Source organism: Paenibacillus tyrphae, from assembly GCF_024158745.1.
In the GTDB taxonomy this organism is placed as follows: domain Bacteria; phylum Bacillota; class Bacilli; order Paenibacillales; family NBRC-103111; genus Paenibacillus_G; species Paenibacillus_G tyrfis_A.
Genome location: NZ_JAMZAW010000008.1, coordinates 229779 through 287449, shown reverse-complemented (window position 1 = coordinate 287449; position 57671 = coordinate 229779). Strand labels below are relative to the sequence as shown.

The 57671-nt window shown below is 54.6% G+C and carries 56 protein-coding genes (2 of these 56 cut by a window edge); 47 read left to right on the top strand and 9 right to left on the bottom strand.

The genetic code is table 11. The annotated features are described in order from the left end of the window. From NI000_RS14430 to NI000_RS14415, 4 genes are all read left to right on the top strand, one after another. Positions 1-578: the 3' portion of a Tm-1-like ATP-binding domain-containing protein gene (locus NI000_RS14430; RefSeq protein WP_253411609.1), read on the top strand. 757 nt of this gene lie to the left of the window's left edge; 578 of the gene's 1335 nt are visible here — the last part of the coding sequence; the start codon falls outside the window, past its left edge; the stop codon is at positions 576-578. Positions 579-756: 178 nt separating this feature from the next. Beyond that, positions 757-1800: a FecCD family ABC transporter permease gene (locus NI000_RS14425; protein WP_253411607.1), complete on the top strand. Its 1044-nt coding sequence runs from the start codon at positions 757-759 to the stop codon at positions 1798-1800. Next, complete coding sequence (locus NI000_RS14420; RefSeq protein WP_253411605.1) at positions 1801-2832, top strand: FecCD family ABC transporter permease; 1032 nt, start codon at positions 1801-1803, stop codon at positions 2830-2832. A gap of 45 nt (positions 2833-2877) precedes the next feature. Continuing rightward, a complete protein-coding gene (locus NI000_RS14415; protein WP_253411603.1) occupies positions 2878-3840 on the top strand; it encodes an ABC transporter substrate-binding protein in 963 nt (320 codons plus the stop codon). 303 nt (positions 3841-4143) lie between these two features. Here the strand turns inward: NI000_RS14415 and NI000_RS14410 are convergent, their stop codons facing one another. From NI000_RS14410 to NI000_RS14400, 3 genes are all read right to left on the bottom strand, one after another. Continuing rightward, the gene (locus tag NI000_RS14410) at positions 4144-6078 is read right to left on the bottom strand and encodes a glycosyl hydrolase family 18 protein (RefSeq protein WP_253411601.1); all 1935 of its coding nucleotides are present in this window, start codon (positions 6076-6078) and stop codon (positions 4144-4146) included. A gap of 147 nt (positions 6079-6225) precedes the next feature. Continuing rightward, positions 6226-6501, bottom strand: coding sequence for a YxcD family protein (locus NI000_RS14405; protein ID WP_036685355.1), 276 nt, complete (start codon positions 6499-6501; stop codon positions 6226-6228). Positions 6502-6528: 27 nt separating this feature from the next. Next, a complete protein-coding gene (locus NI000_RS14400) occupies positions 6529-6963 on the bottom strand; it encodes a hypothetical protein (protein WP_253411599.1) in 435 nt (144 codons plus the stop codon). A gap of 140 nt (positions 6964-7103) precedes the next feature. On the opposite strand from NI000_RS14400, the gene NI000_RS14395 reads away from it, so the two are divergent. From NI000_RS14395 to NI000_RS14380, 4 genes are all read left to right on the top strand, one after another. Further along, the gene (locus NI000_RS14395) at positions 7104-7646 is read left to right on the top strand and encodes a DUF309 domain-containing protein (protein WP_253411597.1); all 543 of its coding nucleotides are present in this window, start codon (positions 7104-7106) and stop codon (positions 7644-7646) included. After that, positions 7643-8386, top strand: a complete 744-nt coding sequence (locus NI000_RS14390) for a response regulator transcription factor (RefSeq protein ID WP_375540973.1) — start codon at positions 7643-7645, stop codon at positions 8384-8386. The genes NI000_RS14395 and NI000_RS14390 overlap by 4 nt, the downstream gene beginning before the upstream one ends. Continuing rightward, the gene (locus NI000_RS14385) at positions 8383-9834 is read left to right on the top strand and encodes a sensor histidine kinase (RefSeq protein WP_253411595.1); all 1452 of its coding nucleotides are present in this window, start codon (positions 8383-8385) and stop codon (positions 9832-9834) included. Before NI000_RS14390 ends, NI000_RS14385 begins: the two co-directional genes overlap by 4 nt. 132 nt (positions 9835-9966) lie before the next feature. Beyond that, positions 9967-10524: a beta-class carbonic anhydrase gene (locus NI000_RS14380; protein ID WP_010499331.1), complete on the top strand. Its 558-nt coding sequence runs from the start codon at positions 9967-9969 to the stop codon at positions 10522-10524. A gap of 42 nt (positions 10525-10566) precedes the next feature. Here NI000_RS14380 and NI000_RS14375 read toward each other — a convergent pair whose 3' ends face one another. Continuing rightward, positions 10567-10911 (bottom strand): iron-sulfur cluster biosynthesis family protein, encoded by a 345-nt coding sequence (locus NI000_RS14375; RefSeq protein WP_253411650.1) that lies wholly within the window; start codon positions 10909-10911, stop codon positions 10567-10569. Positions 10912-11020: 109 nt separating this feature from the next. On the opposite strand from NI000_RS14375, the gene NI000_RS14370 reads away from it, so the two are divergent. The 5 genes from NI000_RS14370 to NI000_RS14350 all read left to right on the top strand — a co-directional run bounded on the left by NI000_RS14370 (position 11021) and on the right by NI000_RS14350 (position 17334). Beyond that, on the top strand, positions 11021-12541 hold the full coding sequence (locus NI000_RS14370; RefSeq protein ID WP_301292490.1) for a carboxypeptidase M32: 1521 nt from the start codon (positions 11021-11023) through the stop codon (positions 12539-12541). Between the two features lie 134 nt (positions 12542-12675). Next, on the top strand, positions 12676-14247 hold the full coding sequence (locus NI000_RS14365) for an FAD-dependent oxidoreductase (protein ID WP_253411594.1): 1572 nt from the start codon (positions 12676-12678) through the stop codon (positions 14245-14247). 173 nt (positions 14248-14420) lie between these two features. Continuing rightward, positions 14421-15446, top strand: coding sequence for an ABC transporter substrate-binding protein (locus NI000_RS14360; RefSeq protein WP_253411592.1), 1026 nt, complete (start codon positions 14421-14423; stop codon positions 15444-15446). Between the two features lie 153 nt (positions 15447-15599). Further along, complete coding sequence (locus tag NI000_RS14355; RefSeq protein WP_253411590.1) at positions 15600-16400, top strand: ABC transporter ATP-binding protein; 801 nt, start codon at positions 15600-15602, stop codon at positions 16398-16400. Then, positions 16381-17334, top strand: a complete 954-nt coding sequence (locus NI000_RS14350; RefSeq protein WP_253411589.1) for an ABC transporter permease — start codon at positions 16381-16383, stop codon at positions 17332-17334. Before NI000_RS14355 ends, NI000_RS14350 begins: the two co-directional genes overlap by 20 nt. 59 nt (positions 17335-17393) lie before the next feature. On the opposite strand, the gene NI000_RS14345 is transcribed toward NI000_RS14350, so the two are convergent. After that, positions 17394-18737 (bottom strand): DUF4179 domain-containing protein, encoded by a 1344-nt coding sequence (locus tag NI000_RS14345; RefSeq protein ID WP_253411587.1) that lies wholly within the window; start codon positions 18735-18737, stop codon positions 17394-17396. Positions 18738-19010: 273 nt separating this feature from the next. Here NI000_RS14345 and NI000_RS14340 point away from each other — a divergent pair, with 273 nt between their 5' ends. The 15 genes from NI000_RS14340 (at position 19011) to tatA (ending at position 36834) form a co-directional block, all read left to right on the top strand. Next, on the top strand, positions 19011-19976 hold the full coding sequence (locus NI000_RS14340; protein ID WP_253411585.1) for an aromatic acid exporter family protein: 966 nt from the start codon (positions 19011-19013) through the stop codon (positions 19974-19976). A gap of 107 nt (positions 19977-20083) precedes the next feature. Beyond that, entirely contained in the window at positions 20084-20650 is a 567-nt protein-coding gene (locus NI000_RS14335; RefSeq protein WP_253411583.1) for an outer spore coat protein CotE, read from the top strand. Positions 20651-20794: 144 nt separating this feature from the next. After that, positions 20795-22270 carry a putative amidoligase domain-containing protein gene (locus NI000_RS14330; protein WP_253411581.1) on the top strand — a complete coding sequence of 492 codons (1476 nt, stop codon included), beginning with the start codon at positions 20795-20797 and terminating at the stop codon, positions 22268-22270. A 145-nt stretch (positions 22271-22415) separates the two neighbouring features. After that, positions 22416-25208, top strand: a complete 2793-nt coding sequence (mutS, locus tag NI000_RS14325) for a DNA mismatch repair protein MutS (protein ID WP_253411579.1) — start codon at positions 22416-22418, stop codon at positions 25206-25208. A 33-nt stretch (positions 25209-25241) separates the two neighbouring features. Next, on the top strand, positions 25242-26690 hold the full coding sequence (locus NI000_RS14320) for a S41 family peptidase (protein ID WP_253411577.1): 1449 nt from the start codon (positions 25242-25244) through the stop codon (positions 26688-26690). Positions 26691-26756: 66 nt separating this feature from the next. Next, complete coding sequence (mutL, locus tag NI000_RS14315; protein WP_253411575.1) at positions 26757-28742, top strand: DNA mismatch repair endonuclease MutL; 1986 nt, start codon at positions 26757-26759, stop codon at positions 28740-28742. Next, positions 28743-29516: a class I SAM-dependent methyltransferase gene (locus NI000_RS14310; RefSeq protein WP_253411573.1), complete on the top strand. Its 774-nt coding sequence runs from the start codon at positions 28743-28745 to the stop codon at positions 29514-29516. After that, on the top strand, positions 29510-30484 hold the full coding sequence (gene miaA, locus NI000_RS14305) for a tRNA (adenosine(37)-N6)-dimethylallyltransferase MiaA (RefSeq protein WP_253411571.1): 975 nt from the start codon (positions 29510-29512) through the stop codon (positions 30482-30484). Before NI000_RS14310 ends, miaA begins: the two co-directional genes overlap by 7 nt. 12 nt (positions 30485-30496) lie before the next feature. After that, positions 30497-30736 (top strand): RNA chaperone Hfq, encoded by a 240-nt coding sequence (hfq, locus tag NI000_RS14300; protein WP_253411569.1) that lies wholly within the window; start codon positions 30497-30499, stop codon positions 30734-30736. A 186-nt stretch (positions 30737-30922) separates the two neighbouring features. Continuing rightward, positions 30923-33790: a PBP1A family penicillin-binding protein gene (locus tag NI000_RS14295; RefSeq protein WP_253411567.1), complete on the top strand. Its 2868-nt coding sequence runs from the start codon at positions 30923-30925 to the stop codon at positions 33788-33790. Between the two features lie 125 nt (positions 33791-33915). Then, a complete protein-coding gene (locus tag NI000_RS14290) occupies positions 33916-34626 on the top strand; it encodes a peptidylprolyl isomerase (protein ID WP_375540972.1) in 711 nt (236 codons plus the stop codon). Positions 34627-34800: 174 nt separating this feature from the next. Continuing rightward, a complete protein-coding gene (locus NI000_RS14285; protein WP_253411563.1) occupies positions 34801-35481 on the top strand; it encodes an alpha/beta hydrolase in 681 nt (226 codons plus the stop codon). Between the two features lie 16 nt (positions 35482-35497). Then, positions 35498-35887, top strand: coding sequence for a Fos family putative thiol transferase (locus tag NI000_RS14280; RefSeq protein WP_253411561.1), 390 nt, complete (start codon positions 35498-35500; stop codon positions 35885-35887). After that, complete coding sequence (locus NI000_RS14275; protein WP_253411559.1) at positions 35887-36543, top strand: YdcF family protein; 657 nt, start codon at positions 35887-35889, stop codon at positions 36541-36543. Before NI000_RS14280 ends, NI000_RS14275 begins: the two co-directional genes overlap by 1 nt. Positions 36544-36639: 96 nt before the next feature. Beyond that, positions 36640-36834 (top strand): twin-arginine translocase TatA/TatE family subunit, encoded by a 195-nt coding sequence (tatA, locus tag NI000_RS14270; RefSeq protein WP_025844320.1) that lies wholly within the window; start codon positions 36640-36642, stop codon positions 36832-36834. 68 nt (positions 36835-36902) lie between these two features. Here tatA and NI000_RS14265 read toward each other — a convergent pair whose 3' ends face one another. After that, complete coding sequence (locus NI000_RS14265; RefSeq protein WP_253411557.1) at positions 36903-37697, bottom strand: GNAT family N-acetyltransferase; 795 nt, start codon at positions 37695-37697, stop codon at positions 36903-36905. Between the two features lie 51 nt (positions 37698-37748). Here NI000_RS14265 and NI000_RS14260 point away from each other — a divergent pair, with 51 nt between their 5' ends. The 9 genes from NI000_RS14260 to glnA all read left to right on the top strand — a co-directional run bounded on the left by NI000_RS14260 (position 37749) and on the right by glnA (position 46084). Then, positions 37749-38309, top strand: a complete 561-nt coding sequence (locus tag NI000_RS14260; protein ID WP_253411556.1) for an HAD-IA family hydrolase — start codon at positions 37749-37751, stop codon at positions 38307-38309. A 95-nt stretch (positions 38310-38404) separates the two neighbouring features. Then, positions 38405-39388: an AAA family ATPase gene (locus NI000_RS14255; protein WP_253411554.1), complete on the top strand. Its 984-nt coding sequence runs from the start codon at positions 38405-38407 to the stop codon at positions 39386-39388. A gap of 249 nt (positions 39389-39637) precedes the next feature. Further along, positions 39638-40222 carry a GNAT family N-acetyltransferase gene (locus tag NI000_RS14250; protein ID WP_253411552.1) on the top strand — a complete coding sequence of 195 codons (585 nt, stop codon included), beginning with the start codon at positions 39638-39640 and terminating at the stop codon, positions 40220-40222. Between the two features lie 27 nt (positions 40223-40249). Beyond that, a complete protein-coding gene (locus NI000_RS14245) occupies positions 40250-40411 on the top strand; it encodes a hypothetical protein (RefSeq protein ID WP_253411550.1) in 162 nt (53 codons plus the stop codon). Positions 40412-40425: 14 nt separating this feature from the next. Further along, positions 40426-41145, top strand: a complete 720-nt coding sequence (locus NI000_RS14240; RefSeq protein WP_253411548.1) for a hypothetical protein — start codon at positions 40426-40428, stop codon at positions 41143-41145. A gap of 348 nt (positions 41146-41493) precedes the next feature. After that, positions 41494-42819 (top strand): GTPase HflX, encoded by a 1326-nt coding sequence (gene hflX / locus NI000_RS14235; RefSeq protein WP_253411547.1) that lies wholly within the window; start codon positions 41494-41496, stop codon positions 42817-42819. A 1-nt stretch (position 42820) separates the two neighbouring features. Then, on the top strand, positions 42821-44071 hold the full coding sequence (locus NI000_RS14230; RefSeq protein ID WP_253411545.1) for a methionine gamma-lyase family protein: 1251 nt from the start codon (positions 42821-42823) through the stop codon (positions 44069-44071). Between the two features lie 169 nt (positions 44072-44240). Further along, entirely contained in the window at positions 44241-44654 is a 414-nt protein-coding gene (locus tag NI000_RS14225) for a MerR family transcriptional regulator (protein WP_010494149.1), read from the top strand. Positions 44655-44746: 92 nt separating this feature from the next. Continuing rightward, a complete protein-coding gene (gene glnA / locus NI000_RS14220) occupies positions 44747-46084 on the top strand; it encodes a type I glutamate--ammonia ligase (protein WP_253411543.1) in 1338 nt (445 codons plus the stop codon). Positions 46085-46383: 299 nt separating this feature from the next. Here glnA and lexA read toward each other — a convergent pair whose 3' ends face one another. Continuing rightward, complete coding sequence (gene lexA, locus NI000_RS14215; protein WP_253411541.1) at positions 46384-47004, bottom strand: transcriptional repressor LexA; 621 nt, start codon at positions 47002-47004, stop codon at positions 46384-46386. A gap of 252 nt (positions 47005-47256) precedes the next feature. Here lexA and NI000_RS14210 point away from each other — a divergent pair, with 252 nt between their 5' ends. From NI000_RS14210 to NI000_RS14195, 4 genes are all read left to right on the top strand, one after another. Further along, positions 47257-47520 (top strand): LysM peptidoglycan-binding domain-containing protein, encoded by a 264-nt coding sequence (locus NI000_RS14210; RefSeq protein WP_253411539.1) that lies wholly within the window; start codon positions 47257-47259, stop codon positions 47518-47520. A 156-nt stretch (positions 47521-47676) separates the two neighbouring features. Beyond that, entirely contained in the window at positions 47677-47871 is a 195-nt protein-coding gene (locus NI000_RS14205; RefSeq protein WP_025844334.1) for a DUF896 domain-containing protein, read from the top strand. A gap of 257 nt (positions 47872-48128) precedes the next feature. Then, entirely contained in the window at positions 48129-48644 is a 516-nt protein-coding gene (locus NI000_RS14200; RefSeq protein ID WP_253411538.1) for a hypothetical protein, read from the top strand. A gap of 41 nt (positions 48645-48685) precedes the next feature. Next, complete coding sequence (locus NI000_RS14195) at positions 48686-49483, top strand: HAD family hydrolase (protein WP_253411537.1); 798 nt, start codon at positions 48686-48688, stop codon at positions 49481-49483. Between the two features lie 134 nt (positions 49484-49617). On the opposite strand, the gene NI000_RS14190 is transcribed toward NI000_RS14195, so the two are convergent. Then, positions 49618-50160 (bottom strand): 1,2-dihydroxy-3-keto-5-methylthiopentene dioxygenase, encoded by a 543-nt coding sequence (locus tag NI000_RS14190; RefSeq protein WP_216795297.1) that lies wholly within the window; start codon positions 50158-50160, stop codon positions 49618-49620. A 282-nt stretch (positions 50161-50442) separates the two neighbouring features. Between NI000_RS14190 and metH the strand changes: the two genes are divergently transcribed. Beyond that, a complete protein-coding gene (gene metH / locus NI000_RS14185; RefSeq protein WP_253411535.1) occupies positions 50443-53877 on the top strand; it encodes a methionine synthase in 3435 nt (1144 codons plus the stop codon). A gap of 144 nt (positions 53878-54021) precedes the next feature. After that, entirely contained in the window at positions 54022-54990 is a 969-nt protein-coding gene (gene rnz, locus NI000_RS14180; protein ID WP_253411533.1) for a ribonuclease Z, read from the top strand. A gap of 105 nt (positions 54991-55095) precedes the next feature. Here rnz and tlp read toward each other — a convergent pair whose 3' ends face one another. Further along, positions 55096-55317, bottom strand: coding sequence for a small acid-soluble spore protein Tlp (gene tlp, locus NI000_RS14175; protein WP_253411531.1), 222 nt, complete (start codon positions 55315-55317; stop codon positions 55096-55098). A gap of 158 nt (positions 55318-55475) precedes the next feature. Between tlp and NI000_RS14170 the strand changes: the two genes are divergently transcribed. The 4 genes from NI000_RS14170 to NI000_RS14155 all read left to right on the top strand — a co-directional run. Further along, positions 55476-55847 carry a CidA/LrgA family protein gene (locus NI000_RS14170; RefSeq protein ID WP_253411529.1) on the top strand — a complete coding sequence of 124 codons (372 nt, stop codon included), beginning with the start codon at positions 55476-55478 and terminating at the stop codon, positions 55845-55847. Continuing rightward, positions 55834-56526, top strand: a complete 693-nt coding sequence (locus NI000_RS14165; protein ID WP_253411527.1) for an LrgB family protein — start codon at positions 55834-55836, stop codon at positions 56524-56526. Before NI000_RS14170 ends, NI000_RS14165 begins: the two co-directional genes overlap by 14 nt. 202 nt (positions 56527-56728) lie before the next feature. Next, positions 56729-57502 (top strand): GNAT family N-acetyltransferase, encoded by a 774-nt coding sequence (locus NI000_RS14160; protein ID WP_253411525.1) that lies wholly within the window; start codon positions 56729-56731, stop codon positions 57500-57502. Between the two features lie 12 nt (positions 57503-57514). Next, positions 57515-57671, top strand: partial view of a lysophospholipid acyltransferase family protein gene (locus NI000_RS14155; RefSeq protein WP_253411523.1) — the beginning only. The gene runs 797 nt beyond the window's last position; only the first 157 of its 954 coding nucleotides appear in the window; it begins with the start codon at positions 57515-57517; its stop codon lies beyond the right edge, outside the window.

Below are 57671 nucleotides of genomic sequence, written 5' to 3'. Positions count from 1 at the left end.
GCGTGCTTTCGGCCGGACCGAGCCGTTTGGAGGCGGCAGCGAAGGCAGGCATTCCGCAGGTCGTATCGACCGGCGCCTTGGATATGGTGAATTTCGGAGCGATGGATACGGTTCCGGAGAAGTATGCAGGCCGAAATCTATACAAGCATAATGCGACCATTACGTTAATGAGAACAAATGTGGATGAAAACCGGCAATTGGGTCAAATCATCGCCTCTAAACTGAACCGTTCGACCGGTCCTTGCGCGTTATTCCTGCCTCTAAAAGGAGTTTCGCTGATCGATAACGAGGGTCAGCCCTTTTATGGACCGGAAGAGGACGCAGCACTGTTTGATGCCCTAAGAACGAATCTTGACCGGGAACGTGTCGAATTGGTTGAGCTGGAGCATAACGTCAATGACGAAGCCTTTGCTTTGGCTATGGCGAAGAAACTAATCGAATTGATGAAAAAAATAAATCAGATAAGCGAAAAAGATCAGAAGCGGCGTTTTCTAGAGGCTCCAGGCCCGGAAAGGCCGCTTTTTATATTGCGGTTAACCCCAGACGTTCGTGCGGATTGCATCACATTGTTCCTTTAAGACATGTGCAGGGGCATGGTACGACTTCTTACTTCGCTGGCATAGTTATCCAAAACTTGCTTGAAAGTATGGACGGAAATGGATAATGGATGTATAATCATTTACTGATAATGATTATCAGTATCATGGTGCACGAGGCAAAAACCTCTTCATTCCAGCAAAGATAAGGATGGTTCTCATGAGCGTACATACGGAGGCTGTGCCCCAATCCACATCGAAGCTGCGATCCCGGCCGGTAACGGCAACGATTGTTTTGTTTGCGGGACTTGCTGTTTTGTTAGTGGGGCTGGCCTTGTCGGTTTCCGTCGGTGCGGCGGATATTCAGCTTTCCACCGTATGGGAAGCCGTGTTTCGGTTTAATCCCGACATTACCCAGCATCAGATTATTCAGGAGCTGCGTCTTCCGCGGGCGCTTGCCGGGGCGCTGGTCGGCGCTTGCTTCGCCGTTGCCGGAGCGATTATGCAGGGGATGACCCGCAATCCGCTTGCCGATTCGGGGCTGCTCGGCCTGAATGCGGGGGCGGGGTTCGTGCTTGCTCTCTGCTTTGCCTTTTTTCCGGGGCTGCCGTTCATGCAGTTGATTCTGTACTCGTTCCTCGGCGCTGCGGTCGGGGCGTTTATGGTGTACGGGGTCGGTTCCATGTCCAAAAACGGCCTGACGCCGGTCCGGCTCGCTTTGGCTGGCGCTGCTGTCACTGCACTTCTTGTTGCGATCAGCGAGGGGATCGCGATTTACTTCAACATCGGACAAGATCTCGCTTTCTGGTATGCCGGCGGGGTAGCCGGGACGAAGTGGCTGCAGCTCAAAATCATGACTCCATGGGTCATTGCCGCCTTGATCGCCGCCTTGCTGCTTTCCAGGTCGATTACGCTGCTGAGTCTTGGCGACGAAGTGGCGACGGGTCTCGGCCAGCGTACGGGCTGGGTGAAGCTGGCTTGTGCCGTTGTCGTGCTGGTGCTTGCAGGCACGGCTGTCTCCGCGGTCGGTGCGATCGGCTTTGTCGGGCTCGTCATTCCGCATATTGCCCGGTCGCTGGTCGGCGTCGATTACCGCTGGATCATTCCTTGCTCCGCGGTGCTCGGCAGCTTGCTTATGGTCATTGCCGATATCGGGGCGAGAATGATCAATCCGCCGTATGAGACGCCGATCGGCACATTGATCGCCTTGATCGGGGTTCCATTCTTCCTTTACTTGGCGCGCAAGCAGAGGAGGGAACTGTAGATGGAAGCAGTGAAAATGGGAGCGACGGAACGCCGCAAAAAAATTCAGGCCGTCACGGTTTTATCCGTTCTGGGCGTGTTGATTGTGCTTGCTTTTCTCGTCAGCATGAACACCGGATACACCCGGCTGTCACCGCTCGATGTCATCCGAACGCTGTTCGGGGCAGGTACGGCGAAGCAGGAGCTCATTTTGTTCGATTTCCGGCTGCCCCGCATCGTTATTTCGGTGCTGATCGGGGCGGGATTGGCCGTTTCGGGGTGTATTTTGCAAGGGCTGTCCCGCAATGCGCTGGCCGATCCGGGCATTCTGGGGATCAATGCCGGCGCTGGTTTGATGGTCGTGCTCTTTATCTCGTTTTTCCCGTCGAAGACGGCAGCGCCCGTTTTATTTCTACCGATTCTCGCTTTCGTCGGGGCGGGCGTCACCGCGGCGATCATCTACGGTCTGGCATACAAGAAGCACGAAGGCTTGTCGCCGACAAGTCTGGTTCTTACCGGGATTGCCGTCGCAGCAGGCATCAGCGCCTTAATGGTGGTGCTGACGCTGCGGTTGAACCCGCAAAATTACCAGTTTGTCGCTGTCTGGCTGGCGGGAAGCATCTGGGGTTCGAACTGGAAGTTTGTCGTCGCTCTGCTGCCGTGGCTGATCGTGCTGTTGCCTTATGTGTTTTATAAAGCCAGAGTCCTTAATGTGATCAATCTCGGGGAACAGATGGCGACCGGCTTGGGCGCGCCCGTTGAGAAGGAACGGCTCGGTCTGCTTGCCGCTTCCGTCGGGATTGCCGGCGCTTGCGTCGCGGTAGGGGGAGGCATCGGCTTTGTCGGCTTAATTGGTCCGCATCTGGCCCGGCGCTTGATCGGACCGAAGCACGAAATCCTGCTTCCGGCCTCGGCCTTGGTCGGCGGCCTGCTGATGATCGTCGCCGATACGATTGCACGAGTCATTATCCAGCCTGCGGAGATTCCTACCGGAATTGTCGTTGCGATCATCGGCGCGCCGTACTTTCTTTACTTGCTTGCCAGAGCGAGATAAATCAAGAGTACTCGAGAGCAGTGGTTCAAGAGGGGAGTCCCTAAAATGAGAAAATTAAAGTTTTCCTACATCGCTGCGTTTTTACTGATCCTGGTAGTGATCGCAGGCTGCGGGGCCAATTCACCCGATTCCAAGCAGTCCGCTTCCGCCGATAGCTCCGGCGCGAAGCCGGCGTCGGAGCGCGTCTACAAGCACGCGATGGGGGAGGCGAAAATTCCCGTCAAGCCGGAAAAGGTCGTTACACTCCAATATGTCAGCCAGCTCCTGTCCATTGGCGTCAAGCCGCTCGGCGGCCCGTCCAATCTCCTTAAGGATCTCGGAGAGAAAGCGGATGGGATTGAAAATATCGGCGATATCGGAAAATACAATTTCGAAAAAATATTGGAGCTCCAGCCGGAGCTGATCATCGCCAGTGATGTCGACCAGGATACGTACGATAAATTGTCCAAAATCGCTCCGACGGTCGTCGTTCCGTGGGACGAATACGACGTGTTCGGTCATGTCAAGGTCATGGGCGACATCATGAACCGCCAAAGCGAAGCCGAAGCTTGGAGCACGGCGTTCCGGGCCAAATTCCAAGCGATACGGGAGCAGATTCAGAGCATCATCGAACCGGGAAAAACGGCGGCGATCTATAACATTCGCCCGAAGGAAATTTACGTGTACGGCGTACGGAATTTCGGCTTTACCATCTACAAAGCGCTGGAGCTGACGCCTCCGCCACTGGTGAAGAAAGAAATCGAGAAGGATCCGAACTTCTGGGCTGTTCCGGTGTCCTTGGAGCTGCTTCCGGAGTATGCCTCCGATTATTTGTTCGTGTCGGTATTTGGCGATGACGATTCCAAGAAGCGGCTGGATGAAATTTCGAAAACCGCGCTATGGGCGAACCTGCCTGCCGTCAAAAACAACCGGGTATACATGCTGAATCTCGATACATGGTTCGGCTACACGCCGCATGATATCGAGAAGCAGCTGCAAGAGATTGTGTCTATGCTTAAAAAGTCTTAAGTCTTATCACATAGGAAAGACCGCCGAACGATCAAGTCCGGCGGTCAGAGTGTTGAGAAAGTGGGCTTTTACGAAAATAGAGATGCAAACGGAGGTGGGGTATCCACTGGAGAAGCGATAGCGGCCGCCTTTGTCTTCGGGAAATGTCCGCTACTAAGCGGCTTCTAATCAAATTTCCCGAGGACAACAGCGGTCGGAAGTGGATACCCCACCCCCTCGTAACCTCTATTACCTCAATTGCCCACTTTCTCAACAAGCTCACCGCCGAACGATCAAGTCCGGCGGTCTTTTGCGTATTACCAATTATTTCTGCTGGATCATCATATTCCATAATTCCTTCGAATCGTAGCCGAGGCGCCAAGCGGCCACACCGGCCAATTCGTACTTTTTGGCGATATCGATCCGCGCTTTGACGGTCTCTTCGTTTTCCAGCCAGAAGACGTTTTTGAAGCCGTCCTGCTCGTACTCGACCTTGTATTGATTGAAGCGGCTGTCCCAGCTGAGCTTCGCTTGCTTGGAATCGATGAGGCCGGTCAAGTCCTTCATCAGCAGCGCGCGGTTGCTGTCCAGCTTGCCGGATTTGTCGACCTTCCACTCCCGGACATAGAACGGAATTCCCATGATCAGCTTGTCGCGCGGAATGCCGTAGGAGAGAAATTCCTGTACACCTTGTTCAACCCAAGGCAGACCGGCCACGGAACCCGGTTCGGTGCTGCCTTTCCAATAGTGGTCGTAGGTCATCGTGATGACGTAATCGACGATCTGGCCGAGCTTCTCGTGCTCGAACGCGGTTTTCGCATTCCATGCGGCGCTGCCTCTTGGCAGGTCGACCGAGATGACAAGTCTTTTTTGATGGGCCGCATCCGTGATTTCCTTCATGAACGTCGTGAAGGCAGAGCGATCCGTGCCTGCGACGCTCTCGAAGTCGATGTTTAGCCCGTCCGCCCCGATGGCGACGGCTTTATCGACCAGCGCGGAAATGAACTTGCTGCGGGCTTGCGCCGAGGCCAGAAATTGCGTCGTCATCGCCGTATCGAACTGGTTGTTGACAAGCGGATGGACGGAATACCCCTGCTTCTTCAGCCAAGCGACGGTTTCTTTGTTCGAGCTGTCGGTCAGATTGCCCGAGCCGTCGGCGAGTTGAAAGTAGGTGGGGGAGACGACATCCAGTCCCGAGGTGTTGTTTACCTGACTGCGGATCGTGGTGTCGCTGGAGCTTCCGTTCCAGCCCCAGAACTGCAGATCGCGAAGGTTGTTCCAGATGCTGGACCCGTCGCCGTACAGCCGAATCGAGGCGTTGGAATAGCCCATGGCGTAGGATAGCGCGCCGCCGATCGTAGAGAAGTCCGCAATCCATTTGTCTTTTTGAAACACTTGGTAATAAGGATAATTATTCCATATAACGCGTGCGGTGCCATCAAGTCCCGCCGCTTCGTCGTCGGTAATCCGGGTATGATCGAACTGCTTGGCGTACGCTACCGCCTCGTCGATGCTTAGGAACGAATTCAGAAGCGTGTCGAACTGGTACACTTTATACGGTTTGACGTTGGAGTATACGACCTTGCCTGTTTCGGTGTTCACAATCTTCGAATTGCCCCAATTGAGCGATTCGTTTACAGCATCTTCTAAGTAAGCAAACTTCCAATTCTCAGCGGAGTATGTATCTTGATAGATTTGATAAATTTTGCTGCCGCTGCGCAGCTCCGTCTTGCGGCTGGCCGGAATATTATCCCATACCCAGCGGTGTGTGCCGAGCTCGACAATATGGGCGTTGCCCCATTTTTTCGCTTCGGCGATCGCTTGGTTCAACGTTTCGAAGTTCCAGGAATCCATCGTAATGTCGTCGCCTTGGTAGACGCGGTACTTCGGGTAATTGCTCCATACCCAACCGCCGGATTGCAGGTCGCGTACGCTGGCATGTCCCCAATTGGACGCTTCGCGTATCGCCTGATCCAAGCTGGCATACTCCCATTTGGACGAGCTGTAGCCGTTCTGGAATACCTTGTAACGGGGGTAGTTATGCCATACCCATTTACGGGTGCCGATCTCTTCGACGTGGCTGTCCGCGAACTGCCTGGCATAATTTTCGGCGGACTTGTAATCGGAGGTTTCCAGCAGCATGGTGGTGTCCTGGTAGACGCGGAACTTGGATGTCTTGTCGGCTGCCATAACGGAGCCCGCGGAGGAGAGGAAGAGCGTCATAACGGACAACGTAAGCAGGGTGTTGCGCTTCAACATGCATCAGCCTCTTTCTGGTCAGTCTACTCTATTAAACGTTAGAAGAGGCCTCGAAGTTGCGAGGAAAATAATAGAATCGTGAATGAGGGTGCCATTGGAGACAAAAAATAACCCTCCAAGCCATCGCTTGAAGGGTCGTTCGGAAGGTCAACCGATATCGGCGACGATTTCGTCTTCCAGCACGAGCTGGATTTGATCCCGGAACACGCGGATATTTTGCTCCTTGAGCAGGTAACGCTCGATCGCTTCCAGCATGTTGGCGGCGATCAGGATCTGGCTGCGGCCTTCGGCGTGCACTTCGGCGGAGAAGCCATGGTCCTCATCCCACATGAGCTCCACTTCGACTTGCGTCGGATGAATCTGCTTTCGTTCGGCGATATTCAGGCATATCGCATTGATAATATCTTGCTCCGATAGTCGCATATCCTGGTAACCTCTTTTATCCTCAAATTAGAAACGCTTCGGTTCTTCCTTGAACTTCTTGCGGTCGCGGAAGTAGACGAAAATTTTGCGGATGACGACGAACAATACGACAAGCGCAAGCACGTTCACCATCAGGCCCAGCAAGTCGCCGAGGAAGCCCATGCCGCCGAACAGGCTTCCGAAGAGAAGACCCGCCAGACCGCCGATCATCAAGCCTTTCATCAGACCGCCGCTGAAAAAGCCTGGTTTCTTTGCCGGCGTGGCCGTCGTGCTGGCCGGCGATTTGGAAGCAGCCGGCTCGGTTTTATTGATACCGTTGTTCGGCGTTTGCGTGGTGTTGGAACTGCTTGGCGTGTAGCTTTTTTTCGAGGACTTGTATCCTTTGGCGTCGACCATACCGGGTGCGGTGAATGAAAACACCAGCATACAAGCCATCAAAATGAGAGACAACTTTTTCAACATCTTTTTGCATCCTCCATCGAATAGAATAGTCTGCCTGCCATAGCTTACTACGTATAATGTGGGCGATGGTTTCAGAATTTAAACGAACTTGTTACAATAGAAGATGAAAAGATGATTTCAATGAACAGAGGGACATTGCGATGCCTAATTATACTGAAGCGTATATTCAATATTTGGTGCACTTCCATGCGGAGCGCGATTATTTCGAATGCCACGAGGTGATGGAAGAATATTGGAAAGAGCATCCGGAAGATCCTTGCAGCGAGGCTTGCGTCGGGCTGATTCAAGTGGCCGTATCGCTTTACCATCAGCGGCGGGGCAACCGGGCTGGGGCGGTCAAAATGCTTGCGAGCTCGCTCCAGCGTTTCAAAGACGAGCAGTTAAAGCAGCTCGGCATCGATGCGGCCGAATTCCGGCTGCGTCTGCAGGCGCGTCTGCGTGAGCTGGATCAGACCGATTTCGTTTATACCGATCTGGACATCCCGCTGCAGGACGAGGCGCTCGCCGTCTTATGCCGTGACGCGTCAGCTCATGTGGAAGCCGAGTGGGGACAGCCGAGCGACTTGAACGATACGTATCTCATCCATAAGCATACACTGCGCGACCGCACTGGCGTCGTAGCGGAGCGCGAGCTGCAGAAGCAGCGCAGGATGGAGCGCAGGTCAACGGGGGACGGCGTATGAGCCGAATGTCCGTAAGCGGCGAGCCGCAGAAAATTATGGTTGTGGACGACGAGCCGCATATCGTCGAAGTCATTCGGCTTTATCTAGAGCATGCGGGCTATGTCCCTATTCTGCACTTCCGGGGCGGAGAGGTGCTGGAGCGGGTGAAGGCCGAAGCGCCCGACCTTGTATTGCTGGACGTCATGCTGCCCGACGTATCGGGCTTTGAGCTGTGCAGTCAGATTCGCAAGCTGCCGGGAGCGGAAGGCGCGACGCCGATTATTTTCCTGACCGCCAAGGGCGAGTCGATCGATAAGCTGCGCGGCTTTAACCTCGGGGTAGACGATTATATCGTCAAGCCGTTCGACCCGAACGAAATGGTGGCGCGGATCAAGGCCGTCCTGCGGCGGGCCGGGCAGCAGGGAACCGCTCCGGCGGTATCGGCGGAGCATGCTTCTAAGCCGCTGGAAGTCGGCAATTTAAGCATCGACCTGGATAAGTACAAGGTAAATTTAGACGGGAGTAGAGTCGACCTGACGCCCAAGGAGATCGAGCTGCTGCATTTTTTGGCCGCCAGCCCCGGCAGGGTGTATACCCGCGAGGATCTGCTCGGGTACGTGTGGAACTTCGATTTCAGCGGCGGCACCCGAACCGTGGACGCCCACGTGAAAAATTTGCGCAAGAAGCTTGGCTCCCATGAGGCCTGGACGATTCAAACGCTGTGGGGCATCGGGTACTCGTTCGAGGTGCGCGGCACATGATCAAGCGGTGGCTGCGCAGCCTGTATATTCAAATTTTTCTTTCCTTTCTCGCCACCTGTGTGCTCGTGTTCGTAGGCTTGGCCGTATTTTGGAATTCTTACTTTACGGATTTTTTCTATAAGGACAAAAAAGAACTGCTGCGCTCGCGTTCCGCCGAAGTCGTCAAGCTGCTGCCTACTTATCAGGAGGGGGCGCTTTCTACAAGAGAACTGCGGCTAGGCAGCCGGATCATCGGCCGCAGCATCAACGGCTCGGTATGGTTGGTCGATGCGAAAGGAATCGTTTTGAACGGCTCGTCGGACCGGGAGGGAACGGTCATTCCGAAGCCGCTCGAGCCGCTGCTCGCAGAAGGACTTAAAGGCGGAAACGGGTATTCGGCAGGGCAGTACAAAGTCGATCCATACGGCGGGGAAGGACTGCTGGCCTATTACACGCCCGCGGAGCTGAACGGTCAGCCGATCGTCATCATGATGCTCGTCCCCGCGCTGGAAAGCAGCGAAGCGCTAAAGGCCATCCGCTGGAATATTTTCGTTCCGCTGCTGTTCTCTTTGGTTGCCGTAGGGGTTATTCTTTTCATCCTGTCTCGCAAGCTGGCCGGTCCCCTTCAGCAGATGAACGATGCGGCGCTTGAAGTGGCGAACGGCGACTTTTCAACGAGAGTACCAGTCTCGTCCAACGACGAGATTGGCGAATTGGCACGCAGTTTTAACTTCATGGTCGATCAGTTGGAGCAGTGGGACGACAACCGCCAGGAGTTCCTGGCCAACGTATCGCATGAGCTACGGTCGCCGCTGACGTCTCTGCGCGGGCTGATCGTCGCAATGAACGACCGGGTGATTCCGCCCGAGAAGTTCTCGCATTATTTGAAAATATGCGATCATGAGGTGCAGCGGCTGCAGCGGCTCGTAGACGATCTGCTCGACCTGGCCCGCATTCAGAACGGAACGGACGTATTCCGGACACGACCCGTTGCGCTGTCGGCCAAGGTGAGCGAGGCGCTGGAGCTGGTGCAGAGCGCCGCTTCCGACAAAGGGCTGCAGATGCGCATGATCGGCCCGAAGCCGGGAACGCCGCTGCTGCGGTGCGAGCTTGATCCCGACCGGTTTGCGCAAATTTTGCTCAACCTGTTATATAACGCAATCCGGTTCACGCCGTCTGGGGGAACGATTACCGTCGAGCTTGCAGCCGAGGGAGGGGAGGCCGTCATCGCCGTGTGCGATACGGGAATCGGCATGAGCGAAAGCGAGCTGCTTCGGATCTGGGACCGGTTCTACAAGGCGGAACCGTCGCGCTCCGGCGATTCGGACGGCACCGGGCTCGGTCTTACCATCGTTAAGCATCTCGTGACGGGGATGAAAGGGTCGATTGCGGCAGCAAGCGAGCTCGGGAAGGGCACGGAATTCCGGATCGCGTTTCCGCTCCTCCCCCCGGAGCGCTTCGGCAGCTAAGGGGGCTGCTGGAAACGATGCGCCTTGTGAAATTGCGAAAAACAAGCTAAGATTTAAAAAACGTCAGCCTAAATCAACTCGAAACCGGCTACACGGAAAATAAGAAGGTACAACAGGAAGGATGAAGTGCGAATGCCGAATTTACTATCCCAGATCATGGAGTACAACCGCTCGTTTGTCGAGGAGCAAAAGTACGAGCCCTACTTAACGTCAAAATTTCCGGATCGGAAATTCGTCATTCTTACTTGCATGGATACGCGTCTTATTGAGCTGCTCCCGGCCAGCATGAATATCAAGAACGGCGACGTGAAGATGATCAAAGCGGCCGGCGGCGTCGTCTCGACTCCGTTCGGCGGCATCATGCGCAGTATTATCGTGGCGATCTATGAGCTGGGCGCGGATGAAGTGCTCGTCATCGGCCATCACGATTGCGGGATGAGCCACTTGAACCCGGAGCGCGTAAAGGAGAAGTTTGTGGCGCGGGGGATTAAAGAGGAGACGCTCAAAACGCTGGAATATTCGGGCCTGAACCTCGAACGATGGCTGCGGGGCTTCGAAGATGTGAAGGAAAGCGTCAAAAGCAGCGTGAATATTATCAAGAACCATCCGCTCGTACCGGACATCCCGGTTCACGGGCTGGTCATCGACCCGTCGACCGGCAAGCTGGATGTCATCGTCAACGGCTACTAAGCCGTTCCCGGAACGAAAAAGGTGAGAAGGCTGTCCGCCTTCTCACCGGTTCGCGACGGCGTTCCGCTTATCGATCAGCCGCATGTTCGCATTGTAGATTTGTCCGCTGCTTTTTAAGATGAAGCAGTAGTTGCTTGCTTGAAAGTCGATCGTCATATTTTCCTCGAAAAACACCTCGTGCTTCCGGTCCATCAGCACTTCGAACGGGTCCCCCGCTACGATAAAATCGTTCCGGTCCGGCTCGTCCGTGATCCACAGCGTCGGTACGCCGCTGACTGCGCATCCGCAGCCCTCTGCATCGTAGACAAGCTTCAGCCGTCCGCCCGCTTGCCGGTCCAGAATCCGCCGGATTTCCGTTACCGCACTATCCGTAAAGATGATTCGCATCGTCACGTCACACTCCTTTCTTGTATATCATACCTCATTTCGGCGATATTTGCTTCTGCTCCGCGAACGAAGTATGATCAATGTATATCTTTGGAAAGGGGAATGCCCGTTGTCGACAGGAAATTTGGAAGCCAAATTGACGGAGTTCAAGCAATATCTGAAAAAGATGAAAAGCTATGAGGAAGCCATCGGACTCATTTATTGGGACATGCGCACAGGCGCGCCGAAGAAAGGGATTGCGGCTAGGTCCGAAGTTGTCGGCGAGCTATCCGGCGAGCTGTTCAAAATGTCGGTGTCGGACGAGATGGGCTCGTTTTTGGACCACTTCACTTCGTCCGGGGTACAGTCGGAGCTGTCGGATATCGACCGTAGAATTGTAAGCGAATGCAAAAAGGAGTACGACCGCAGCAAAAAAATTCCGCCGAAGCTGTATCAGGAATATGTGGTGCTCACCTCGCAGGCGGAATCGGCTTGGGAAGATGCGAAGCATCAGGCCGATTTTCCGGGCTTCCAGCCGTATCTGGAGAAAATCGTCGATATGAACCAGCAGTTTATCGACCTGTGGGGCTACGAAGGACATAAGTACAACACGCTGCTTGATGCGTATGAGCCAGGCATGACCGTAGAGAAGCTCGATCAAGTGTTCGGTGCGCTGCGCGAGCAGGTCGTTCCGCTGCTGTCGGCGATTCAGGAGTCGGCTCACAAGCCGGAAACCGGCTTCTTGAAGCAGACGTTCGACAAGGACAAGCAAAAGAAGTTCAGCTTATACATATTGGAGCAGATGGGCTACGATTTCGAAGCGGGACGCTTGGACGAAACCGTCCATCCGTTTGCGACCGGCCTGAACCCGGGTGACGTGCGGATTACGACGCGCTACCTGCTGAACGATGTGAACAGCGCGCTGTTCGGGACGATCCATGAAGGCGGACATGCGCTCTACGAGCAGAATATTTCGATGGACTTGCTCGGCACACCGCTGTGCACGGGTACGTCGATGGGCATCCACGAATCGCAGTCGCGCTTCTGGGAAAATATGATCGGACGCAGCCGCCCGTTCTGGAACCGTTATTTCCCCGAGCTGCAAAAAAATTACGCCGGCCAATTCGACAAGGTGAGCGTCGAAGATTTTTACCGCGCTACGAACGAAGTAAAGCCATCCCTCATCCGCATCGAGGCCGACGAGCTGACGTACAACCTGCACATTATGGTGCGCTATGAAATCGAGAAGGCGCTGTTCAGCGGTGCCGTGAAAGTCGCCGACCTGCCTGAGGTGTGGAACGAGAAATACCGGGAGTACCTCGGCATCGTGCCTTCCGATAACGGTGAAGGAGTGCTGCAGGACGTGCACTGGTCGGGCGGCATGTTCGGCTACTTCCCGTCGTACGCGCTGGGCAACATGTATGCCGCACAAATTAAACGCACGCTGGAGCAGGAGCTCGGCAACGTGGACGAGCTGGTTCGCGAGGGCAATCTGATTCCGATCAAGGCTTGGTTGGCGGACAAAATTTATCAATACGGCAAAAGCCAGACGCCGACGGAAATCATTACCCGGGTGACGGGCGAGGAGCTGAATCCGTCATACTTGGTCGATTATTTGCGCGTGAAATATTCCGACATTTATAAGCTTTAATCCGATTGCGGGGACACGGTCCCCGCTTTTTTGTTGCCTCGAATGTAACCTTTTGGGTGTTTTTCCAGTCTATTCTTATGTAAGACGATTTTTGGTTCATCCGAAGGGAACAGACGACAAGGAGGCGACAGTGTATGCACAAGGAACTTCAAGCGGACATTGCCATTATCGGCGGAGGTGTCGGAGGCTGCGCGGCCGCATTGGCGGCAGCCCGAATGGGCAGACAAGTCATTCTGACCGAGGAGACGGATTGGATCGGCGGACAGCTGACCAGTCAGGCCGTCCCGCCCGACGAGCACCGCTGGATCGAACAATTCGGCTGCACCCGCAGCTATCGCGAACTTCGCGACGGGGTGCGCGCCTATTATAAGACAAGGTTTCCGGCGACCGCGGAGGCACGCGCGGTCTATTATTTAAATCCCGGCAACGGCGGCGTGAGCCGGCTTTGTGCGGAGCCGAGAGCCTATTTGGCCGTTCTGCAAGACATGCTGGCCCCGTACGTGCACAGCGGCAAGCTCGTCATCATGACCCGGCACCGGCCCGTTGCGGCTGAGATGGACGGCGACAGCGTCCGGTCGGTTACCGTGATCGGGGAGACGGGTCACCGGCATACGATTCGTGCCGCGTATATTTTGGATGCGACCGAGACGGGCGAGCTGCTTCCGCTGACCTGCGCGGAATATGTGACGGGCGCCGAATCCAAGCGGCAGACGGGCGAGCCCCATGCGCTGGAAGGCGCTCCCGATCCGCGGGACATTCAGGCGTTTACCCACTGCTTCGCCATGGATTACAAGGAAGGCGAGAATCATGTAATCGATAAACCGAAGGATTATAACTTCTGGCGAAACTATAAGGCGGATTTTTGGCCGGACAAGCAGTTGAGTTGGGTATCGCCCAATCCGGTCACCTTGGAGCCTGTGGAAGAAACGTTGTTTTGGGGAACGGATAAATATCCGTTGTTTTACTACCGGCGCATCGTCGACAAAGCGAATTTCGCACCCGGCACGTTTCCAAGTGACATCACGCTGGTGAATTGGTCGCAAAACGATTATTGGCTCGGCAACGTGTACGACGTGAAACCGGAGGAAGCGCAGAAGCATGCGCGGCAGGCGAAGCAGCTCAGCTTGTCGCTCCTGTACTGGCTGCAGACGGAAGCTCCCCGCCCGGACGGAGGGGCAGGTTATCCCGGTCTGCGGCTGCGGCCGGATGTGGTCGGTACGGAGGACGGATTGGCCAAATATCCGTACATCCGGGAGTCCAGACGTATCCGAGCGGAGTTCACCGTGCTGGAGCAGCATGTAAGCGCAGCGGTGCGCGGCGAGCAGGGGGCGGTGCCGTTCCCGGATTCCGTCGGAGTTGGCTGCTACCGGATCGACCTGCATCCCAGCATGACGGGCCGCAATTATCTCGACATCTCGTCGCTGCCGTTTCAAATCCCGCTTGGCAGTCTGATCCCGGTCCGACTGGAAAACCTGCTGCCGGCCTGCAAAAATCTCGGCACGACGCATATTACGAACGGCTGCTTCCGGCTGCATCCCGTGGAGTGGAACATCGGGGAGGCTGCGGGGGCGCTGGCCGCTTTTTGCCTGCAAAACGGCTATCAGCCGCGGGAAGTGCGAAATACGCCGGCCAAGCTCGAAGCGTTCCAGAACGCGCTTGGCAATCAAGGGTTTGAATTGGCGTGGCCGAAAATAACAGCCGTTTAACGAACTTTATACAAATAAAATGCTGCTTCGAGGCTGTTTCCGCGGATCTTCCGCGGAAGCGGCCTTTTTTGGCTTCGGCTGACATCCGCTCTCACCATTTTCTAGGCGCGTTCATATGCTGTCATATCTAAAGTTCGTCATGCGTTAAGACGCTGACAGGGAGGGACTGGCCCATGAAAACAAGGCGTCTGGAGAGAGCGGCGGCGCTTATGCTTGTGCTGGTGCTTGCGGCGTGCGCGACGCTCGCAGGCTGCGGTCCGAAGAAAAGCGAGGAGCGGGTAAAGATCCGGATCGGCGAGGTGACCCGGTCGATTTTCTATGCGCCGGAATACGTGGCGGTGGAGAAAGGATTTTTCAAAGAGCAGGGGCTCGATATCGAGCTGACGACGACGTTCGGCGGCGATAAAACGATGACGACGCTGCTGTCGGGCGGGATTGATGTCGCGCTGGTCGGTTCCGAGACGTCGATCTACCTGCACCAGCAAGGTACGGGCGACCCGGTCGTCAACTTCTCGCAATTGACGCAAACCGACGGAACGTTTCTCATGGCGCGCAAGCCGCCCGAAGGCTCGTTCGATTGGAACAAGCTGAAGGGCTCGACCTTCCTCGGGCAACGAAAAGGCGGGATGCCGCAGATGGCCGGCGAATTTACGTTGAAGAAGCACGGCATCCATCCGCAGAACGATTTGAACCTGCTCCAGAACGTGGAGTTCGCCAACATCCCGACGGCTTTCGCCTCGGGTACGGGGGACTACGTGCAGTTGTTCGAGCCTCAGGCATCGATGTTCGAGAAGCAGGGCAAAGGCTACGTCGTCGCTTCCTTCGGGGTGGAGAGCGGCAAGCTGCCTTATACGGTATTTATGGCGAAAAAGAGCTTCATCGGTAAAAACGCGGATACGGTCCAGAAATTCGCCAATGCCGTGCAAAAAGCGCAAAACTGGGTGGAGCAAAGCAGCGTGGATGACATTGCGGCGGCCATCGCCCCCTACTTCCAGGACACGGATAAAGATATCGTTCGCAGCGTAATCAAGCGTTACAAGGACCAAGGCTCGTTTGCCGCCGACGGAATCGTCGACGAACAGGAGTGGAACAACCTGCAGGATGTGATGGAAGCGGCCGGGGAGCTCAAGAAACGCGCCGATTTCAAGACGCTCGTCAACAATCAATTTGCCGAAAAAGCGAAGCAAAATGTGAAGTAGTGTACGCTGTCGTTATGGTCAATGAGGGCGCGGCGGCGCTTCGGGATTACCACTGCAGAGGCTCGAGGTCTGGCTGCGGATACGACGCTCCGAAGGGCCGTCAGACGTCCTCCCGCTGTTTCACAGGCTAAACGCACAAGGAGGGGTCGCCGTATGTATGCCGTGGAGCTGGACGGCGTTTCACAAGTATATGTTAACCGCAAAGGCGCGTTCGTCGCGCTGCAGGATTTGCAGCTCGCGATCACGCCGGGCGAATTCGTCAGTCTCATCGGCCCGAGCGGCTGCGGGAAGACGACCGTGCTGTCGCTAATCAGCGGCTTGCTGACGCCGACTTCGGGAACGGTGCGGGTGCTGGGCGAACCGATTCAAAGACCGACTCCGAAAGTCGGATATATGCTCCAGCAGGATTATTTATTTCCTTGGCGGACGATCTTCGAGAACGCCTCAATCGGTCTCGAATTGCTCGGGCGCTTGAACGCCGCCTCCCGCCAATATGTGCTGGATTTGCTGGATGAAATGGGGCTTGGCGGATATGCCGACCGTTATCCGCACCAGTTGTCCGGGGGCATGCGCCAACGGGTCGCGCTTGTGCGGACGCTTGCGGCGGAACCGGACATCCTGCTGCTGGATGAACCGTTCTCGGCATTGGATTACCAGACCAAGCTCCAACTGGAGGATTTGATCTCTGCAACCTTGAAGGCTCGCGGCAAGACCGCCGTGCTTGTCACCCACGACATTACCGAAGCGATTGCAATGAGCGACCGGATTGTGGTGCTCCAGCCGAATCCCGGACGTGTGCTGACCGAGGCCATTGTGCCGGAGGCTATTCGGGAAGCCCAGCCGCTGCATGCCCGCGAGATTGGGGGCTTTCACGAATTGTTCCGCGAGCTGTGGGGGCGGTTCGAGCAGATGGGCGGGAAAGGAGGCGGGGGACATGGACCGGCGGAAATTTGAGGAGGCGAAGGCAAGCGGGAGTCTATCGTATACGGCTGTGGAAGGAGCCGGCGAACCGTCCGAACGGCCGGAGGATGGAGCTGCAAAGGCCGACGGCTTAACGCCAGGAGCAGTACGATCCGAAAGCTTGGCCGGGCAAGTATACGCGCAGTTTCGCCGGAGCGAGCGCAAGCTGACGACATCTGTGCGCCTGACCCAACTAGCGCTGCTGATCTTGTTTTTCGCAGGTTGGGAAACGGCTAGCCGATTGCAGTGGATTGACGGGCTTCTCTTCAGCTCTCCGACACGTGTCTGGGGGTTGCTGGTTGAGAAAACGGCGGACGGTACGCTGCTCGTGCATACGTGGACTACCGTGTGGGAGACGATCATCGGCTTCGTGCTTGGCACATTGCTCGGCACCGCAATCGCTGCGCTCATCTGGTATTCGCCGTTTCTCTCCCGCGTGCTCGATCCGTATATCGTCGTCCTGAACAGCCTGCCCAAGGTGGCGCTCGGACCTTTGTTTATCGTCGCGCTCGGCCCGGGCATGCTGTCGATCATCGCAACGACGCTCTCGATCACCGTAATCATCACAATTCTGGTCGTGTATAACAGCTTCCGCGAGGTGGACCCGAATCTGCTCAAGGTGGTGTGGATTTTCGGGGGGAACCGGAGCACGGTTTTCCGAAAAGTGATTCTGCCCGCCTCGTATCCGACCATCGTATCTACGCTTAAAGTAAACGTGGGGCTCTCCTGGGTCGGGGTCATCGTCGGCGAGTTTCTCGTTTCCAAGGAAGGACTCGGCTATTTGATCATTTACGGCTTTCAGGTGTTCAATTTTACGCTTGTGATCGGCAGCGTTCTTTTGATTGCCGTGGTCGCGACTTTCATGTATCAAGCCGTTGTCTATTTGGAAGGGAAGCTGACGGGGAGAAATCGAGGCGGCCGGGAATAAATGAACGAGGAGGGCAGATCCTATTTCGGGAAGCCCTCCGTCGTTTTTAAGATGTTAGATTAAGGCGTGACCGGAACGGTTATGTCCAGTTCCGGGAGATACGATTTCTTCAAGGGCTTTTCTTCGCTCATCGTAAAAGTTACTTTCCTGTTGGGATCCAAGGCAGGGAATTGAGCGACAAACGTATCGGTTTCCGTATCGACCAGTTCTTGATCCCAGATGGTGAACGGGTACACTTTGGGACCGAAATAGTCCTGACGTTTCATATTGTCCCTGTCGTTTAAGTAAATCGTTTCACTCTTTTCGTCTTCCAAGATCAACGGGCTGAACTGTTTGCCTTCGGTTTGGTAGTGAACAAGTGTCCGGTCCTTCAAATATTCCACATCGTTAATTTTGATACGCTTCGAATTGCCCACTTCCAGTACAATGGGCTTCTCGGCAGTTGGCTTGCGGTCCAGCGGCACTTTCACCATCGGTCTTACGAGATCTTCGTCCTTTGTAATGACTTTCTCTGTTACGTAGGCGGGCGCGAGCTTGATCGACTCCGGTGCCGTTTTGAAAGGAGTGAACAACATGACGTAGTCTCTCACATACAGGTCTCCTTGCTTCAACCCGCCTGTATGATCTCCGTTATATCCGTAAAACTCAGCAGCAACGCCTTGTTCATTGGTCAATTCGAATGAGGGGTACTTCATCTCGGGATATGTCGTATCGATCGGACGTTTAACCTCGACCTGCACCGCCGTTTGAAGAGGCGACATCACGATTTGCTTGACCGTTACGGTCGTATCGCCGAACGTCTTTGTCGCGTTAGGCGTTATCGTTTTGCTTTTGACTGCGGATTTGACTAACTTAAGATCGAATTCCACTTCTTCAGGGGCGCTTTCGTGCCAATTTTTTCTGTCGGCGATCAGCTTAAGCTTCAGTTTCACATTGGATTGATCCGGGAACTGGCCAAGATTGACCCATTGGAACGTCTGCGAAGCGGTTTGATCGTCGATTTCCTTTTCCAGCATATTCAAGCTTTCGGTAATCTCTTTTCCGTTCAAAACCAACTCGGCGGTCATGAATTTTTTGTTTCCGTCGGGTGTGTGCTGCATGACCCCGATGGCCAGTTGAGCTTCGTCAAGCATGACTTCCGTAACGGTAATTTTTACCCCGTTCTTCGTCACGCTTTGATTGACTGCGGATACGAGACCGCTATCGGCAGCCTTGCGCAAAGCCTTTGAATCGACAAGCTTAAATACGGAATCGACGGGAGAAGCTTGTCTGCTGGATTGTGCGTAAACATTTGTGGGAGGGAGAAAGCCCGTGGCCGTGATCGAAAGGGCAATCATCGCCGCGGCAACCGGGACTGCGGCAATCTGAAATTTGCGCGATTGTTTTTCTTTAACAGTTTTCATTCGTGAAGAGTTCCCTTCTTTATAGGATTTAGGCTGCGTCGGCCATGGTCCGACAGGGCAAGGGGTTCCTGGAATTTCATTGTTTTCCAACCCTTGCACTTTTCAGCCTTCGTGAAGCTGACGGTACGATCGTTAAAAGGTTCCCTAAAAAATAAAAGATTCTCGACAAAGGCGCTTCACTCGTTGAGGATTTTGTCGAAAAACGGTAAGATGTGGGTACATTATTGTATAGACGAATTCAACGACCAGTTGTCGAAGCGAGGAACGCAGCCTATGGGATTTCGAGTCATCAAAACCGCGCTGGCGGTTATCGTATCCATTTTTTTGGCGCAGACGCTCGGATTGCAGTCCCCTCTCTCGGCGGGGCTGCTCGCGGTGTTAGGCGTAGATGTAACGAAAAAGAGAGGACTACAGACGTCGTTTCAGCGCATTGCGGCCTCGATTGTCGGTTTGTTTTTCGGCGCGGGGCTGTTTTGGGCGCTTGGCTTTCACGTGTGGGTGATCGGCGTGTTTATTTTGGTGCTGTATCCGATTTTGAGCCGGCTAAAGCTGAAGGAAGGCATTGTTACCGGCTCGGTCGTCATGTTCCATGTGTTCGCCTCCGGCCGGGTCAACGCGGAGCTGCTGCTGAATGAGATCGCCCTGCTCCTTGTCGGACTCGGCACGGCGACGCTGATCAATATAGGCTATATGCCCAGAGAGGACAAGCTGCTGCAAGAATACAAGCAGCGGGTGGAGCAGCTTTTCTCGCAAATATTTTTGGAACTCTCGCACCATCTGCGAGACAACGGGTACATATGGAGCGGCGCGGAGCTGCTGGAGGCGGACGATACGATCCGCAAGGCGATTCAGGCCGCCCAGCGCGCGAATGAGAACAATTTGTTCGCCGGGGGACCTAATTGGTCGGTTTACTTTTACATGAGGGAAAGGCAGCTGGACGCGATTCAGCGAATGGTGCAGCTTGTTGCCCGCATCTACCAGACGCTGCCGCACGGCGAGCTGTTGGCCCTGGTGTTCGACGGGCTGACGGAGGATGTCAAGGTAGCTCATTATACGGGGCGGAGCGAGAAAAAACTGAACGAGATGGAGCAGCAATTCCGATACATGCCGCTGCCGGCCACGCGGGAGGAATTCGAGGTTCGCGCCGCGCTGCTGCAGCTGGTAGAAGAGCTGAAAGTGTACTTGTCCGTCGCCAAAAAAGAAAAGCGGCCCGTGGAGGAACCGCTGGGGAGAGCCTGATTCTGTTAACCTTCCGACAAACTTAAAAGTAAGAAAAAAAGTTATCACACTAGACGAATGTCCTGCATACAAATGTAATGAATGATTGTATGGAGGAGGTTAGAAGGATGTCATTAGATAAAGATTTGCAGTGCAGAGAGATCTATACGAAGGCAGTCTGTGGCAAAGGACGCAAATTTTCGCAAGTAACTAACACGGTCACTCCGCCTCATGCTCCGACCAGTATTCTGGGTGCTTGGATTATCAACAACCAATACGATGCGGTGAAGTCGGGGGAAAATGTGGAAGTGGTAGGTACTTACGACATCAACATCTGGTATTCGTACGACCGGAATACCAAGACGGATGTCGCGAAAGAAACGGTTTCTTATGTGGAAGTGGTGCCGCTCCACTACCTCGATAAGAAGCATAAACCGTCGACGGCCGAAGTGGCGGCGGTCGCAACGCAAGAACCGAGCTGCGTGGAAGCCAGCATCTCCTCGCATGGAGATAACGTGCTGATCCGCGTCGAGCGGGAGTTCAAGGTTGAAATGTTCGCCGAAACGAAGGTGTGCGTCGTTGTCTGCCCGAACGGCTGCGACGAGTACGACGATAAGCATGTGGACTTCGGCGGTGTGGAAGACGGCGATTTTGAGGATCTCGACCCCGATCTGCTTGATGAGGAATTGAGCTGATTTGTTGTTAATATATGCCGAACGGTCGCACGTTGGAGAGGGCGTTTGCCCTCTTTTTTGTTGGTTGAACCCAATTATTTTTTGCCCCAAGAACGGCGGCATAAGCCAGGGACGGCACTTAACTTGTGAGGGAGGTGAATCGGCATGCGCGCATTTTTGCTGCACTCCGGCGAGCCGACGCTCGGTCTGCTGCTGGAGCGGCTTCGCATTCCGCACGGAACGCAAGCGCCGGAAGGAGCCAAAGAGCCGGGCGTTACGATCCATTGGGGTACCTATCATCCGGACCGTAGAGACAGAGAGGTGCTGCAGCCGGTGAAAAGCATGCTGCTGGCGGCGAACGCGCGCCGTGCCGCGGAGCTGCTGGAGCTGCACGGGATCAATTGCGTCTTCGAGATGCATGAGGCCGGCGACGCGAGACAAACAGGAAGTGCGGGTGGCGGAGGACGCCGTCAAGACAACCGTTGGTCGCACCGGTTCGTCGTACCGGTTTTTCACCTGCAGGCGATCTCTCTGTTCCATAAGCCGCAGACCGTGTTTTACGGAGGCCAGGCTAGGGAGAGCCTTGCGGCGCGTGAAGGGGATGAAGCCGATTATACGGAAATCGGGCGGGAGCAGCCGAACTATTACGGCGCCAAAGCGATGCGCGAAGCGGTAAAAACGGTCTATGCGCTCGGGCTCGATTACGGCGTGGTACGGATCGGGGTGAGGCCGGACGGCAGCCTCGCGGTGCGCGGCGTGGAGGCGGTGCCGCTCTTGACTCCGCGGCTGGCCGAGTTGTTCGCGGAAGCGATGAACCGATACGGCGAGCCGTTGACAGAAGAGACGGCTACGAAACACAAGGACGTCATGCTGGGCGCGGACCCAGAATTTTTGCTGCTTAACCGGCAGGGAAAGGTGACGTTCGCCTCCCGGTTCGCGGAGAAGGACGGACCGTTCGGCTGCGATTCGATCGTTCTGCCCGGCCGAAGAAAAATATTCGCGCTCGCCGAGCTGCGTCCGCAGCCGAGCACGGATGTGCGTGAACTGGTCATTCATTTGCACCGGACGATGCAACTTGCGGCCAAGCGCATCTCCGATACCGAACTGATCTGGGTGGCGGGCGGTATGCCGGTCCGCGGTTTTCCGCTAGGCGGCCATATTCATTTCAGCGGCGTAGAGCTGAGCAGCCGGCTGCTTCGCGTGCTGGACAACTATGTGGCGCTGCCGCTGACGCTGCTGGAGGGGGAGACGACGGGGGCGCGCAAGCCGCGGTACGGATTTCTCGGCGACTTCCGCCGTCAGAAGCACGGCGGCTTCGAATACCGCGTGCTGCCGAGCTGGATGGTATCGCCTGCGGTGACGAAGGGCGTGCTGGCGCTGGCAAAGCTTGTGGCCGGGAACGACCGCGCGCTGAAGCAGCGGCCTCTGTCCGACCCGGAGATTGTAAAGGCGTATTACCGCGGCGACAAGGAACGCATCCGGCTGCTCCTGCCTTCGCTTTGGAGAGATTTGGAGAGAATACCGGAGTACGGGCGTTACGAGAGCTATTTATTGCCGCTTCGGCGCATGATGCTCCGCATGAAATCATGGAACGAACAAGAGGATATCCGTCCCAAGTGGAAAATCTCTCCCTTCCGATAGAGGATGGGAGTTCTCTAGCGATTCGTGCTATAATGATGAAATGATAGAATAGCATGATACATATGGGAGCGAAACGTGTCGGACGCTTGGTGCCGGATTCGGCAAGCGGACGTGTAGACGCAAACAGGCAGTTGGAGGATGAAGCATGGCCAAATATACGCCAATGATCGAACAATATCTTTCCGTAAAGGCGGAGGTGCCGGACGCCTTTTTATTTTTCCGTTTGGGCGATTTCTATGAAATGTTTTTCGATGACGCCGTGCTGGCCGCGCGGGAGCTAGAAATAACGCTGACCGGCCGAGATGGCGGCGGGGAAGAGCGCATCCCGATGTGCGGCGTGCCTTACCATTCGGCGGAAAATTATATTGCGCGCTTAGTTGAAAAAGGGTACAAAGTCGCCATTTGCGAGCAGGTCGAGGACCCAGCGGAAGCCAAAGGCGTCGTGCGCCGGGAAATCGTCCGGATCGTGACGCCGGGGACGGTGATGGATGCCCGCTCGCTTAGCGAGACGGTGAACAACTATATCGTCGCGGTCGTCTTCACCGGCGGAGGGTACGGCTTTGCCGCTTGCGACATTTCCACCGGCGAGCTGTATGTGACGCGGCTTTCGGGTTCGTTCGAGCTGCTGCTTGACGAGCTCAACGCTTATAATCCATCGGAGCTGCTCGGCAGCGAGGCGGTGCTGGAGCAAATCCGGGGCGGTTCGTCCGCTTGGCTGAAAACCGCGGTCATGACGCCGCGCGAGCCCGTATCCGGAGGCGGCTTGGCGCCGGAAGGGCTGTTCTCGGAGAAGCAGCTGGCGTCCTTGCCGGAAGGCGGCCGGGAAACACTCGCACTTTTGATGGGTTACTTGCAGGAGACGCAAAAGCGCTCGTTATCGCATATCAAGCATATCCGGGTCTACGAGCCGAATCAGTATATGGTGATGGACCCGTTTACCCGCCGCAATCTGGAGCTGGTGGAAACGGTCCGCGACCGTTCCAAGAAAGGGACACTGCTCTGGCTGCTGGACAATACCGTCACGGCGATGGGTGGGCGGCTGCTTCGCCGCTGGATCGAAAAGCCGCTGATGAATGCGGCGCACATCAACGACCGCCTGGAAGCGGTGGACCGGCTGTACAACCAGCTGATTGTGCGCGACGAGCTGAAGCAGGCGCTCAAGGAAGTGTACGATCTGGAGCGCCTTACGGCGCGCATCGCGTACGGCAGCGCCAACGCGCGCGACTTGGTCGCGCTCAAGGTGTCGCTGCAGCAGGTGCCTGCGCTTCGTAAGCAATGTGAAGCAAGCGGCTCCCGCACGCTTGCGGCTTTGGCGGCGCGGATCGACCCGTGCCAGGATTTGATGACATGGATTGCGGAAGCAATTGTGGACGAGCCGCCCGTCTCCGTCCGCGACGGGGGGATGATCCGGGCCGGGCTCAGCGCCCGCCTGGACCAACTGCGCGAAGCGAGCGCGAATGGCAAGCAGTGGCTTGCCGAGCTGGAGAAGCAGGAGCGGGAGCGGACGGGCATCAAATCGTTGAAGATCGGCTTCAACAAAGTGTTCGGCTATTTTATCGAAGTGACAAAATCCAATCTATCCCAACTTGAAGAAGGCCGGTACGAGCGGAAGCAGACGTTGACCAACGCCGAGCGGTTCGTGACCCCGGAGCTGAAAGAGAAGGAAGCGTTGATCCTTGAAGCGCAGGAAAGCATGGTTGATCTCGAGTACGAGCTGTTCGTGGGTCTGCGGGACCAGCTTGCTTCGTATATTCCACGGCTGCAGCAGCTGGCCGAGCTGATCGCGACGGTGGACGTGTACCAGTCGCTCGCTCACGTGAGCGCTTCGAACCGGTTCACCCGTCCGGAAATCGGCGACTTTTACGCGCTGGAAATCGAGGAGGGGCGTCACCCTGTGGTGGAAGCCGTACTGGAGGACGGCGTGTTTATCGCCAACGAGACGAAGCTGACCCGAGAAGACGGCAACATGCTGCTGATCACTGGTCCGAACATGGCCGGAAAAAGCACGTACATGCGTCAGGTGGCGATGATATGCCTGATGGCGCAGATCGGCTGCTTCGTTCCGGCGAAGTGGGCGAAAGTGCCGGTGATCGACCGTATTTTCACGCGCATCGGAGCGGCAGACGATCTGATCGGCGGCCAGAGCACGTTCATGGTCGAGATGATGGACATTCAAGTGATGACCGAAAAAGCGACGGAGCGGAGCTTGGTCATCATCGACGAACTGGGCCGGGGCACCTCGACGGGAGAAGGGATGTCGATCGCCCAAGCGGTCATCGAATTTCTGCACGATAAAATCGGCTGCAAAACGCTCGTTTCGACACATTTTCACGAGCTGGCGCATCTGGAGGAAAGCCTCGGCGGCCTGCGCAATTACTGCATGGCGGTCAAGGAGAGCGGCAAGCAGGTTACGTTCCTGCGCCGCCTGATCCGTGGGGCCGCGAGCACGAGCTACGGCATCTATTGCGCACAGATCGCCGGTCTGCCCGCCAGCATCATCGAGCGCTCTTACGAGCTGCTGCATACGTTCGAAGCGCGGACGGAGCTGCTGCAAGGCCGGCTTCAACCGGCGGCTGGCAGCGCGAACGAGCAAGATGGCGGACAGCCCGAGACGGCGGCTCCGAACGGAGCGGAGACGATCGCGGAGGCATCTGCGCCGGATGCGCAAGCGGCCATCCAGTATACCGTGGACGCCACTATCCCGGCCGTGCAGCTTCAAGCGGAACGGCTGGACGCGGCAACGAAGGAGCCTGAAGTAGGGGACATCGTGCAGCTCAGCTTGTTCGCCGTCCACGAAGCGAAGCCCGAGAAGCTATCCAAGCGCGACGCCAAAGCGGACAAGGTGCTGGAGCAGCTGCGCTCGGCCGATCTAATGAACATGACGCCGATGACGGCGATGAATTTTTTATACGAGTTGAAGAAACAGCTGCCTAATTAAGTGTTATCCATTACTTCGAGAAGAGGAACCTTGATGAATATTTCCAAAAAATTTCCAAAGTGGCATCGACAAACCGTTTCGACAATGCTGGCGTTAACGCTGTTGATTCCTGCCGCTTCGCCGGTGCTTGCCGCAGACGCGAAGTCGGCGGCAGCCGAACGGATCGTCGAAGTGCTGGACGCGCTGGAGAAAAACCATGTAAGCGGGCCGAAGGCGGACAAGCTCTCCGAAACGGGCATCCGGGCGATGGTAGAGTCGCTGGGGGACCCCTATACGCAATATTTCACGCCGGAGCAGCTGCAATCGTTCGAGGATGCGGTCCAAAACCAATATGTAGGCATTGGCGTGCGGGTAGGCATGGAGGAGGAAGGCGTATACGTTGCCGACGTATTCGCCGGTTCTCCGGCGAAGGAAGCTGGAATGCTTCGTGGCGACATCATCGTGAAGGTCGGCGACGAACCGGCGGCCGACAAAAAGATCGACGAAGTAACGTCCAAAATTTTGGGCCCGGTCGATACGGAGGTTCGCTTGCAGGTATTGCGTGACGGGCAAACGAAAGAGCTGACCGTCAAACGGAAGAAGGTGCAGATTCCGACGGTCGTCGCCAAACGGTTCCAGAACGTTGGATATATCGAAGTCGCCAGCTTCTCCAGCGATGCCGATGAGCTGGTCAGCAAAGAACTGAGCGCGCTTAAAGCACAAGGCATCCAAAGTCTGATCGTCGACCTTCGCGACAATCCGGGCGGTTTGCTCGAAACCGCGCAGCAGCTTGCCCGACTGTTCGTCAAGCAGGGGACGCTCATTCATACGCGCGACCGTAACGGCGTCGATCAGCCGGTTGAATTCGCAAACGGGACGACGCAGCCGTTCCCCGTCTTTTTCCTGGTGAACGGGAACAGTGCGAGCGCCTCGGAGGTGCTGACGGGAGCGCTGCAGGACTACGGCGCGATTACGGCGATTGGCACGAAAACGTTCGGAAAAGGAAGCGTGCAAAACGTCATTCCGCTGAAATCGGGCGGCGCGATCAAAGTGACGATTGAGGAATATTTGACGCCAAAGCTGCGCAAGGTGAACCAGGTCGGCCTTGAGCCGGACAAAAAGGTCGAAGGCGCGATGGCGCAGCTGCTGACGGCGATTCGCACCGCAGGCGCCAGCCGGATTGACTTGACGCTGGACCGGCACAGCGCGACAGTGAACGGCACGGAAGTTCAGGACTCGTTCGATGTTATCCGCGAGAACGGGCAAACATATGTTCCGGCACGCGTCATGGCAGCTCTTCTGGGCGCGAGCGTCGAGTGGAACGAAGCCGCAAGATCGGTTCAGCTTGTAGCAGGGGATGCCAAAACTTCGTACACGCCGGCTGTGGCCGATTTTGTGCTCAAGAACGGTACGGGCTACCTCAACGTAGCGCAGACGGCCGCGGCCTTTAACGGCCTGAACTGGAAGGACGACGGCAAAACGTTGACACTGGGTGCGAACTGATTTCGGAATGGCCCTATGAAGCAGCTGGATTCCGTTTCTTGGCCGGACTTTTAAGGAGACCTGTTTATGGGTAAAATAAATATTTTAGACGAACATATTGCGAACCAGATTGCGGCGGGCGAGGTGGTCGAGCGACCGTCCTCCGTCGTGAAGGAATTGGTGGAGAACGCGATCGACGCCGGAAGCACGAGAATCGACGTCGCGATCGAGGAAGGCGGGCTGGAGCTGATCCGCGTGACCGATAACGGCTCCGGCATGGACCCGGACGATTGCGAGACGGCTTTCTTCCGTCATGCGACAAGCAAAATTGCGAGCACGCAGGATTTGTTCGCGATCCGCACGCTCGGCTTCCGGGGCGAGGCGCTGCCGAGTATCGCCGCCGTGTCGAAGGTGGAATGCCTGACCGCGCCGGATACGAGCGGGCTCGGCTGCCGCTTTGTCATAGAAGGCGGTACCGTCCGCGCGAAGACGGAAGCAACGGCTCCTCGGGGAACGGATATTGCGGTGCGAGAGCTGTTTTACAATACGCCTGCGCGTCTAAAATATATGAAGACGATCCAGACGGAGCTCGGACACGTCACCGATTATATATATCGGCTCGCGCTCGCGCATCCCGGGATCGCCTTTACGCTGAAACACAACGGACATACGTTGGTGCAAACGCTCGGCAACGGCGATTTGCTGCAGGCGATTGCGGCAATATACGGCACGAGCGTTGCCAAGAACATGCTGCCCATTCGCGGGGAAACGCTTGACTACCGGCTGGATGGCTATATCGCCAAGCCGGAACTGACCCGGGCCAACCGCGGCGGCATCTCGACGGTAATCAACGGCCGCTACATCCGCAACTATCCGATGGTGCAGGCGCTGCTGCAGGGCTACCATACGCTGCTGCCGATCAACCGGTTCCCGGTTGCGGTGCTGCATGTGCAGATGGACCCGACGCTGATCGACGTCAACGTCCATCCGGCGAAGCTGGAGGTGCGCTTCAGCAAGGAAGCGGAGCTGATGCAGCTCGTGGAGCGCGAGGTGCGCGAGACGCTCGGGAAGCAGCGGCTGATCCCGGCCGCAAGCATGCCGGCGGCCAAACGGCCGCAGGAGGCGGTCGTGCAGGAGCAGCTGGAGCTGTACAGGCCGCAGGCGCCGCAAGCGCAGGCGTCGGCTGCCGGGCAGCCCGCCGGGGTGCAGATGCCGGGCGCAGCCGCTCCCGCGGAGCGCTGGAGCGCGCCGGCCGCGGGCACAGGCGCCGCCAGCGCCTCGCCGTGGGCGCAACCGCCCGGCGGAGCGCCGCAGCGGAGCGGCAGCGCCGCAGACGCTGGCGGGCCGCAGCTGCGCGCCGCGTCCGCGGGCCCCGCGGCGCAGCCGGGCGCGGAGCGCGAGCGGCTTTCGCCGCGCGAGACGGCGGCGGCCTCGGAGGCGCTGCTGCGCGCGATGACGCCGCAGGAGGAGCAGCCTCCGGCGCTGCCGGCCTTTCCGAAGCTGCACCCGATCGGGCAGCTTCACGGCACGTACATCGTCGCGCAGAACGAGGAAGGACTGTTCCTGATCGATCAGCATGCGGCGCATGAGCGGATCAATTATGAGCATTATTACGACAAATTCGGCAACCCTGCGGAAGCGAGCCAGGAGCTGCTTGTTCCGCTGACGCTGGAATTTACCGCGATCGAAGCGGAGAAGCTGGCCGACCGCTTGCCGCAGCTTGAGCAAGCGGGGGTCTATCTGGAGCCGTTCGGCGGGGCTTCGTTCCTCGTCCGCGCGTATCCGCATTGGCTGCCGGCGGGCGAGGAGCAGGCGCTCATCGAAGAAATGATCGAATGGCTGCTCGGCGAGAAGAAGCAGGTAGATATCGGCAAGCTGCGCGAAAAAGCGGCGATCATGTGTTCCTGCAAAGCTTCGATCAAAGCGAACCAAAGCATCGGTCTGCTGGAAATCGAGACGCTGCTCGACCGGCTGGCGGCCTGCCGCAATCCGTATACATGTCCGCACGGAAGACCTATTGTCGTGAGCTTTTCGACCTACGAGCTGGAAAAAATGTTTAAAAGGGTGATGTAGTTGTTCGTTACCACCTCCTATGACCCGAATCCCGCACAGCTGAGCGAAGCGGAGAAGCTGGCGCTCGCGCTTGGCGGGCGCTGCATCCGGCGCCGGCGGATGACGCTGGCCCAGCTGCGGGAGCGGTACGGGGACGAGGATATTTTGCTGATCTCGAAAGAGCGGATCGAATACCATCACGAACAGCGGCTGCCGCTGTTTTTTCATCCCAGCACGGCAGCGGTCCGGATCAAAAGACTGCTGAACGGTGAGACAGACCCGCTGCTGACGCTGGCTGGCATCCGCTCGGGGGACCGGATTATCGATTGTACGGCGGGGCTCGGTTCGGACGCCATCGTTTTCTCGTTTGCGGCAGGACTCGAAGGAACGGTGACAGCGTTGGAAACGGCGCGGATTCCGTGCTTTTTGTTAGAACAAGGTCTTAAGACCTACCATTCGGACGTACCCGGACTGAACGAAGCGATGCGCCGCATTGAGGTGGTCTGTCAGGATCATGCCGATTATTTGCGTGCGCTGCCGCCGGACAGCGCCGATCTGGTGTACTTCGATCCGATGTTTCGCAAGCCGATCACGGAATCGACCTCGATCAAGGCGATCCGGGGCATAGCCGACGACCGGGCGCTGACGGAAGAAGCGGTGGCGGAAGCGCGTCGGGTCGCTCGCCGGGCGGTCGTGTTGAAGGAGCACCGGGACAGTCAGGAATTCGACAGGCTGGGCTTCGCGGAAGTGCACCGGTCTTCCACCAAAATAGCTTATGGAGTGATAAGATGCTGACAGAGACGGACCGGCATCGGCCGAAGCTGCTAGTGCTCGTCGGCCCGACCGCCGTCGGCAAAACCAAGCTTAGCTTAACGCTGGCCGAAAAATACAACGCGGAAATTATTTCCGGAGATTCGATGCAGGTGTACCGGGGGATGGATATCGGTACGGCAAAAGCATCGCCGGAAGAGCTTGCCCGGGTGAAGCATCATATGATCGACATCCACGACCCGGACCATCCATTTTCGGCTGCTGAATTTCAAGAACGGTGCGTATCGCTGATCCAGGATATCGATTCTCGTGGAAAGCTGCCGTTTATTGTCGGAGGAACGGGCCTTTATGTCGAATCGGTTTGCTATGACTTCCGGTTCAGCGAAGGAGGCTCGGACGAGGCTTTTCGCGCGGAGCAAGAGGCTTATGCCGAAGCTCACGGTGCGGAAGCGCTGCACGAGCGGCTGCGCCAGGTCGATCCGGAGTCGGCGCAGCGCCTGCATCCGAACGACAGGCGGCGCATTATCCGGGCCCTTGAGATTTTTCATGTGACCGGAGAACGTCTTTCCGACCAGCTTAAAACGCAAAAAAAGCAGACCCCGTACGAATTGTGTATCGTCGGGTTGACAATGGATAGAGCTTTACTATATAAACGTATTGAAGAGCGAATCGATCTCATGCTGGAGCAAGGGCTGATCGAAGAGGTTCGGGGGCTTCTGGCGAAAGGTTACGATCCGTCGCTCGTTTCGATGCAGGGGCTCGGCTATAAGGAGATCGCGGCGTACTTGCAGGGAGAGTATTCTTTGGAAGGAGCCGTCGATTTACTGAAGAAGAATACGCGTCATTTTGCGAAACGTCAGCTTTCCTGGTTCCGGCATATGAAGGACATCGTTTGGGTGGATATGAGTGAAATGGAAGAATTTTCTACCCAACTGGACCGGATTCGTGCTATAATAGCAGACAAGCTAACATTTGGCGTTAACCATTTTTGAGGGGGCCCATTGATGAACAAGTCAATCAACATTCAGGACACGTTTTTAAACCAATTGCGCAAGGAGAACATTCCGGTCACCGTTTATTTGACCAATGGATTTCAAATTCGCGGCGTCATTCGCGCGTTCGATAACTTTACGATCATTATCGACAGCGAAGGACGTCAGCAAATGGTGTATAAGCATGCGATTTCGACCTTTACGCCGCAGCGTTCGGTATCGCTCATGCAGCAGGAAACCAGCGCCGAATAGCGGAATTTTTGGTTAGCGGCCAGAACTTGGAAGCAAAAGGAGCAACTTTTTCAGCTTCCCTTACGTCTAAATGGATACGAAGCATAAGAGCAACCCGGCTCGTTAGGGTTGTTCTTTGTTTAGTAAGCCTTGATGCAGGTTAAATAGGCTGTGCATTGCACACAGACACAGAAAGGGAGTCGGGGCATGACGGGAAGAAACAGCAGAACACCGGGCCAAGCACCGAAGGAGAAGAAACCGACATCATCCGCAAAATCATCCGCAAAACCGAAGAAAAAGAAGAAAATCACCTTCGGCAAAGTTCTGGCATGGACGTTTGTCGCCGGCGCGCTCGCCGCCATTTGCGGGATGGGGGTATACATCTTCGTCCTGGTGAACGGCGACAAGATCGTCGAGCAAAACATCGATAAGCTGAACTTTAGCGAAGCGTCCATCATTTATGACGCGGAAGGGAAAGAAGCCGGCGTTTTGAAGGTGGAGAACCGGGAAAATGTCGATCCGGCCGAGATTCCTGATTTGTTGAAGCAGGCGTTCATTGCTACGGAAGACCAACGATTTGAACAGCACCAGGGCGTCGATTTGTTTTCCGTCGGACGCGCTCTTGTGAAGGATGTTGTCGCGCGAAGCATGGTCGAAGGCGGGAGTACGATTACGCAGCAGCTCGCCAAAAACGTATTTTTAAGCTCGGACAAAACGTTTTTCCGCAAAGCGACGGAAATGTCCATTGCGCTTGCTTTGGAGAAGAAAAAAACGAAGGACGAAATCATAACGTATTATTTGAACCGGATTTATTTCGGCAACCGGGCATATGGCGTGAAGGCGGCCTCCAAAGTATATTTCGGCGTCTCCAATTTGAAGGACTTGAAGCTGTGGCAGGTCGCTACGCTCGCGGCCATGCCGAAAGCGCCGAACACGTACAATCCGATCTCGAATCCGGATAAATCGAAGGACCGCCGGGCGGTTGTGCTGAAGCTGATGCAGGAGCAGGGCTACATTACGGAAGCCCAGCGCGCGGAAGCCGTTGCCGTAGAATACGCGCCTCCGGCAAACACGGGCAAATCGCAGTACCAGACATACATCGATTACGTCCTCAAGGAAGCGCAGGACATGTATAAGTTCGAGGAGGACGATTTACTGCGGGGCGGGTACAAAATCTATACGTCGCTTGACCCGAACGCCCAGCAAATTATGGAGCAGACGTACGCAAACGACAAGCTGTTCCAAAAGGACGGACCGGAGCAGAAAATGCAGAGCAGCATGGTCATCCTGAACAACGAGGACGGCGGCATCGTCGCCATGATCGGAGGCCGGGACTACGTTGCCCGCGGGCTGAACCGCGCAGTCGCTCAGCCACGGCAGCCGGGCTCGGCGTTCAAAACGCTTGTCGCTTACGCGCCGGCAATCGAATCCGGCAAGTACAACCCGTACAGCAGGCTGCCCGACGTGCAGAAATCGTATAACGGCTATTCGCCTCGCAACTATGACGGAGTGTATCGCGGCGAAGTGAGCATGTTCGATGCGGTCAAGAAGTCGATGAACCTTCCGGCTGTCGATCTTTTGAGCCAGATCGGCGTCAAGACGGGAATGGACTTTGTCAAAAAACTGGGCATCGAGCTCGATGATAAAAACGACCGAAACCTGGCGATAGCGCTTGGCGGATTGAACAAAGGCGTAACGACGTTGCAAATGGCGCGGGCCTATAGCGCGTTCCCGAACAACGGGAATTTGCCAACCGCGCACGCCATTACCAAAATTGTTGGCGATGACGGCAAGATCACTCCGTTCAAAGGTGAAACCAAGTCCGTCATGAGCGCCAAGACGGCTTGGTATATGACCCAGCTCATGCAGGGTGTCGTGGAGCCGGGAGGTACCGGAGCGGCGGCGAAATTCGATCGGCCGCTGGCGGCAAAGACAGGTACCACGCAGCTTGATTTGAAAGGTTTGGAGAAATACAACCGCGACCTGTGGTTCGTCGGCTATACGCCGGAATGGACCGCAGCCGTGTGGTTGGGCTTCGACAAAACGGATTCGAAGCATTACGTCACAATGGGCAGCGGCAGCCCTGGCGTTATTTTCAAGGAGGTCATGCAAAAAGCGCTGGCCAAACGCCCGATGACCTCCTTCAAGCGACCGGACGGCGTCAAGGATCTAACCGCGCCTCCGAAAGGAATCACCGATTTGAAGGCCGAGCATGTTGTGATGGGCGGCAATTCGAAGGTACAGCTCAGTTGGAGCGGCGTTGGCGACAATATGACGTACCAGATCTTCCGCAAAGACAGCAAGATGTCGGACTTCCCGGCAGAGCCGACAGAAAGCACGACGATGACGGATTTTGCGGAGTTCATTTCTCAGCCGGATACGTATGAATATGTCGTTGTGCCTTACAACCCCGAGAACAATACGACCGGCGCGCGCTCGAACGTGGCGACGGTCAAGGTTGATACGCTCGGTGGAAATCCACTCGACCCGCTGCACCCGGGAACCGATCCGAATGGTAAGCTTGACCCGAATTCGCCGGGCGGCAAACCGGGAACGAATCCGCCGGGCACCGGACAACCGGGGAACGGCGATCCGGGAACCGGTCTGCCGGACCAAGGGCAGCGCCCTGACCAGGAAGGCGGAAACGGAACGGACGGCCGCCCCGGCACGGAACAGGGCACGAAGCCCGGAACAGGACAGGGCGGCAGCACACGGCCCGGTAGCGAGACTTCGCAGCCGGGAGGCAGTAACGGAACCGGAGCGGGGACGGGACGCCCCGGAACGGAGAGCGGAGCCGGAACAGATACAAGGACCGGAACGAATGGCACCACCTCTACCGGAGGCACGAATTCCGGCACGCAGACGAACGGCGGTAGAACCTCCGGAACGAGCGGCGGAAAAAGTGGCCCAGGAACCGGCAGCGGCTCGGACGCGACCGCTGGGGGCACTTCCAGAGGTAGCGGAACAACGGGAGGCACGACCGGTTCCGGCGCTTCGACAGGAACCACGGATGGAGCGGGCACCAGTTCCGCTCCGGCAGGATCAACAACACAGTCGGGCACAATAACGCGATAACGACGTCCCGCTGTGCGAGAGGATTTTTATTTTACGGAAGGCTCGTAGTATAATAGAGCTTGTGAAGATTATTTTATACAAACTTTGACATAATTGGAGTTGAAATCGATCCGATGAATGCAGAAATGGTAAGAAAAACGGCAAAGTGGGCATGCGCCGCCGCGCTGCTCGCCATGATTACGACCGGCTGCGGCACGAAGCCCGCTCCGGAAGCCCAGAAGGAACCTGTGAAGAACGACAGCCAGACGGCCGGGCAGACGAACGGTCAAGCCGGAGGGAAAACAGGCACCGAGCAGGCCGCTAAAAAATCTTGGTCGTCTCCGCCTGCGATGTCTGTCGATCCGAACAAATCGTACAAGGCGACGGTCAAGACGTCCAAAGGCGATTTTACGATTGAGCTGTACGCCAAGGAAGCGCCGAAAACCGTAAACAACTTCGTATTTTTGGCGAAGGAAGGCTTCTACGACAACATCACGTTCCACCGGATCATCAAGACATTCATGATCCAGACGGGCGACCCGCTCGGCAACGGTACGGGGGGCCCCGGCTATAAATTTGAAGACGAGCTGAAAACGTCGCACAAATACGAGCCGGGAATCGTCGCGATGGCCAATTCCGGCAAAAATACGAACGGCAGCCAATTCTTCATCTGCACCGGCGATGACAGCAAGTCATTGAACCAACGTCCGAATTACACCATCTTCGGTAAGGTGGTTGAAGGCATGGATGTCATCCAGAAGATCGCCGAGACACCAGTTAAGCAAGGCAGCGAAGCGTCTCCGAGCGTTCCGACCGAGAAAGTGACGATCCAATCGGTTGCGATTACCGAGAAATAAGTTGACAGCAGCGTGGCATGCCACGCTGCTTTTGCATTCATCGGCATTCGTCAGGTGACCGGCGGAAAACCGGAATGAATTTGAAACGAAACTCCCCCGTCTTACGTCTACTAAGAAGAGAGTCCAAATGATCTAGCAGCGCTTGAACCGCTCGCCTAAGGAGAAATGTCGATCATGCCGAATCACGAACCGCGCGTTTGCTTACTGCTGCATGGATTTACCGGCGGACCGTTTGAGCTGGAGCCGCTTGCGGATTATTTGCGCCAACTAGGCTACGTTTGCGTGCTTCCTACACTCCCGGGTCATGATGCAGGATTGCGGATGATGCGCGGCGTTCAATGGCAGGACTGGCTGAATGCCGTTGCGGAGGAAGCGGATCGGCTAAGCCGGCAGTACGGCACGATCGATGTAGTCGGTTTTTCGATGGGCGGTCTGCTTTCCACTTATGTGGCTAACCGTTTTCCGGTCCGCCGTCTCGTGCTGCTTAACGCGGCGATCATTTATGTGAGTCCGGGAAAGTTTATCCGCAATTTGGCGCAGCGTGTACGCATTGGGCTGCGTGAGCCTTGGGAGCGTCCTAAAAGCGTACCGCTTTCGGCGCCCGTTCAGTTCATGAAGCTGGTCCGGTATGTGAAGCAGCAGGAGCTGCCGCGAATTTCCGTGCCGACGCTCGTCGTGCAAGGGAAACAGGATCAGGTCATTCACCCCTATAGCGCCCGGTATATTTATGACCGGCTCCGGGGCGAGAAAGAGCTGCTCTATATGCCGCATTCCCGCCATATGATTTGCTTGGAGCCCGAAGCTCCTCAGCTATTTGCGGCCGTCGCGCGCTTTTTGGACTCATCGAATGAATAGCATAGGGGAGTTTGAGTTGAAAGCTACAGGGTTCAATCATGTGACGATTCGCGTATCCGATTTGTCCAAATCGTTGTTATTTTACGAATCTTTGCTGGGGATGAAGCTCGTTCATCGTGGCCGTCTCGACGTTTATTTGGAATGGGGAAGCGCATGGGTATGTTTGATCGAACGAAGCTTCGAGTCTTCGGAGAAGCCGGGTTATGGCGTTGACCATATTGCATTTTCCATCGCGGAAGAAGATTTCCATGACGCAGCGGCCAAGCTGCAGGGGGCCGGTGTTCCCATCCTCAGGGGGCCGCTGGAGCGGGGAGGCGGGTACAGCATCAATTTTCTCGATCCGGACGGCACCGAGCTGGAGCTGTTTACCGGCAGTTTAGCGGAACGTATGAAGGGGTGGTCTTGATGGCCGAGGTAAACGGCATAAAGCCGATTGTACTAGGGCTTCGCCGTACCGTTAGCAAGCTGTTCCGATACATGCTCGTCTTGGGCGCTGTGGCGCTTTTGTGGGTCAGCTTCATTCAATGGCGGATGGCCACGCTGCCGGACGAGAAACTGCCGGCACACGACGTTGGAATCGTGCTGGGAGCGGCCTTATGGCAAACGACGCCGAGTCCGGCGTTAAAGGAACGGCTGGACCGTGCGGTCGAACTGTACCAAGCCGATGTTATCCCACGCATCATCGTATCCGGCGGCTACGACCGTGCGGATTCGCTGCTGACGGAGGCGGAGGGGATGCGCAATTACCTGGTGGAGAAAGGTGTGCCGAGCGAAGCCATTTATTTGGAAAACGAAGCGCGCAGCACGCTGCAAAATATGCTGTTCAGCCAAACGATCATGCGGGAACACGGCTGGACTTCAGCAGTTATCGTCACTCACCGCTATCATGCGGTGCGTGCGCTTGATATGGCACGATTCCTGGGCTACGATTCCCCTTCCGTATCGCCGATGGAATCCAGTGTGCTGACGATGGCTTGGCACAAGAGCAGGGAAACGCTCGCGCTGACGAAATGGCAGTGGGACAAGATGCGGTCTGTCTTCGGATACCGGCCGGTCACCTGAGTCTGGCGGGTAATGTAAGGCGGAAGCGGTTTATTTTCCGGGGACAAGCTGGTATAATGTAAGGTACGATCTCCAGGTGCGAAGGAGTTGATTGCATTGCCTTTCGGAAACATCGGTATCGGAGGACTTCTTCTTATTGTCATCGTGCTGCTGCTGCTTTTCGGTCCGTCCAAGCTGCCGGAGCTCGGAAGAGCCTTCGGTCGGACGCTCAGTGAATTCAAGGAATCGACCCGCGGACTCGTGTCCGGGGATAAAGACGATAACAAGCCGCAGGACGATAAGAAAGCCTGAGTGCCGGCGCAAACTCCCTCTACCATATGCTCGTTTTGAGCTTAGAATAGAGGGAGTTTTTTCGTAGTCTAGTTTTCAGCGTCCATAGGCTTCGTACGATAATGATAGGCGAAAAGCTTCTCATAGCCTGCTCCCGAATAAAGCCGGATGGCCGGGGCATTGTCCGCGATCACCTGCAAATATAAGCGGTCCGCTCCTTGATCCCGGCTCCAACGCGCCAACTCGTGAACGATGCGTTTGCCGATGCCTTGACCGCGATGGTGCGGATGAACGACGATATTGATGAAGCCGGACCACCCGTCCTCAGCGATGGCCGTTCCCATCCCGACGCATTGGTCACGGTCCATGATGCTCACATAGGCGGTCGGCGCTTCGATTCGGGAGAAGAGGTTATTGTAAAACTCCAAGAGCTCGAGTGCGAAGCCTTCCAGTGCCAAAAAATGCTCCAGCCAAGAGGCGTCATGCGACGGTTGGACAACGGCGCGCAGCGAATTTCCGTCCACGGGTTCCGTATGCCGTAACGCTTGACTAACGTCCGCCGTCATCATGAGGCACGGCACTTCTTTTACATATCCCCGGCGTTCGAGGCATTCGTCCAACCCGGAGGGCGAAGCTTCGCTGATATGAAAGCGCGGAGTCAAGCGATGGCTCCTATAGAACGCTTCCACATCGGCGATCGCCATTTCATTTTCGGTCCACTGCTCGCTGCCGTCAATGGTCCATACGCTGTTCGCGCGCTTCGTCACCCCATCGGATGCCCGCAGAATCCAGCCTTCGCAAGGCTGCTCCAATTGAGCTGGCCATGTCCGCAAAGCCAAGCGTTCAAGGAGGCGGAACACCGACCGATCTTGTAGTGCTTTCATTTGTCCTAAGGCCTCCTTTTGAATGGAATTTTATTACGAATATACATATCTATGAATAAAAATTCAACCCTTTTATTTTTTGCAACAGGGAAAAGAAAGGGGCAGGACGATGATAAAAGCGGTTGGGAAGCGGCCAGAGCCGGCCGTAAAGCGCTCTATGAGCAGTACATGCAAGGCGCCGATGTTCGATCCGGTGTTCGGACTTACTTGAAGCAAGCGCAGCGGCTCGGGCTGCGGATCGGACTCGCTTCCAGCTCTACCAGAGCATGGGTGACGGGATATTTGGAACGGTTTGGTCTGTTGTTCTATTTTGAATGTATTCGCACGTCCGATGACGTAGCGCAGGTGAAGCCCGATCCCGAGCTGTATCGGTTGGTGTTGGAGGAGTTGGGCGTGGCGCCGGAGGAGGCCGTAGCGTTCGAGGATTCGTCGAACGGCCTCTTAGCTGCGAAACGGGCAGGAATGCACGGCGTCATCGTTCCGAACCCCGTGACGGTGCGGCTGGAGTTTGGCCCATATGACATGCGGCTGGATTCGATGGAGCAGATGGAACTAAGAGAGCTGATCGGGCGGTTAAACGACCGCTCTTCGGATCGTCAGCAGCGGGCTTGACTGGCTGCAATGCCGTAATACGACATTAGTTTGCTTCAGGGAGTTATAAATTTTCCTCCGGCCGACTATTAATTAGGGTAGGGGAAGGTGATGACATGACTCCAGAGACAAACAGGCTCATTACTACGAGAGACCGACAAATCAATGTTGTTTTCAAGTCAACTTCTCCTGAGCCGCTTTCCGTGCAGGAAAAAGTTGATTCAAAAGACGTCATGCAAGCCATGGAAGCATTTTCGGATATCTACAAAGAACTGGACAAGATGATTGGCTTAGACGAGATCAAAGAGCTTGTTTTTCAAATTTATGCGATTCTGCAAATCAAGCAATTCCGCTCCCAAGAGGGGCTCCAGGTTAGCTCTAACGTATATCACATGATCTTTAAGGGGAACCCCGGTACAGGAAAGACAAGTGTAGCCAGAATTATCGGGAAGCTGTTCAGATCCATGGGCCTGCTCTCCAAAGGACATCTGATTGAAGTGGAAAGAGCGGACTTGGTTGGCGAATACATCGGCCATACTGCCCTGAAGACGAGAGAAATGGTCAAAAAAGCGCTCGGCGGCATCTTGTTCATTGATGAGGCATACAGCCTGGCTCGAGGCGGAGATAAAGACTTTGGCAAAGAAAGCATCGATTGTTTAGTAAAATCCATGGAAGATCACAAAAACGATTTTATTCTTATTTTGGCCGGTTACCCTAAAGAGATTGAGGATTTTTTAAAGACGAATCCCGGTCTCCCATCTCGTTTTCCGATTCAGGTTAATTTTCCCGATTATACGATAGACCAATTGATCGAGATCGCGAAGCAAATGGCGGCGGAACGGGAGTATGTTATTCTTCCCGAAGCAATCAATAAGATCAAGAACCATTTGATGCATGAAAAGTTATTGAATCTGAATTTCAGCAATGCCCGCCACATCAGGAATCTGATCGAAAAAGCAATCCGGTTTCAGGCTGTAAGGCTGGTTCGAAGAGCAAGAAAACTAACAAAGCAGGATCTGGTGAATCTGACGCATGAGGATTTTTATATTAACGGCAAAGCAGAGGAAGAGTCCTCCTGTTTTAACCTGAAACCATCGTAGCGGAATGCTGCGCCTTCAAAGCAAAGGTGAGGCTTCATGCCTCTTTTTTTGTGCTAAAAATGGACAAGCACTACGATGAGTCAAAAAGTTGAAGCGGTTCGTCCGGTGAACTGTGCTTTACATTTGTTTGTATGGTAAAATCGGGTTGATTCTCTTGAATAAGTGCCAATTTATTTTTAACTGATTCAAAGACCGGTCTAATAAATACGAATATGTGTATACCTATTCGTTAGGGAGGAAGCCGCAGGCATGGGAAAACAAGGAGTAGTCAAAATTTTGGAAGGAAAACATATTTACCTGCGGCCTATCGAAATGGATGATCTGGATGATTATTATGCTTACTTGTCCGATCCGACAACGAGCAGGTTCACGGGGACGCAGAAAGTGTTTTCTAGACAAACGGCAGCCAGTTGGATTGAAAATATTTCGAAACCCGATGGAAGTCGGGTGGACCTTATGATTGTTTCCCAAGCGACAGATCGTCTTGTGGGAGAAGTGGTGTTGAATGATATTGATCCGGTAAACCGGAGCGCGAACATCCGGATTGCCATAGCAGGCCAAGCGAATCAAGGGAAGGGCTACGGCACGGAAGCGATGCTTCTCATGCTTCATTATGCTTTCGGAACCTTGAACTTACATAGGGTAGAACTGAGTGTTTACGCTTTTAACGACAGAGCGATTCATGTCTACGAGAAGCTGGGCTTCAAAAGAGAGGGGGTTCAAAGGGACTCCTTATATTGGGATCATCAATATCACGATGCGATAATAATGAGCATATTGGAGCATGAATTTCGGGAGCTGCATATGCCAGATCGATTCAACGACGGAGTTTAATTTATTACAGCTTAGGAGGTTTGGTTCATGAGATCGGAAGATCAGATTAAGCGTATGATGATTCAATTGGAGCAAATGGTACAAAGATTAGATGAAGCGCACAATTCAAATGAAACAAACGAAATCAAAGCAAAGATTGAAATATTGGAATGGGTGCTTGATGCGCCTGTTGGTAAGTATCATGCTTAACTCGGAGAATCATCATGGAAAGCTATTATAAAAAAGCGATAAATCGAATTCATAACATTAACATAGAACAATATTTAAATATAGCGAATAAGAGATATGAAGAGGTTAGATCAAGAGGCGAATATACAGCTGACGCTACGCTTATCGCTGAATATTATCGCAGGGTCGTAGTTTTATTGCAATTTATGTCCAAGGATAGCGCCAGCATTCTGATGGGCATGTCCAAAGTCATTCATCCTCATAATGAGCCTATCGATATTGATCGTTTGCTTGACATTTGTCCGAATCTTAAAGAAATCGATTTTATGATCTTAAGAATCATTTGTTGTAATTACCTCCAATGGTGTTCCTTGCTGGATACTGGCAACCCTATTGCTATGAAATATCATGATATCTACGAACCGATGATGAAATTGATTGAAAGAGGCGGAGGTCGGATTAGTATCCACCATCATGAGCTGGTCGGAGGTTTTGGCGCATTTTCACGCTCCATTTCGACCAGCAGGGGAGACATGGAAGAATTCGATATTAGTGACCGTGCACTGGAACGTAGGATTAAAGAAGTCGAGCATGCAGAAGCATATCTTAAAGCGTATAAGCTAGGTGCAAGTGATACCTATACTTGTTTGCGATGTGGGAACAAATTGATCATACAAGAAAACAAAGAGCGGTGCGGCGTCTGGTACAAAATTAAATGTGAGACGAAACATTGCTATGACCAGAACTTTCATTAGTGTTAATATGGATGGATAATGATAAAACAAGATTGTCCGAGTATAAAACGCAAAAAAGATCATTAGAATTAACAATGAAAGGGAAGGTAAGCATTAAACAGGCTGCACGCTTTTGAGAAGAAAATTGTTCAAATATTCATAGAAAAAGTTTTATTCCTTGAATATGAAATTGAAACTGTATTAAAATTTGGTGGTCGAGAGGAAGAAGCCGAAAAGGAGAAGGCGCTAGCATGCGGTGCATCTCCTTGGACAGTCCAATGCCCAGCCCTCAAGGCAGGAACTCAAGACGATCCGGCCGGAGGATGTGAGGCTGGAGCGCAAAACCCCAAAGGAGATAACTAAACTTATATGAAAAAAACGATTCACGAAGTAACGGGAGAAATTCAAGACCGCGCGGTGCTGGTCAGTCTGATCACGCCGCAGCTTAAAAAACAAGAACTGTATGATCCGGAACATTCACTCGCGGAGCTAATCAGCTTGGCCGAGACCGCTCAGGTCGAGGTGCTCGGCACGCTGACGCAAAATAAGGAGTATACCGATTCCAAATGGTTCATCGGCAAAGGCAAAGCCGAAGAGCTGAAAGCGATGCTGGAGCAGACCGGCGGCAATACCGCTATCTTCGACCAAGAGCTGTCCGGAGCGCAGGTGCGCAATCTCGAGCAGTTTTTGGATGTCAAAATTATCGACCGGACGCAGCTCATCCTGGACATTTTCGCACAGCGGGCCAAGACACGGGAAGGGATCATTCAAGTCGAGCTTGCCCAGCTCAGCTATCTGCTGCCAAGGCTGTACGGACAAGGCAAAAACTTGTCCCGTCTTGGAGGCGGCATCGGGACGCGGGGGCCCGGGGAAACGAAGCTGGAGACGGACCGCCGTCATATCCGCGAGCGAATCGCCGAGCTGAAACGGCAGCTGCAAGAGGTAGTCAGACACCGCAGCCTGCACCGGGAACGCCGTAAAAAGACCGGTGTGTTTCAAGTGGCGTTGGTCGGTTATACGAACGCGGGAAAATCTACTTTGCTGAGGCAATTGACCCATGCCGACGTATATGTCGAGAACCAGCTGTTTGCGACTCTCGACCCGACGTCGCGCTCGCTTGAGCTGCCGGGCGGCATGGAGATCGTCGTCACCGATACGGTCGGATTTATTCAAAATCTGCCCCACGATCTGATCGCGGCTTTCCGGGCTACACTGGAGGAGGCTTGCGAGGCGGATCTGATTCTCCATGTCGTTGACAGCTCGTCCGAGATGATGGCCGCGCAGATGAAGGTCGTCGATCAAGTGTTGGAAGAACTGGGGGCACACGGCAAAGAACGCGTGACGGTGTTTAACAAAATCGACCTCTGTTCCCCTGAGCAGAAAGAGCTGCTGACGACCGACGGGCCGTTTGTCCGCATCTCGGCTTACCGGGAAGAAGACTTAAACCTTCTCGTTGAGCTGATCGAATCACGTTTCATGGGCGCAAGCCGAACCTTCCGCATACCGGCGGACAAAGGCGACCTTATCTCGCTTGTTTATCGCGTGGGAGAGGTGCTGGAGAATGAAGTGGATGGGGAAGACATGCGGTTCAAGGTCCGGGTGAACAACAAAGAATACGACAAAATCGGTTACCTGCTCGCCGCTTACGATGAAGCGCGCCCAACGCAAGAGGAACCCAAGGGAGAGACATGGTAGGATGTATAAGGAGAAGGTGCTTGGCCTGATGGAGCAGGCCGAGCTGCAGATTGAGGGGAAATTGAAAGAGATCGACCGCGTGATCGACCGGAATCAATGGAAGGTCATCCGTGCTTTCCAGAAGCATAAAGTGAGCGATTATCATTTTGCGGGCTCGACAGGCTACGGTTATAACGATCGGGGACGGGAAGTGCTCGATCTGGTGTATGCCGACGTGTTCGGCGCCGAGGCCGCGCTTGTCCGGCCGCATTTCGTTTCGGGAACGCATACGATTGGCACGGCACTGTTCGGGGTGCTTCGTCCTGGAGACGAGCTGTTGATGATGACCGGACGGCCCTACGATACGCTGCATAAAGTGATCGGCAAGCCGGGAGACGGGCAAGGCTCGCTTCAGGATTGGGGCATTGCTTACCAGGAGGTCGCCTTGCTGGAGAACGGGTCCCCGGATTATGCCGCGATTGCGGAGCGTATAACACCCCGGACGAAGGTGATCGGCATTCAACGTTCCCGCGGGTACGCTTGGCGTCCGTCGTTCACCGTAGCGCAAATCGGAGAGATGGTGCGGTTCGTCAAAGAAATCAAGCCGGATGTCGTTGTATTTGTTGACAACTGCTATGGGGAATTTACAGAGCTGACCGAACCGACGGAGGTCGGCGTCGATTTGATGGCCGGTTCGCTGATCAAAAATCCCGGCGGCGGGCTCGCGGCTACGGGCGGCTACATCGCAGGCAAGAGCCGCTACGTGGAGCTGGCTTCTTACCGTTTAACAGCACCCGGTATCGGCGGCGAGGTGGGGGCCATGCTAGGGACGACCCGGGCTATTTTCCAAGGGTTGTTTCTGGCTCCTCATTTGGTTGGGCAAGCCGTTAAGGGATCGGTTTTTGCCGCATCGGTATTCGAACAGCTTGGGTTCACGACGCATCCGCGCTGGAACGATCCGCGAACGGATCTGATTCAGGCGGTTCAATTCACGGGGCCTGAGCATTTGATCGTTTTCGTACAGGGGATTCAACAGGCGGCTGCGGTCGATGCCCATGTCGTTCCGGAGCCTTGGGACATGCCGGGGTACGAGCATCCGGTCATTATGGCTGCAGGCACGTTCATCCAGGGAGGAAGTCTGGAGCTTTCCGCGGATGCGCCGATCCGGGAGCCGTACATCGCCTATATGCAAGGCGGGTTAACGTATTCGCATTGCAAAATGGGCGTACTGACCGCGATCCAAAATATGATGGACCGCGGACTGCTATCATAACATCGTTTGTCTGTAATTCGATGCGCGGATGCAGGTCATCCGCGTATTTTTTGTGAGAAAATATACTGTAATATGGGTTGACATAAGGCAAAAACCTTACATGACTTGACACGTTTTTTGAACAAGGTTACAATAACAGTAAGGTTCTAAGTGCTTAGGAGTGATGTTCATGAGTGATGATATCCGCAGGAATATGGCGCTTTTTCCCATCGGCATCGTAATGAAGCTGACCGATTTAACCGCGCGGCAAATCCGGTACTACGAACAGCACGAGCTTGTGATCCCGGCCCGAACGGGAGGTAACCAGCGGTTGTATTCGTTCAACGACGTCGAGAGACTGCTCGAGATTAAAGACTTGATTGAAAAGGGAGTCAACATCGCGGGGATCAAGCAGGTGCTGCTGCCGGTCGATAAAAACTCCGAGGAAGCGACCGTCTTGAACGAGCAAACCGAGGTCAAGCGTCGGGAGCTGACCGACACGCAGCTGCACCGAATGCTTAAGCAGCAGTTATTGGGCGGCGGCAAGCGTCCGAATCAGGTATCGCTGATTCAGGGCGAATTATCCCGCTTTTTCCGCAAGTAAGGCTGTGCCGGGGCCTGTTCCGGTAGCGCTTTCGCGCCTGTCCGGACAACGCTCCGTTAATTTGTCTCATAGTTTAAGGAGGAGATCGTACAGTGACGGATAAACAATACACCAAGGAAGACATTCTGCGCATCGCTAAGGAAGAAAATGTAAGATTCATCCGCCTGCAATTTACCGACCTGCTCGGTACGATTAAAAACGTGGAAATTCCTGTGAGTCAGCTGGAGAAAGCTCTCGACAACAAAATGATGTTCGACGGTTCTTCCATCGAAGGCTACGTTCGTATCGAAGAATCCGATATGTACTTATACCCGGATCTGAGTACTTGGGTCGTCTTTCCGTGGGTGACGGAAGACCGCGTTGCCCGCATGATTTGCGATGTGTACCTGCCGGACGGCCGGCCGTTCCCGGGCGATCCGCGCGGCATTCTGAAATCGGTGCTGAAGGAAGCCGAGGAAATGGGCTACAGCTCGATGAATGTCGGTCCGGAGCCGGAGTTTTTCCTGTTCAAAACCGACGAAAAAGGCAACCCAACGATGGAACTCAACGACCAAGGCGGTTATTTCGATCTCGCTCCGACGGACTTGGGAGAAAACTGCCGCCGCGAAATCGTACTGACGCTGGAGGAGATGGGCTTCGAAATCGAAGCGTCTCACCATGAGGTGGCTCCGGGCCAGCACGAAATTGATTTTAAATATGCGGACGCTATCAAAGCGGCCGACCAGATTCAAACGTTCAAGCTCGTTGTCAAAACGATCGCGAGACAGCATGGCCTGCATGCCACCTTTATGCCGAAACCTCTGTTTGGCGTGAACGGCTCCGGAATGCACTGCCACCAATCGCTGTTCCGCGGCAAAGAGAACGCGTTCTACGACGAAAGCGACAAGCTGGGTCTGAGCACGTTAGCCAGACAGTACATGGCAGGTATTTTGCGTCATGCCCGCGCTTTTGCGGCCATTACGAACCCGACGGTTAACTCCTACAAACGTCTGGTGCCCGGCTATGAGGCGCCTTGCTACGTAGCGTGGTCGGCCAGCAACCGCAGCCCGATGATCCGTATTCCGGCTTCACGCGGTCTCAGCACGCGCGTGGAAGTGCGCAACCCGGACCCGGCGGCAAACCCGTATCTTGCGCTTGCCGTTATGCTTAAAGCAGGGCTCGACGGCATCAAGAACAAAATGCAGCTGCCGCCTCCGACCGACCGGAATATCTATGTGATGTCCGAAGAGGAGCGGGAAGAGCAGGGCATCCCTAGCCTGCCGGTTGACCTGAAGCAAGCGCTCGATGAGCTGCTTCGTGACGACGTGATCTGCGACGCGCTCGGCGATCATGCTCTCGCGCACTTCGTCGAGCTCAAAGAAATCGAGTGGGACATCTACCGGACTCAAGTACATGCTTGGGAACGCGATCAGTATTTGACCCTTTATTAATACTTAGCGGGCATTAGCAGCAGCCTCTCATGATGGTGTAGCCATGATGAGAGGCTTTTGTGCGTTTAGGTGTATGCACCCGAGAACCTCATCCATGGCACAAGCTTCTTTGATCTCGGACATTTGGATAATTTGTTCGAGCGCCAGCTTCAGCAAATTCACGGTATGCCGATTCTCCGAGTTGTCCATGATAGAGATAATGGAAGTTAGGGGTTTGATAATAGGCCGGGACGCCCGGTAGACGCAAAAAAGACTCCCTGATGATCAGGAGTCTTGATTTTGATTGCGTAGGAATAAGATTAATGAACATTGCGGAATACGCCAATGACTTTGCCGAGAATCGATACGTTCTTCAGACGGAGCGGCTCCATCGTCGGGTTTTCCGGTTGAAGGCGGATGTGGTCCTTTTCTTTATAGAACGTTTTGACCGTCGCTTCGTCGTCCTCGGTCATAGCGACCACGATCTCGCCGTTGTTGGCCGTTTGCTGCTGGCGAACGATGACAAAGTCCCCGTTGCGGATGCCTGCGTCGATCATACTTTCACCGATGACGCTCAACATGAAGACGTTATGGTCTCCGACGAAGTTGCTCGGAAGCGGGAAGTAGTCCTCAATGTTCTCTGTCGCGGTAATCGGTAGGCCGGCTGTAACTCGTCCGATCAGCGGGACACGAGAAACCGATACTGCGAATGCGCCGTCGCCAGTCGTGCCGTCCAAAATCTCAATGGCTCTGGGTTTCGTAGGATCGCGCCGGATCAGCCCTTTCTTTTCCAGCCGTTCCAAATGACCGTGTACCGTCGAGCTGGAAGCAAGACCGACCGCTTCGCCGATTTCCCGAACGGACGGAGGATACCCTTTATCTTTGACCTCGTTCTTGATGAACTCTAGAATAGCTTGCTGGCGAGTGGATATCTTGCCCATATGAATCACTCCATTTTTGGTAATCATTACTTAGGAGTATAACACAGAACCGGAGTTCGTACAAACATAAGTTCGAAAAAATGGATTGACACAAACATTTGTTCGTGTTAAATTCAGAACAGAACAAATGTTTGGGGGATGATATTCATGTATCAGAACAGTCAAATGCTAGCTCAATACAATCGTAATTCGGCTGCCGTCTCTATAGATCCCGCTTGCAAAATGAAAAAAAACCGAACATATGTGCGAGTTATGGTTTTTGTTATATCGGTAATGCTGCTGCTCTTTGTCGGAGGTACCGTATCCGCTTGGGTAGTGAACGATGACGCTTATGCCAAAAGCACCGTATCCGCTCAAGCTTACGTAGTTGTAACTCAAGGCGATACGTTGTGGAGTATTGCTTCTTCACACGCGACCAAAGGAGAAGACCTGAGAGAGTACGTCTTTCAGATAAGGAAGTTGAACAACTTGAAGAACGTAACGATTCACGAAGGGCAAAAAGTGCTGCTTCCATAATACATAGCCGTTTTAGGTTTTCCTGAATTTCTTCCGCAAGGCTTCGGCTCTATCTCTTGACTTTCAAATCCGGTAATGTCAAAGTATAATTTGATATGAAGCTCTTATCGTTCGTAGATGCACGAACGGAGACCTAACAATACCGGGAGGACAAGCATGATTGAATCGGAGCACGACGTAACCGTTAAGCGGATCAACGAGTTGGCCCGCAAGGCGAAAGCCGAAGGATTGACGGAAGAAGAAATGGATGAGCGCAACGCACTGAGGAAAAAGTACATCGATTCTTTTAAATCCTCCTTGCGTTCTCAACTGGACAACATTAAATTCGTGGATGAGGACGAGAAGAAGTAAGGAGGAGACTTGCTTCACGGATACAGCGTTTCCGGGCGCACGGAACGACATCGTCTGTTTCAGAGTTCAAGTCCGGGATTGGAGTTAAATCCAATTGAGATACGCACGATACGTTGGACGATCTAGTAGCCGCTGGAAAAGCGCGGTATATTGGATGCTCCAACTTTTTGGCGTATTTAGACGTACCGGCTGACGAAATCGGTCGGGATCAGCGAGTTTACGGTAAGTGTAGAAAGAATGGATAAAGGGGCTCAGCTATGTCACGGAAATGGGAACGCATGGTTCGCAAAAATACGAAAGTAACCAACATTCAGCGCAAAAAGAGCGGCAAGGAAACGATTGCGGAATCAAGCGCGTCCGACAATTCTGTTACCTTCAAAGGACGCAGCTGGTTTCTTCCGATGATCCTGGTCGCCACCGGGATCTTCTGCTTCATCATATTCCGTGGTCAAGCAGGACAGGATCAGATGTACTGGTTCACGGGCGCGAGCTACATTGTCCTTGCGCTGTTGATTTATTGGGTCCGTCGGCCGCTATTGAAAATAGGCTCGGACTCGCTTACCTCACGTCGCTTCGGTGGAGACCGGACCATGAGTGCGGATATGATCGACGAAATTTCCGTGACGAAGGATTCGATCTTTATTACCTTAAAGCCGAAAGGCGCCCGCTGGGGATACACGAAATTTTATCATCAATTCCCCGTAGACGCGGCGAAGGAAAAGCTTCAAGAGTTTGCTCAAAAAAATCAAGTGGCATTTAAGCAAGAATCTTAAGATAGAACCGACATCACTGGAGAGAAAGAGGAATCCGGCTTATGGCAATCAAAGCGGTGCTTTTTGATTTGGACGATACGCTGCTCTGGGACGAGCGCAGCGTGAAAGAAGCGTTTCAGGCGACCTGCAGCGAGGCCGCCAAGCATTACGAGATCGATCCTGCCCAACTTGAGGAAGCGGTAAGACGTGAAGCGCGGGCATTGTACGAATCGTTCGAGACGTTCCCGTTTACCAAAAAAATCGGAATTAATCCGTTTGAAGGGCTGTGGGCCCGGTTTGTCGAAGGAGAGCAGGAAGAATTCCGAAAGCTTCAATCGTTGGCCCCGACCTATCAGCGGGATTCGTGGACCCGCGGCTTAAAGGCTCTGGGGATAGAGGATGCCGCGCTGGGATTGAAGCTGGCGGAGATGTTTCCGGCCGAGCGAAGAAACCGTCCGATCGTTTACGAAGAGACGTTCGAGGTGTTGGATCAACTGAAAGGGAAGTATAAGCTGCTTCTGCTTACGAACGGTTCGCCTGATCTGCAAAAAGAGAAATTGGCGGGCGTCCCGCAGCTTGCTCCTTATTTCGATTATATCGTGATTTCCGGCGAGTTTGGCGAAGGAAAGCCGGCAGTTTCGATTTTCGAGCATGCGATGCAGCTGCTTGGCATTTCGGCCGAGGAAGGCGTCATGATCGGGGACAAGCTGACAACGGACATTTTGGGTTCCAACTCGATCGGGATGCGGAATATGTGGATTAACCGCCATGGGCTCCCGTTAGCAGACGAGATTACTCCGGCACACGAAATTACGAGCCTCCGGGATATTCAGAAGATCATCGATTCTCTGGAAGCTTAGGATCAGCACTCATTTTGCCTAGTCGAATAGCCCGCCATTTCATAATGGTGGGTTTTTTATTGCGCTAAAAATAAAACAAGCCGCCTTTGACAAGGGGCTTGCTGCTTGAGTGTTCATTTATTTAAAAGTTCCACTTACGCCTTTTGGAAAGTTGGGTCTTCGAACGGGTGTGCGATCCAGCCCTCGGTTTCGATGAACAGACGAACGGCTACGATTTGACGGTTTTCCATCAAGGTGAAGAAGTGCGGCTTGTGCTCCGGAACCGAGATCACGTCGCCTGCTTCCAGTTCAACGTCAAAATAGCCGACATCGTCGGTCCCCTTAATGATGAAAATTCCTTTGCCGGCCGTGATGGCGCGAACTTCATCTTCCGTATGCGTATGCACTTGTTCGAATTTTTTGAGCAGTTCATCCAAATTCGGGGTAGCGTCGGACAGCGCGACGATGTCCCAAGTCTGGTAGCCGCGGCGGCTAGCCAGATCGCGGATTTCTTCATCGAAGGTAGCCAAAATCTGCGATTTTTCCTCGTCCGTCAACGAAAACTTCCCTTGAAGCTCTGCGGGCAGTTTATCGGCGTTCCAATGCTCATAAAGCACCTCTTGCTTATCCAAAAATGCTTTCACGTTGGCTTCGCCCGAGATGCGCTCGTTGGTGTTGCGAATGCGAATTTCTGCCATAGTTCTCCCTCTTCCTTCTTGAATTCGTGACTTCTGCTTCTTATTATAGTGGAAGGGGACGCATCTGTCGATGTATAATGTATATAAATCCGATAGGATTCATTAGATAAGTGCTGAAATTTGTCACAATTGCTTTTCAACATGTATCGTTTCTGATACACTTAAGGTTACATAATTTGTGAGTATCATGCGCAGTGCGGTGCGAGAGTCATAGATCGGCTGCAAGAGTATCCGACCCCATGACAGAATGGAGCGGGGCGGCAGGGTGAAAGGGGATCACGGATGAGCAAGCCTTTATTGCAGGAGCAATTACAGAAAAAAATTATGATTTTAGACGGCGCCATGGGAACAATGATCCAACAGGAGAATTTAACCGCAGACGATTTCGGCGGCGACGAGTTGGATGGCTGCAACGAAATTTTGGTGGTAACCCGGCCTGACGTCATCCGTAAAATCCATGAAGCGTATTTTGCGGCCGGTGCCGATATGGTAGAGACGAATACGTTCGGCGCAACAAGCGTCGTACTGGCAGAATATGATCTACAGGACCGGGCGCGGGAGCTTAACCTGGCAGCGGCCAAGCTGGCCGTCGAAGCGGCTGAAAAATATAGTACCCCGGAATGGCCGAGATACGTTATCGGTGCAATGGGACCGACGACGAAGACGCTTTCCGTAACCGGCGGAGTCACCTTCGACGAACTCGTGGACAGCTACTACGAACAGGCGCTGGCGTTGATGGAAGCGGGCGTGGACGCGCTGCTGCTCGAAACGTCGCAGGATACGCTGAACGTCAAAGCCGGCAGCATCGGCATCCGCAAAGCGTTTGAGACGGAAGGCCGCAAGCTGCCGCTCATGATTTCCGGTACGATCGAGCCGATGGGCACGACGCTGGCGGGTCAAAATATCGAGTCGTTCTATATTTCGCTTGAGCATCTCGAACCGATTTCGGTCGGTCTGAATTGCGCTACAGGACCGGAATTTATGCGCGACCATATCCGGACGTTGGCGGATATTGCAGGGACGGCGGTAAGCTGCTATCCGAACGCCGGTCTGCCGGACGAGAACGGAGAGTACCACGAGTCGCCGGAATCGCTTGCCAAGAAGCTGGCAGGCTTTGCCGAGCAGGGCTGGCTGAACATTGCCGGCGGATGCTGCGGAACGACGCCGGATCATATCCGCGCGATGGCCGAAACGCTGGGCCAGTACCAGCCGCGCAGCCACCGGGGAGAGCATCCGCCCGCGGTATCCGGCATCGAGACGGTCTACATTGAAGATGCGAACCGTCCTTACATGGTCGGGGAGCGGACGAACGTTCTCGGATCGCGGAAGTTCAAGCGGCTTATTGCCGAAGGCAAGTATGAGGAAGCATCCGAGATTGCCCGGGCGCAGGTGAAAGGCGGCGCGCATGTCATCGACGTCTGTCTGCAGGACCCGGACCGCGATGAAATGAGCGATATGCAGCAGTTTCTGGAGCTTGTCGTCAAAAAAGTGAAAGTTCCGCTTATGCTCGATTCCACGGATTATCGGGTAATCGAGCTGGGGCTCAAATATTCGCAGGGGAAAGCGATCATCAACTCCATCAACCTGGAGGACGGGGAAGAGAAGTTCGAGACGGTCGTACCGCTTATTCATAAATACGGCGCGGCCGCTGTCGTCGGTACGATTGACGAGCGGGGGCAGGCCATTACGGCCAAAGACAAGCTGGAAGTAGCCAAGCGCTCCTATGATTTGCTGGTCAACAAGTACGGCATGCATCCGAACGATATTATTTTTGACCCGCTCGTTTTCCCGGTCGGAACGGGAGATCAGCAATATATCGGCTCGGCCAAGGAGACGATCGAAGGAATCCGGTTAATTAAAGAAGCGATGCCTGACACCGAGACGATTCTTGGTCTCAGCAACGTGTCGTTCGGTTTGCCGGAGGCGGGCCGCGAGGTGCTGAACGCCGTCTTTTTGTACCATTGTACGAAAGCCGGACTGGACTATGCGATTGTCAATACGGAAAAGCTGGAGCGCTATGCGTCCATACCGGAAGAAGAGCGCCGTCTTGCCGAAAGCCTGATCTATGATACTAACGACGAAACACTGGCCGAATTCGTAGCGCACTTCCGTACGAAGAAGGTCGAGAAGAAGGAAAAAATTTCGAACTTAACGCTGGAAGAGCGGCTAGCCTCTTACGTTGTCGAAGGCACGAAGGACGGACTGATCGCGGATTTGGACGTAGCGCTGCAAAAATACAAACCGCTCGATATTATTAACGGTCCGCTGATGAAAGGTATGGAGGAAGTCGGCCGGCTGTTCAATAATAACGAGCTGATCGTAGCGGAGGTGCTGCAAAGCGCCGAGGTCATGAAGGCGTCCGTTGCTTATTTGGAACCGTTCATGGAAAAATCGGAAAGTGCCGTGAAAGGAAAAATCATTTTGGCCACGGTCAAAGGCGACGTGCATGATATCGGCAAAAACTTGGTCGAAATCATTTTATCCAACAACGGCTACCAGATCGTCAACCTGGGCATTAAAGTGCCGCCGGAGCAGTTGATCGATGCATACCGCAAGGAGCGGCCGGATGCGATCGGGCTGTCCGGGCTGCTCGTCAAATCGGCGCAGCAAATGATCGTTACGGCGCAGGACTTGAAGACGGCCGGTATCGACGTGCCGATTCTGGTGGGCGGCGCGGCGCTGACCCGGAAGTTCACCAAGACGCGCATTGCGCCGGAGTATGACGGTTTGGTATTATATGCCAAAGACGCGATGGACGGGCTGGATATTGCGAACAAGCTGAGCGACCCCGAGCAGCGGCAGCAGCTTGTACGGGAGCTTCGGGACAGCATGGAATCCGATGTCAAGGAATCCGGCCGCAAAGAAGAGCAAATGCCGGCCTTGACCCGCGTCAGAACGTCGTCGGTGGACCGGAGCGTTCCGGTGCAGGTGCCGCCGAGCTTGGAGCGCCGCGTGCTGCGCGATTACCCGATAAGCCACCTGATCCCGTATATCAACATGCAGATGCTGCTCGGGCATCATCTTGGCTTGAAGGGGAAAGTCGAGCAATTGCTGGCTGACAAAGATCCGAAGGCGCTGCAGCTTAAAGAAACCGTAGACGAACTGCTGGCGGAGGCACAGAAAAACGGCATCCTTCAAGCGCACGGCATGTACCGTTTCTTCCCGGCGCAGTCTGACGGCAACGATGTGCTCGTCTACGATCCCGAGGATCATACCAAGGTGCTTCAGAAGTTTACGTTCCCACGGCAGGAGAAGGAGCCGTACTTGTGTCTGGCTGACTATCTCAAGCCGGTAGACAGTGGAATCATGGATTATGTCGGCTTCCTCGTTGTGACAGCCGGTCATGGCGTCAGCAATCTGGCGGCCGAGTGGCGGGAGAAAGGCGACTATCTGCGGTCTCATGCGCTTCAAGCGGCGGCTCTTGAGACTGCGGAAGGGTTCGCCGAGCGTATACACCAAATGATGCGCGACGTTTGGGGCTTCCCGGACCCGGCCGATATGTCGATGCAGGAGCGCTTCGGAGCCAAGTACCGCGGGCAGCGGTTCTCGTTCGGCTATCCGGCGTGTCCGAACCTTGACGATCAGCAGCAGCTATTTGCTTTGATGAAGCCGGAGGATATCGGCGTTCATTTGACGGAAGGCAGCATGATGGAGCCGGAGGCATCCGTCTCGGCTATCGTGTTTGCGCATCCGCAGGCTCGTTATTTCAACGCATAACCGTTTTTTGGGTATGCTATAACAGGGTGGGGCCTTGGTCGCTCCACTCTTTTGTTTAAAGAAAAGAAAAGCTTGTCTCACCAAAGTACGAAGGTGTGTAAGCTTTCTTACCAATCGGAACGATAGAAATGGGGTCGATGGAGCTTGGAGCTGTATTTTCTCGGGACAGGTGCCGGTATGCCTTCCAAAGAGCGGAACGTCACCTCCGTCATGTTAAATCTGCTTGCGGAACGGAATGTTTATTGGATGTTCGACTGCGGGGAAGGGACGCAGCACCAAATATTACGGGCGCCGGTCAAAATCAGCAAGCTGGAAAAGCTGTTTATTACCCATCTGCACGGCGACCACATCTACGGCCTTCCAGGGCTCATGTCGAGCCGTTCTTATCAAGGGGGGGATACCCCGTTTACGATTTACGGGCCGGTAGGCATCCGGGAGTTTGTAGAAACGGCGCTTCGGATCAGCGATTCCCATCTCGGCTACGAGACGAAAATTGTGGAGTTCGAAGAGAAGGCGGAGTTCGTGCTGTACGAGGATGAGCAGTTCATCGTGAAAGCTGCTCCGCTGGTTCACCGAGTCGACAGCTACGGCTATCGGATCGAAGAAAAGCCGCAGAAGGGGAAGCTTGATGCGGCGAAGTTGAAGGAGCTCGGCATCGCTTCAGGACCGCTGTACGGCAAAATCAAAAACGGCGAAGCCGTTACGCTGGAGGACGGCACGGTGCTTGAAGCCAGCCGGTTTATCGGTCCTCCGGTTCCCGGCCGGATCGTGACAATCCTTGGCGATACTCAGCCTTGCGAACATGCCGTCACGCTTGCCCGCCAGGCGGATGTGCTGGTGCATGAAGCGACCTTTGCGGAGGACCGTAAGGAGCTTGCGGTGCAATATGATCATTCTACAGCAATGGATGCGGCTCGGACGGCTCAGGAGGCTGGGGCCAAAATGTTGGTTTTAACCCATATCAGCTCACGGTATCAGGACGCGGAGGTTGAGCGGCTGCGGGAAGAAGCGCGTTCGGTCCATGATGAAACTTATCTTGCGCACGATCATTTTCGTTTGGACATTCCGGCGCGAAAAACGTCTCCAGCTGCCGGTGAAGCGGCTCCGCTGTAAGTGTGGTCCGTACCGCATCGCCGCTATGACAAAAACCTCCGTTCCTTACGAGATGTCTGCAAGGAACCGGAGGTTTTTGTATCATGCCCTGTTGACGGGCTGCAATTATTGTTGATTTTCGGCTTCGTCCTTAATTTCCGAACGGAAGGCGTCCAAGCTTTCGCGGCGGCGTTCGTTTTTGGACTCGATTTGCTCCCGCTCCTGCGGGCTGATTTCATCGGCGTGCTCGCTCAAATAATCTTCGGCTTCGTTCAGGTTTTCAATCGTGTGGTCGATGCTGTTTTGCAAATGCTCCACGTTGTCGGCACGGTTGTCCGGTTTAGCCATAATTCCATCAAACTCCTTCATTGTAAAAGTATGGCGCTTGGATAGCGCACCATCTTTACGGTGCCACTGTCCGCGCCGGAATATGCATGAAAGTATCATCTTTGGCATACTAGCGGAAAACGGGCTGATATTTTTGGGGAGAGGGGAGGCGGCTCCTGATGCGCGGTTTTGCTATCTTGCTCGGTTTTTATTTGTTGGGAACGATCCTGCAGCTCAGCTTGAAGCTTCCGCTTCCGGCAAACGTCATCGGTTTGATTTTGTTTACGGCCAGTCTGTTTCTAAAATGGGTTAAGGTGGAATGGGTAGAGGAGGCCGGCAGCTTTTTGATCAAGCATATGCTGCTGCTCTTTGCGCCGATTGTCGTTGGGACGATGGTGTTTTTTTCTTGGATCGGGGAGCAGGCAATGACCATCCTGATCAGCTTGTTTGCCAGCACGTTCGGGGTGCTGCTCGTAACAGGATGGACAGCTAAGCTCCTTGGCGGCGGACGCGCACGGAAGGAGGGGGACCGTCGTCATGACGTTCCGTGAATGGACGGAGCAGCCGCTGTTCGGCATCGCTCTGACGGTGCTGGCTTATGTGTTTGCGCTCGCGCTGCAGCAGCGCTGGAAAGCGCTTCATCCGCTGCTGACGTGCTCGGCGCTAGTGATCGCCTTCCTGCTCGCCACGAATGTGCCTTACGAAGCGTACCGAAAAGGCGGGGACTATATTGTGTTCCTGCTCGGTCCCGCGACGGTAGCACTTGGCATCCCGCTGTACAAAAACGCGCAGCGCATCCGCAATGCTCTGCTGCCGATCGCTGCGGGCATTACTGCAGGTTCAATCAGCGCACTGCTGCTGGCTGCCGGACTCGTATGGGTGCTGGGAGGCAGTCGCGAACTGCTTGTGACCATGATGCCCAAATCGGTCACTTCGCCGATTGCGCTTGAGATTTCACGGCAAGCGGGAGGGATTCCCGAACTGACCGCTGTGCTGACTGTTCTGACAGGCTTGATCGGAAGCATGTTCGGACCGGGGCTGCTGCGGCTGGCGGGCGTGCGCGACGACATCTCGATCGGCACCGCCATCGGCACTTCGTCGCACGGCATCGGCACGGCGCGGATCATCCGCGATTCGGAGCTGGCGGGCAGCGTCAGCGGCTTTGCGATGGGCGCTGCGGCGATTTTGACATCGTTGCTTTTTATTCCGCTGTATTGGTGGTTGAGGTAACGTCCAAGTCGCATGACTAAAGAAAATAGAGTCTCTTACTATGATGGAGCCGTTCTGCCGAACGGTTCTTTTTTATGTCTGAAGCCCGGCGAAGCCTTACAAAAGCTTTACACCGCGAAAACGCTATCCTAATAATCGTCTGTTACCCTAAAGCTGTATCTTTCATCCCATCAACCTTTACTTGGAGAAAGGCGTGTTGACGATGATCCGACAAGCAGCAAGTCAAGTCGCAAGCGAGCCGTCCATCTTGACCGTCAAGCTGGCAGAAACCGACTTTGAAGTGGAGCAGGCACTGCGTCTGAGGTATCAGGTTTTTGTGGAAGAAGAGAAGAACATGAGAATGCGAACCGAGAACGGATTGGAGCGGGATATCTACGATGCTTATTGCGACCATCTGATCGTCAAAGATCTAATCACGGGAGAGGTTGTCGGCACGTACCGGCTGCTGCCGGGAGAGCGGGCGACCTCGGGCATCGGATTCTACTCGGAAACCGAATTCGACCTGCACGCGTTCGATTCGCTGAAGCGCCAGACACTGGAGCTCGGGAGAAGCTGTATTGCACCGGCCTACCGCGGAAGCAGGGCGATTCAAATGCTGTGGGAGGGCATTGCTGCGTATATGACCGAGCTGAATTACCGCTATTTGATCGGCTGCGCCAGTTTGCGTCTCCCGAATTTGGAGGAGCTGAATCTGCTCTATACGATGCTTCGCAGCAAGCAGGTCATTACGGAGCGGTACGGCATCCGTCCGTTGGAAACGCACCGGATTCGGGGGCTGAACGTGGTCGAATCGGAGTTGACCGAGAAAGAAATCTTCCGCAGGCTGCCTCCTCTGATGAAGGGCTATCAATGGCTTGGGGCGGAGATTGGTGGCGACCCGGCGTACGACAGTCTGTTCGATACGGTAGACTTCTTTATCGTGCTGGAAAAGGAACGGATCACCCGCAGATACAAGAAGCATTTCTTAAACGGGTAGGGGGCTGGGAGCTTGTACGAATGGATTGCCAAAGTGAGCGCGGACCGGCAGGCGTGCGAGCGTTGGACACGGCGGTGCGGTCCGCTGCCGAGAAGCGTGATGGCCGCGCTGTGCAGAATGGCGGCTCTGCTGCTGTATGGCTGCGCCGGTCAGGCCTTGAGACGCAAGG

Bases quoted from the DNA above. Each gene is read 5' to 3' on its own strand.
- NI000_RS14365 (WP_253411594.1), top strand. From the start codon at position 12,676: ATGCACAAGGAACTTCAAGCGGACATTGCCATTATCGGCGGAGGTGTC.
- hflX (WP_253411547.1), top strand. From the start codon at position 41,494: ATGAAAAAAACGATTCACGAAGTAACGGGAGAAATTCAAGACCGCGCG.
- NI000_RS14190 (WP_216795297.1), bottom strand. From the start codon at position 50,160: ATGGCAGAAATTCGCATTCGCAACACCAACGAGCGCATCTCGGGCGAA.
- miaA (WP_253411571.1), top strand. From the start codon at position 29,510: ATGCTGACAGAGACGGACCGGCATCGGCCGAAGCTGCTAGTGCTCGTC.
- NI000_RS14410 (WP_253411601.1), bottom strand. From the start codon at position 6,078: ATGTTGAAGCGCAACACCCTGCTTACGTTGTCCGTTATGACGCTCTTC.
- NI000_RS14225 (WP_010494149.1), top strand. From the start codon at position 44,241: ATGAGTGATGATATCCGCAGGAATATGGCGCTTTTTCCCATCGGCATC.
- lexA (WP_253411541.1), bottom strand. From the start codon at position 47,004: ATGGGCAAGATATCCACTCGCCAGCAAGCTATTCTAGAGTTCATCAAG.
- NI000_RS14340 (WP_253411585.1), top strand. From the start codon at position 19,011: ATGGGATTTCGAGTCATCAAAACCGCGCTGGCGGTTATCGTATCCATT.
- NI000_RS14160 (WP_253411525.1), top strand. From the start codon at position 56,729: ATGATCCGACAAGCAGCAAGTCAAGTCGCAAGCGAGCCGTCCATCTTG.
- NI000_RS14380 (WP_010499331.1), top strand. From the start codon at position 9,967: ATGCCGAATTTACTATCCCAGATCATGGAGTACAACCGCTCGTTTGTC.
- NI000_RS14320 (WP_253411577.1), top strand. From the start codon at position 25,242: ATGAATATTTCCAAAAAATTTCCAAAGTGGCATCGACAAACCGTTTCG.
- NI000_RS14265 (WP_253411557.1), bottom strand. From the start codon at position 37,697: ATGAAAGCACTACAAGATCGGTCGGTGTTCCGCCTCCTTGAACGCTTG.
- NI000_RS14395 (WP_253411597.1), top strand. From the start codon at position 7,104: ATGCCTAATTATACTGAAGCGTATATTCAATATTTGGTGCACTTCCAT.
- NI000_RS14200 (WP_253411538.1), top strand. From the start codon at position 48,129: ATGTCACGGAAATGGGAACGCATGGTTCGCAAAAATACGAAAGTAACC.
- mutL (WP_253411575.1), top strand. From the start codon at position 26,757: ATGGGTAAAATAAATATTTTAGACGAACATATTGCGAACCAGATTGCG.
- NI000_RS14405 (WP_036685355.1), bottom strand. From the start codon at position 6,501: ATGCGACTATCGGAGCAAGATATTATCAATGCGATATGCCTGAATATC.
- NI000_RS14210 (WP_253411539.1), top strand. From the start codon at position 47,257: ATGGTTTTTGTTATATCGGTAATGCTGCTGCTCTTTGTCGGAGGTACC.
- NI000_RS14335 (WP_253411583.1), top strand. From the start codon at position 20,084: ATGTCATTAGATAAAGATTTGCAGTGCAGAGAGATCTATACGAAGGCA.
- NI000_RS14355 (WP_253411590.1), top strand. From the start codon at position 15,600: ATGTATGCCGTGGAGCTGGACGGCGTTTCACAAGTATATGTTAACCGC.
- NI000_RS14415 (WP_253411603.1), top strand. From the start codon at position 2,878: ATGAGAAAATTAAAGTTTTCCTACATCGCTGCGTTTTTACTGATCCTG.
- NI000_RS14165 (WP_253411527.1), top strand. From the start codon at position 55,834: ATGACGTTCCGTGAATGGACGGAGCAGCCGCTGTTCGGCATCGCTCTG.
- hfq (WP_253411569.1), top strand. From the start codon at position 30,497: ATGAACAAGTCAATCAACATTCAGGACACGTTTTTAAACCAATTGCGC.
- NI000_RS14360 (WP_253411592.1), top strand. From the start codon at position 14,421: ATGAAAACAAGGCGTCTGGAGAGAGCGGCGGCGCTTATGCTTGTGCTG.
- NI000_RS14290 (WP_375540972.1), top strand. From the start codon at position 33,916: ATGGTAAGAAAAACGGCAAAGTGGGCATGCGCCGCCGCGCTGCTCGCC.
- NI000_RS14425 (WP_253411607.1), top strand. From the start codon at position 757: ATGAGCGTACATACGGAGGCTGTGCCCCAATCCACATCGAAGCTGCGA.
- NI000_RS14385 (WP_253411595.1), top strand. From the start codon at position 8,383: ATGATCAAGCGGTGGCTGCGCAGCCTGTATATTCAAATTTTTCTTTCC.
- mutS (WP_253411579.1), top strand. From the start codon at position 22,416: ATGGCCAAATATACGCCAATGATCGAACAATATCTTTCCGTAAAGGCG.
- NI000_RS14345 (WP_253411587.1), bottom strand. From the start codon at position 18,737: ATGAAAACTGTTAAAGAAAAACAATCGCGCAAATTTCAGATTGCCGCA.
- NI000_RS14275 (WP_253411559.1), top strand. From the start codon at position 35,887: ATGGCCGAGGTAAACGGCATAAAGCCGATTGTACTAGGGCTTCGCCGT.
- NI000_RS14295 (WP_253411567.1), top strand. From the start codon at position 30,923: ATGACGGGAAGAAACAGCAGAACACCGGGCCAAGCACCGAAGGAGAAG.
- metH (WP_253411535.1), top strand. From the start codon at position 50,443: ATGAGCAAGCCTTTATTGCAGGAGCAATTACAGAAAAAAATTATGATT.
- NI000_RS14245 (WP_253411550.1), top strand. From the start codon at position 40,250: ATGAGATCGGAAGATCAGATTAAGCGTATGATGATTCAATTGGAGCAA.
- NI000_RS14400 (WP_253411599.1), bottom strand. From the start codon at position 6,963: ATGTTGAAAAAGTTGTCTCTCATTTTGATGGCTTGTATGCTGGTGTTT.
- NI000_RS14260 (WP_253411556.1), top strand. From the start codon at position 37,749: ATGAATAAAAATTCAACCCTTTTATTTTTTGCAACAGGGAAAAGAAAG.
- NI000_RS14240 (WP_253411548.1), top strand. From the start codon at position 40,426: ATGGAAAGCTATTATAAAAAAGCGATAAATCGAATTCATAACATTAAC.
- NI000_RS14420 (WP_253411605.1), top strand. From the start codon at position 1,801: ATGGAAGCAGTGAAAATGGGAGCGACGGAACGCCGCAAAAAAATTCAG.
- NI000_RS14170 (WP_253411529.1), top strand. From the start codon at position 55,476: ATGCGCGGTTTTGCTATCTTGCTCGGTTTTTATTTGTTGGGAACGATC.
- NI000_RS14250 (WP_253411552.1), top strand. From the start codon at position 39,638: ATGGGAAAACAAGGAGTAGTCAAAATTTTGGAAGGAAAACATATTTAC.
- NI000_RS14375 (WP_253411650.1), bottom strand. From the start codon at position 10,911: ATGCGAATCATCTTTACGGATAGTGCGGTAACGGAAATCCGGCGGATT.
- NI000_RS14285 (WP_253411563.1), top strand. From the start codon at position 34,801: ATGCCGAATCACGAACCGCGCGTTTGCTTACTGCTGCATGGATTTACC.
- tlp (WP_253411531.1), bottom strand. From the start codon at position 55,317: ATGGCTAAACCGGACAACCGTGCCGACAACGTGGAGCATTTGCAAAAC.
- NI000_RS14390 (WP_375540973.1), top strand. From the start codon at position 7,643: ATGAGCCGAATGTCCGTAAGCGGCGAGCCGCAGAAAATTATGGTTGTG.
- NI000_RS14195 (WP_253411537.1), top strand. From the start codon at position 48,686: ATGGCAATCAAAGCGGTGCTTTTTGATTTGGACGATACGCTGCTCTGG.
- NI000_RS14350 (WP_253411589.1), top strand. From the start codon at position 16,381: ATGGACCGGCGGAAATTTGAGGAGGCGAAGGCAAGCGGGAGTCTATCG.
- NI000_RS14330 (WP_253411581.1), top strand. From the start codon at position 20,795: ATGCGCGCATTTTTGCTGCACTCCGGCGAGCCGACGCTCGGTCTGCTG.
- NI000_RS14230 (WP_253411545.1), top strand. From the start codon at position 42,821: ATGTATAAGGAGAAGGTGCTTGGCCTGATGGAGCAGGCCGAGCTGCAG.
- NI000_RS14205 (WP_025844334.1), top strand. From the start codon at position 47,677: ATGATTGAATCGGAGCACGACGTAACCGTTAAGCGGATCAACGAGTTG.
- NI000_RS14255 (WP_253411554.1), top strand. From the start codon at position 38,405: ATGACTCCAGAGACAAACAGGCTCATTACTACGAGAGACCGACAAATC.